This window comes from Leifsonia sp. GW821-FHT13C05 (assembly GCF_058806515.1).
Genome location: NZ_JBXAPT010000001.1, coordinates 791,645 through 848,547, shown reverse-complemented (window position 1 = coordinate 848,547; position 56,903 = coordinate 791,645). Strand labels below are relative to the sequence as shown.

Below are 56,903 nucleotides of genomic sequence, written 5' to 3'. Positions count from 1 at the left end.
GCGTGACGGCGGCGGCGTGGGCGGAGCGGGCGTCCGCGGCGAAGGCGACGACCGCATCCATCGTCGGTGTGTCGAGCCCAGGATCGGCCGCCAGCCCATCGAGCGCGTCGGCCAGAACCTCCAGATCGCGCACCACGCCCAGCCGCGTGCCCAGCACTCTGAGCCGCCGTCGCAGCCGCTTCGCGTCGTCCTTCTCGAACGCGCGCCGATACACCCCGAGGATGCTCCGCAGCCTGCGCACCCTGGTGCGCGCCTGGTGCACGGCGTCGTCCCCGCCGGTCTCGATCGCCACCAGCTGCTCGGCGAGCTCCGCCGACACCGCCACGAGAGAGAACATGGTCACACGCTAACAACTACGCTGGGAGCTATGGCAGAACGCACCCCCTGGTCTTTGTCCGGCGCGCTCCGCGGCATGTTCGCGAAGAAGACGATCGACGACACCACCTGGGACGACCTCGAGACGGCGCTCATCACCGCCGATTTCGGACCGGATGTGACCGAGGCGATCGTCGACGACCTGCGCGCCAAGGTCGACCGCTACCACACCACCGATCCGGCCGACCTGCAGCGGATGCTCCGCGAGAGCCTCGAAGAGCGCCTCTCCAAGCTCGACACCACGCTCAAGCTGAGCGACCGCCCGGCCGTCGTGCTGGTCGTCGGCGTCAACGGCGTCGGCAAGACCACCACCATCGGCAAGTTCGCCAAGTTCCTGCGCACCTACGACCGCACCGTCGTCGTCGGCGCGGCGGACACGTTCCGTGCGGCGGCCGTCGAGCAGCTCGCCACCTGGGCACAGCGCGCAGGGGTGGAGATCGTCCGCCCGCAGCAGCAGGGCCAGGATCCGGCGTCCGTCGCGTTCCAGACCGTCGAGAAGGCCAAGAACGACGGCACGGAGATCGTGATCATCGACACGGCAGGGCGGCTGCAGACCAAGGGCGGCCTGATGGACGAGCTGTCCAAGATCAAGAGGGTGGTGGAGAAGCAGGCTCCCATCGCCGAGGTGCTGCTGGTGCTCGACGCGACCACCGGTCAGAACGGGCTCGCCCAGGCGGAGGCGTTCATCGAGCACGCCGGGGTCACCGGGCTCGTGCTCACGAAGCTCGACGGCTCGGCCAAGGGCGGCTTCGTGCTCGCCGTGCAGGAGAAGACGGGCATCCCGATCAAGCTCGTCGGCCAGGGCGAGGGCATCAACGACCTCACCGGTTTCACCGCGCACGTCTTCGCTCAGCAGCTGGTCGGCTAGGGGCGCGGGCATGGCCATCGAACACGACTACTTCGGCATCATCGACGAGACCGCATCCGGTGGGCTCGCCTGGAACGACTCCGCCGACCTCTCCGAGCAGGTGGTCGAGGTCGACCTGCTGGCCGACGACGAATCCGCGGTGACCGAGTTCGCCCTGGATTCCGCCGCCGCGCTCATCCAGGCCATCGACGGGTTCGACGCCCGGGCACGGGATGCGCTGATCGCCGAGCTGAGCTCGCGCCAGTCCGCCACCGTGGCATACATCGACGAGCACGTCGAGAAGCTGGGGGAGACGCTGCTCGACCTGCTCGTCCACAACTCGGGCGACATCGCCGTCGACGTGCTGCGCTCCCTGCAGCTGCTGCGCATCCTGCTGCAGCCAGACCACTCCGACGAGGAGGAGGTCTTCGCCACGTTCGACTACTCGATCAGCCCGGACGAGACGGATGCGCTGCTCACCGTGTCGTTCGACATCCGGGGCGACGTGGTCGCGGTCGACACGCAATCCTGACGCACAGCATCCGCCCGGTAAACTGGTTGGATCATGGCTACTTTCGGATCGCTGTCTGACCGCCTGGCAGATACCTTCAAGAACCTTCGCACCAAGGGCAAGCTCTCTCCGGCCGACGTCGACGGCACCGTGCGCGAGATCCGTCGCGCCCTGCTCGACGCCGACGTCGCGCTCCCCGTCGTCAAGGAGTTCACCGGCAAGGTGCGCGAGCGCGCCCTGAGCGACGAGGTCAACAAGGCCCTCAACCCGGCTCAGCAGGTGGTGCAGATCGTCAACGAGGAGCTCGTCGAGATCCTCGGCGGCCAGCAGCGCAGGCTGCAGTTCGCGAAGAAGCCGCCGACCGTCATCATGCTCGCCGGCCTCCAGGGCGCAGGTAAGACCACGCTCGCCGGCAAGCTCGCGAAGTGGCTCGTGAAGGACGGGCACACGCCCGTGCTCGTCGCGGCCGACCTCCAGCGCCCGAACGCCGTCACCCAGCTGCAGATCGTCGGAGAGCAGGCGGGGGTCCCGGTCTACGCCCCCGAGCCGGGCAACGGCGTCGGCAACCCGGTGCGCGTCGCGAAGGACGCCCTGAAGTTCGCGGAGACCAAGCAGTACGACACGGTCATCGTCGACACCGCCGGACGCCTCGGCGTCGACGCCGAGCTGATGAAGCAGGCGTCGGACATCCGCAAGGCCGTCGACCCGGATGAAGTGCTGTTCGTGATCGACGCCATGATCGGTCAGGATGCGGTGGCCACGGCCAAAGCGTTCCAGGACGGCGTCGACTTCACCGGTGTCGTGCTGTCCAAGCTCGACGGCGACGCCCGCGGTGGCGCGGCCCTCTCCGTCGCGTCCGTCACCGGACGCCCGATCATCTTCGCCTCCACCGGTGAGGGGCTGGACGACTTCGAGCCGTTCCACCCCGACCGCATGGCGTCGCGCATCCTCGACCTCGGCGACATCCTCACCCTCATCGAGCAGGCCCAGGAGGCCTTCGACGAGGAGGAGGCGCGCAAGGTCGCCGAGAAGTTCGCGACGGACAGCTTCACGCTCGACGACTTCCTCAAGCAGATGCAGCAGCTGCGCAACATGGGATCCATCAAGAAGATGATGGGCATGCTGCCGGGAGCCGGCGCCATGAAGCAGCAGCTCGACAACTTCGACGAGAAGGAGATCGTGCGCACCGAGGCGATCATCCAGTCGATGACCAAGGCGGAGCGCACCACGCCGAAGCTGCTGAACGGCTCGCGCCGCCTGCGCATCGCGAAGGGCTCGGGCTCCACAGTGACCGAGGTGAACCAGCTCGTCAACCGGTTCGAGCAGGCCGCCAAGATGATGAAGACCGTCGCCAAGGGCGGCGTGCCGAATGTGCCGGGCATGGGTCCGATCCCGGGCGCCAGCTACGGCGGCAAGGCCAAGCAGCAGCCCAAGAAGAAGGGCTCGCGCTCCGGCAACCCGGCCAAGCGCGCGGCGGAGAACGCAGCGCTCAGCTCCGGCGCGAAGCCGTCGACCGGCGCGCAGGGCGGCTCGGGCTTCGGCCTCGGTGGCGGCGCGGGCGCCGGCAAGCAGGGTGGCCCATCCGAGGAAGAGCTGGCCTCGCTGCAGAAGTTCCTCGGCCGCTAGGGCGCGAGCGCTACAGCGCGAGGGACTTCGGCGCGAGCTTGGTCTCGATCGCCTTCGCGACGATCTCCTGACCGGCCGGGTTCGGGTGGATGCCGTCCGCCTGCAGTCACTCCGGGTGGCCGACGAGCGGGAAGCCGATGTCGACGAACGTGCCGTCCACGTCCTCCACGGCGGAGCGGAACGCGTCGTCGACCATCGTGATGGTCGCTGGCGGCTGGTCGGAGCCCCAGATGGCGGTGACGCCGATGATGTGCGCGCGCGGGAACGCGGAGCGGAGCGCTCCCACCAGTTCCGTGCTCTTCTGAGCGAGCGCCGCCGGGTCTTCCAGCCGGTCGTTCCTGGTCGCGGCGATCAGGATGTACGACGGCTTCAGCGCGACGGCCTGGTCGACCTGCTGCTGGAAGGTCGTGCCGTTCCAGCCGGGGTGCAGGAAGCCGGAGCCGGAGACGGCGAGGTCGGTGAGCCGCCAGTCGTGCACCTTCGCGACGAGGGCGGGCCAGGCCTGGTCTTGCTGGATGCCCTTGCCGAACGCGATGGAGTCGCCGATCGCGACGGCGACGGGACGCTCCGCGACCTGGGGCGCCGCGGCCGAGCGCTGTCCGGCGACGGGTTCCTGCGGTGCGGCGGCCGTGCATCCGGTGAGGACGACGGCGGCAGCCGTGGCGGCGGCGAGAAGGGCCACTCGGAGGCCACGGGTAGACAAGCGCACGGAGCGAGAGTAAGGGGCGGAAGCTGCGTGAAAGCTGTGTGTTTCAGAAGGTTCGATCGGCGGGCGGCCGCGGACCGCATCCGGTGGCCGCGAATCAGCGCGACGAGGCGTTCGCGGACTTCGTCGTGACCCTGGCCGCCGCGATCTTGTCCGCGATCAGTCCAGCGAGCAACTGCTGCCCCTCCGTCGTGGGATGCACGTTGTCCTTCTGCACCAGATCGGCGCGGTTCTGGAACGGCTGGCCGACATCCACCCAGGTGCCGTCGACCGCCGGCACGGCGCTGCGGACGATGCTCGCGACCACCGGCGTCGCCGGGGTCGGGGTGCCGGCACCCCAGATCGGGCCGACCCCGATGATGACCGCGTCCGGGAGGGCGGTGCGCAGCCTCTGCAGCTGTGCCGTCGCCGTCTGCTTGAGCTCGATGGTCGAGCCGAGCGTGTCGTTGCGGGTGGCGGCGACGAGCACGACCTGCGGCCGCAGCGCGATCGCCTGGGTCACCTGCGCCTCGTAGGTGTGCGTGTTGAGTCCCGGCGCGATGAAGCCGGATGCGCTGTCGGCGAAGTCGTTGAGCGTCCAGCCGAACTGGTCGGCGACGAGGAACGGCCAGGCGTCGTCGGAGGGGACGCCGTTGCCGATCGCGATCGAGTCTCCGATGGCGGCGGCGCGCACGGGCGCGTCGGAGGACGCCTGCGACGTCGGGGCCGGCGTCGGCTCTCCCGTGACGGTGGCTCCGCCGGCGAAGGCGGTGCATCCTGCGGTCACGGTGAGGACGATGGCGGCGATGGCGGCGGCGGCGATTCGGGTTATCGGTCGGGCGAGCACAGCAGAAAGCATACGTTGCCGGTTCGCAGAGGATGCTGAGCGGGGCAGCGGGCGGGGCAGCAGCGGCAGGGTCAGCTCCTGTCGAGTCCGTCGCGCAGCTCGTGCGTGAGCGAGCTGACGACCGCCTGCAGGCTGCCGCCGTTCGCCTCTGCCACCCTCAGCTGCCGCTGGTAGCTCGCGCCCTTCGACAGGATCACGTCGACCGTCTCCAGCTCGGCCAGGCAGCCGAGACGTTCCGCCGTGGGGGAGAGGTCGACGATCAGGTCGCGCAGCGCGTCCGACACCAGCCGTTCGCTGCCGTCCGGTGCGGTGATGATCTCCGCATCCAGGCCGTAGCGGGCGGCGCGCCACTTGTTCTCCCTGACGAACCAGGGCTGCAGCGTGACCGGCTCCTCTCCGTCGTCCAGCTGGCCGGACATCCGGTCGGTGAGGCAGTGGATGATCGCGGCGACGGCGCCGACCTCGTCCGCCGTCGACATCCCGTCGCAGGCGCGCATCTCGACCGTTCCCCACTTCGGTGATGGCCGGATGTCCCAGCGCACCTCGCTGTGGTCGGTCACGACGCCGGTCGTCACCAGATCCTGCACGTACTCCTCGTAGTTCGCCCAGCTGCCGAACTGCCAGGGCAGCCCCGCCGTCGGCAGCTGCTGGAACATCAGCGCCCTGTTGGAGGCGTATCCCGTGTTCGCCCCCGCCCAGAACGGACTGGATGCGCTGAGCGCCTGCAGGTGCGGATAGTAGGTGAGCAGACCGTTGACGATCGGCAGCGCCTTCTCCCTGTCGTCGATGCCGACGTGCACGTGGATGCCCCAGATCATCATCTGGCGCCCCCACCACTGCGTGCGGTCGAGCAGGCGGTCGTAGCGCTCGTTCGGCGTGACCTTCTGGTCGAACCACTGGGCGAACGGATGCGTTCCAGCGCACATCAGCTCGACGCCGAGCGGGTCGATGACCTCGCGGACGAGCCCGATCAGCCCCTGGAGGTCGTCGACCGCATCCGGGACAGTGCGGTGCACCCGGCTGACCAGCTCGACGGTGTTCATCAGCAGTTCGTGGGTGATCTGCGGGTGCTCTTCGCCGTCCGGCCCGGAGAGCTCCTTGAGCACCTCCTCGGCGATCTGCACGAGGTCTCCCGTCGACGAGTCGACCAGCGCCAGCTCCCACTCGATTCCGACGGTGGAACGCTCGGATTCCGAGAATTCGATCTGCATAGTGGGCGTCCTGATCATTCGATTGTTCAAAGGGCGGCGGTATCTGACAGAATAGCTAGTTGAGTTCCCTCGTACCCGACCCTCTAATCAGGTGCGGTGGAACACCATAGACCTCCTGCCGAGTGTGCCCCCACGCTCACGGCAGACAGTTCGTCACGTCACTCATACACACAGGAGAATTTGTGTCTGTCAAGATCCGTCTGAAGCGCCTCGGCAAGATCCGCGCACCGTACTACCGCATCGTCGTCGCCGACTCGCGCACCAAGCGCGACGGCCGTGTCATCGAGGAGATCGGTCTGTACCACCCGACCGAGGACCCCTCGGTCATCGAGGTCAACTCCGAGCGCGCGCAGTACTGGCTGAGCGTCGGCGCCCAGCCGACCGAGCAGGTCCTCGCACTCCTCAAGCTCACCGGAGACTGGGGCCAGTTCAAGGGCGACAAGAACGCCACCAGCACCGTCAAGGTCAAGGAAGCCAAGGTCGAGTTCCAGGCCGACGAGAAGAAAAAGCCGGTCCTCAAGCCGAAGGCGGAGAAGCCCGCTGCTGTCGCAGCAGAGGCCGAGGCCGTCGTCGAGGCAGAGGTCGAGGCCGAGGAGGCCGCTGAGGCCGAGGTCGTCGCCGAGGCCGAGGAAATCACCGAGGCTGCCGCCGACGGCGAGAAGGCGTAACACCTTGCTCGCACCCGCACTCGCGCACCTCGTCAAGGGGATCGTGGATCACCCGGACGACGTGCACGTCGTTGCAAAGAGTTCGCCCCGTGGCGAGGTCCTCGAGGTTCGTGTGAACCCCGAGGACCTCGGCAGGGTCATCGGCCGGTCCGGCCGCACCGCCAAGGCGCTGCGGACGCTGGTCGGTGCACTGGCCGACGGCCGGCGCGTTCGCGTCGACGTCGTCGACGACTGAGGTGGCCGACCACAAGCTGCCCCGCAAGGACGCCGCACCGCGGCCGGATGAGACTCAGCTGCGGGTCGGACGGCTCACCAAGGCGCACGGCCTGAAGGGCGCGATCAAGGTCGAGCTCTACACGGACGAGCCGGAGAAGCGCTTCGTCCCAGGAGCGGTCTTCACCCTGCAGGTGCCGACCGCATCCAAGTGGCACGGCAAGTCGCTCGAGCTGACCGAACTGCGCTGGTACAACGGCCACGCCGTTGCGTTCTTCGCCGGCGTGGACGACCGCTCGGAGGCGGAGACCCTCATCAAGGCGATCCTCTGGGTCAGCCAGGATGTGAAAGAGCTCCCCGACGAGGAGGACGCCTGGTACGACCACCAGCTGGTCGGACTGGATGCCCTCCGTGACGGCCAGAAGGTCGGCGTCGTCGCCCGTGTCGACCACCTTCCTGCGCAAGACCTGCTCGCGATCAAGACCGCGAACGGCGAAGTGCTCGTGCCGTTCGTCAAGGCGATCGTGCCCGAGGTCGACGTGACGGCGGGAACGGTGACGCTCACCCCGCCCGCCGGGCTGTTCGAAGAACTGCCGGACGACGACGACGCGGATGCCGAGGCAGACACGGGCGCCGAGCCGGAGAACGACGCGGAGTAGCCGCCAGCCCTCATTGCACTGATTGCACGAAGAGCCCCGACGAGAGTCGGGGCTCTTCTGCGTCCTGCACCCGCCGTCAGCGCACGATCGCGAGGCCGCGGGCGCGCAGGGTGCGGGTGTCGGCATCCAGTGCGGCCATCAGGCGCTCGTGCGTGCCGACGATGTGCCGGTGGATGCTCTCGGCCGCTGCATCCGCATCCCGCGCGGCCAGCAGGCCGAGGATGTCGCGGTGCTCCTGCCAGGCGGTGCGGCGCGCGTCCTCCGTGCGCACTTCGAGCCAGCGGGTGCGGGCGAGCCTGGTCATGGCCGCGTCGACGCTGTCGGCGAAGAAGTGGTTGCCGGACAGCTGCGCGAGCTCTACGTGGAAGTGGGTGCCGGCGATCATCGCGTCGTCGCTCGGCCGGTGCAGGTCGAAGGCGCCGAGACGGGTGGTGAGGTCGGCGATGGCGTCGTCGGAGGCGCGGGCGCAGCTGTGCCGGATCGCAGCGGACTCGACGGCGTCGCGGAGTTCGCTGAGCCGGGCGATCTCGCCGAGGTCGATGGGGGTGATCTGCCAGGCGCGGCCGTCGCGCTCGACGAGGCCGTCGGCCTCCAGGCGCATCAGGGCGGCGCGGAGCGGGGTGCGGGAGGCGCCGAGTTCGGTTTCGAGGCCGCGTTCGGTCAGGCGTGCGCCCGGCATCCGTTCGAGGTCGAGGATCTGCGCGCGCAGCCGGTCGTAGACGGTCGTTTGCTCAGCCACGCGGAGACTCCTTTTGGTATACCGGCTTGGTATACCGTTAGGGTATACCTCGTGACCTCCACCGTACAACGCACCCCGCGACCGTGGCTCATGCTGTCGTTCGGCGTCATCGCCCAGGCCAGCTCAACCGTGTTCGTCTCGACGCCCGCCTTCCTCATCCCGCTGCTGCACACCGAGCGCGGGCTCAGCCTCGCCCAGGCCGGGCTGCTCGCCTCCGCGCCGACCCTCGGCCTGGTCATCACGCTCATCGGCTGGGGAGCGCTCAGCGACAGGATCGGCGAGCGCTGGGTGATCGCCTCCGGACTCGCGCTGACCGCCGCCGTCGCCTTCGCCGCGATGTTCGCGAGCGACTACCTCAGCCTCGGCGCGCTGTTCCTGCTGGGCGGGATGGCGTCGGCGAGCCCCAACGCCGCCAGCGGGCGCGTGGTGATCGGCTGGTTCCCGAAGGAGCGTCGCGGACTCGCGATGGGCATCCGGCAGATGTGCCAGCCGCTCGGCGTGGCCGTCGCGGCGCTGACCATCCCGCAGCTCGCCGCGGCGGGCGGGATCGGCGCTGCGCTGGCGGTGCCCGCCGTGCTCTGCGCCGTGTCCGCCGTGCTCTGCGCCGTCGGCATCGTCGACCCGCCCCGGCCTCCGCGGACGACGGGAGGGGATGCGCATCCACTGGCCGTGTGGAAGCCGTACAAGGAGACCTCGCTGCTGTGGCGCATCCACGGGGTGTCGATGCTGCTGGTGGTTCCGCAGTTCACGGTGTCGACGTTCGGACTGGTCTGGCTGGTGACCGAGCTGCACTTCTCCGCCCTCGCCGCCGGGATCGTGATCGGCGTGAGCCAGTTCGCCGGGGCGATCGGGCGCATCGGCGTCGGGGTGCTGAGCGACAAGGTCGGCAGCCACCTGCTGCCGCTGCGCTGGGTGTCCGTCGCGGCTGCCGTGGTGATGCTGCTGATGGGAGCAGCGTCGGCGCTCGGCGCGGTGTGGGCTGCGGTGATCCTGATCGTCGCGGCCATCGTCACCGTGGCGGACAACGGACTGGCGTACACCTCGGTGGCGGAGATCGCCGGGCCGTTCTGGTCCGGCAGGGCGCTCGGCACGCAGAACACGGGTCAGTTCCTGGCGGCGTCGGTGGTGGGCCCTGCGGTCGGCGGCCTCATCACCCTGCTCGGCTACCCGCTCGCCTTCGCAGCGGTGGCGCTCTGCCCGGTGATCGCGACCCCGCTCGTGCCCAGGGACAGGGAGCTCGCCGTCGTCCCGCAATAAGCGGCGCGCGCTCGCATAAGCTGGATGGATGCGCATCGACATCGTCACGATCTTCCCCGAGTTCTTCGATGTGCTCGACATCTCGCTGCTCGGCAAGGCCAGGCAGACCGGCCTGATCGACCTCGGCGTGCACAACCTGCGCGACCACACCCACGACAGGCACCGCACGGTCGACGACACCCCGTACGGCGGCGGAGCCGGCATGGTGATGAAGCCGGAGCCGTGGGGCGAGGCGCTCGACGGCATCCTGGAGGCGAGCCCCGGCGATCCGCTGGTGATCTTCCCGTCCCCGGCCGGAGACGTCTTCACCCAGTCGATCGCGCGCGAGCTCGCCGAGGAGAAGCACCTGGTCTTCGGATGCGGCCGCTACGAGGGCATCGACCAGCGCGTCTTCGACGACACGGCATCCAGGGCCAGGGTGCGGCTGATGAGCATCGGCGACTACGTCCTCAACGGGGGAGAGGTGGCGACGATGGCGATGATCGAGGCGATCGGCAGGCTCATCCCCGGCGTGGTCGGCAACCCGGAGAGCCTGGTGCAGGAGTCCCACGAGGACGGCCTGCTCGAATACCCCAGCTACACCAAGCCTGCGTCGTGGCGCGGCCACGACGTGCCTCCCGTGCTGCTCTCCGGCAACCACGGCGCCATCGCGGCGTGGCGGCACGAGCAGCAGCTCGAGCGCACGCGCGCTGTGCGGCCGGACCTGCTGCCGTAGCGGAACGACAGACGCCCGCCCGCACGGCTGACCGAGCGGGCGGGCGTGTCACGCCGTCTCCGTGCGCGAAGAGTTCGGGATCAGTGCCCCACTTCACCCCGCCACGCGCCGGTCTCTGCGCCCTGGCTCTCGATGAAGCGCTTGAAGTTCTCCAGGTCCTTCTTCACCGCGTGGCTCCCGGCTCCGATGGCCGCGCCGATCTTCTCGATCAGGTCGGACGGCGTCCATTCCAGCTGCACGGTGACCTTGGTCGTCGTGTCCGACAGGCGGTGGAAGGTCACGACGCCGGCGTGCTGGACATCGCCGGAGATGCTCTTCCAGGCGACGCGCTCATCCGGCAGCTGCTCGGTGATGACGGTGTCGAACTCGCGCTCCTGGCCGCCGATCTTCACGCGCCAGTGATTGGTGGTCTCATCGACCTGCTTCACTTCTTCGACCTCGTCGAGGAAGTGCGGGAAAGACTCGAACTGAGTCCACTGGTTGTATGCGGTGGTCACGTCGACATCCACATCGACGGATTCGGTCACGTCAGCCATAGGGGCTCCCTTCCGTTGCCGGCCGGATTCTCCGACCCGCCAGAACGGTAGACCGCCGGTGGAAGGCGCTGAAGGCCTGGACATCTGCGCCAGACCGTGTAGCCGTCAGTCTCGGGCGGTGAGGACGAGCGGGCCGTCCTCGGTGATCGCGACCGTGTGCTCGGAGTGCGCCCCGCGCGAGCCGTCTGCACTGCGGAGCGTCCAGCCGTCCCTGTCGGTGTAGATCTCGTCGGTCGACTCGAGGAACCACGGCTCGATCGCGATGACGAGGCCTGGACGCAGCGGGTAGCCGCGGCCGGCGCGTCCGTCGTTGGCGATGTGCGGGTCCCCGTGCATCGTGTGGCCGACGCCGTGGCCGCCGAACTGCAGGTTGACCGTGTATCCCTCCGCGTGCGCGACGGCGCCGATGGCGGCGGAGATGTCACCGACCCTGCCACCCGGCTGCGCGGCCTGGATCCCGGCGGCGAGGGCGCGGCGGGTGGTGTCGATGAGGTGGAGGTCGGCATCCCGGGGCTGACCCACCACCAGGCTGATCGCCGAGTCCGCCACCCAGCCGTCGACGGATGCAGCGAAGTCGAGGGTCAGCAGGTCGCCGTCCTGCAGGCGGTAGTCGTGGGGGAGTCCGTGCAGCACGGCGTCGTTCACCGACGTGCAGATGACCTTGCCGAACGGGCTGGCGCCGAACGACGGGTGGTAGTCGATGTAGCAGGACTCCGCGCCGGCCTTCCTGATCAGGTCGTGCGCGATGCGGTCGAGCTCCAGCAGGTTCACGCCCACCTTCGCCGCGGCAGCGGTCTGCTGCAGCACATCGGCCACGAAACGGCCGGCCGGCCGCATCTGCTCGATCTCGGCGGGGGTCCTCAACTCGATCACGGTGTCTCCTTCACGTCGACACCCAGTGTTCCATGATTGTTGCACGCGCGGTGCATCCTGGCCCTTTCGGCTTTCGGCGAACCCGCAGCCGCTGCACAGGCGAGCGCGGATACGCTGGTGCCGTGATCCTCCGCAAGGCGTTCTACTGGTGGTTGTTCCCTTCCGCCGTGATCCTGCCTGTCTGGCTCCTCATCGGCTGGGCGATCTTCGGCTCCGGCGGCTGGAGCTTCATCGGCCTGCTCATCCTCTGCCCTGTGCTGTTCATCGCGATGCTCGCGATCGGCGGCATCATCATGGCGCGCAAGACCGTGCGGGACACCAAGGCCGTCTCCTGGTGGGACGTGGGCCTGATCGGCGCGTGGCACGCATCCATCGTCGCCTTCGGCTGCTTCATCCCCGGCGTGATGAGCTGGCTCGCCGTCCTCGGCATCCTGCTCGGTCTCGCCGCGTTCTGGGTGGCGCTCTGGCAGCTGGTCACCGAGGCCAGGATGCGCGTGCAGCAGACCTTCGAGGCCTACGAGCGCGCCGCGCAGCCGCAGCAGGTCCGGCGACCGGATGCGCTGTTCGAAGAGGGCTCGGAGGTCATCGTGATCGAAGAGCGGCGGGACGAGCACTGACCGCTTTGGCAAACGCATCCTGTTCATGGCAGAATTGATCTTTGTGCCGCGGCCAGGCTCTGCCACAGGGGAGCCAGCACTTCTCGCGCACACCCCATACCGTTGATTCCCGGTCGTCGCCTGCTCTGAGCAGGAGGTGGCCCCAAGTCCGTCCTCGACCTGTGGCGGGTACAGAGAGCGAACAGCAATGCATATCCTCGATTCCGTCGACGCCGCGTCCCTGAAGTCGGACATTCCCGACTTCCGCGCGGGCGACACCGTCAAGGTTCACGTCAACATCATCGAGGGCAGCCGCTCTCGTATCCAGGTCTTCCAGGGCGTCGTCATCGGCCGCTCCAACGAGGGCGTCCGCGAGACCTTCACGGTCCGCAAGGTCAGCTTCCAGGTCGGCGTCGAGCGTACCTTCCCGGTGCACTCCCCGGTCATCGACAAGATCGAGGTCGTCACCCGCGGAGATGTCCGTCGCGCCAAGCTCTACTACCTGCGCGAACTGCGCGGCAAGAAGGCGAAGATCAAGGAGAAGCGCGACAACTAGGCTTCTCGGCTCACGCCGGAAGACCTCGACGCGCGGCATCCGCCCACGCATCGGCTGAGCTCCCTGTCCCATACACTTGGGCAGGGAGCTCAGGCGGTTAAATGACGGACGAAGCAGTGCCCACCCGGTCGGACCGCGTGGCTCAGGAACGGCGCGGCGCGCGCAGGCGCAGCAGGAGCAGGCGGCGGAGCGTACGACTCTTCCTCCGCGACCTCGCGGTGATCGTGGTGGTCGCCATCCTGGTGTCCTTCCTGGTGAAGACCTTCGTGGTCCGCTCGTTCTACATCCCGTCGGCGTCGATGGAGAACACGCTGCAGATCAACGACAGGATCATCGTCAACGAGCTGGAGCCCGGGCTGTTCCCGATCAGCCGCGGCGATGTCGTCGTGTTCCGGGATCCTGGCGGCTGGCTCCCTCCGCAGCCGCCCAGCAGGGAGAGCCCCGTCTCGCAGGCCATCGACCAGGCGCTGACCTTCATCGGCCTCTCCGCTTCCGACAGCAACGATCACCTCGTGAAGCGCGTCATCGGGCTGCCGGGCGACCACGTCGCCTGCTGCAACGTCGACGGAAGAGTCACCGTGAACGGCAGCCCGCTGGACGAGCCGTACGTGCTGCTGCAGCCCGGGCAGAAGAACGCCGCGACACTCGCGTTCGATGTCACGGTTCCGAAGGGCGAACTGTGGGTGATGGGGGATAATCGGTACAACTCCCAGGACTCGTCGCGCAACCAGAGCCTGCCGGGTCACGGCTTCGTCCCGATCGACCACGTTGTCGGGCGGGCGTTCGTGATCAGCTGGCCGACCAGCCGGTGGACCTGGCTCGACAACTACCCCGAGGTGTTCCGCGGGGCGGAGGAGGACAAGCGATGATGGCGCCGGTGAGCCCCACCCTCCGGTTCGAGAAGTCCCTCTACCGCACGGGTGTGACCTCGATCGTCGGCGTCGACGAGGTCGGCCGCGGCGCCCTGGCCGGACCGGTCGCGGTCGGGATGGTCGTGATCGACACCGCGGTGAAGCGCATCCCGGTCGGCCTGCGCGACTCGAAACTGCTGCCGGAGGCCGCCCGTGAGGCGCTGGAGCCGCACTGCCGCAAGTGGGTGCTGCACCACGCGGTCGGCATGGCGTCCGCCGCGGAGGTCGACTCGCTCGGCATCATGCGCTGCCTCGGACTTGCGGGCGCTCGGGCGATGGAACTGCTCGAGCAGGGCGGGGCGCAGATCCGGGAGAGCACCCTCATCCTGGACGGCAACTACGACTATCTGAACCCGGTGCTGATGCGCCCGGCCCGCGTGGTGACGCGGATCAAGGCGGACAGGGACTGCGCGTCGGTCGCCGCCGCCAGCGTGATCGCGAAGGTGCACCGCGACCGGCTGATGATCGAGCACAGCGCCGACTATCCGGGCTACGGCTGGGCATCGAACAAGGGCTACTCCAGCCGCGAACACTTCGACGCCATCGCCGAGCTCGGACCGAGCGCGCTGCACCGGCTGACCTGGCTGCGGGATGCGGCAACGCTCCCCATTCCGACATGACCCCTCCGTCCGGCATAGACTTGACGAACAATGGATGAAGACGAGTTCGACGACTACGACCGCGAGGTCGAGTTGGCTTTGTACCGCGAATACCGGGACGTCGTCTCGCAGTTCAAGTACGTGATCGAGACCGAGCGCCGGTTCTACCTCGCGAACGAGGTGGAGTTCGTGCGCCGAGACACCGAGCACGACTTCTACTTCGAGCTGACGATGAACGACGTGTGGGTGTGGGATGTGTACCGTTCCGACCGCTTCGTGAAATCGGTGCGCGTGCTCACGTTCAAAGACGTGAACATCGAGGAGCTGTCGAGCAAGGAGTTCGAGCTCCCGAAGGAACTCGCGCTCGACGAGTAGCTCGGCGTTCTTCTCCACAGCCTGACCGTCTTCGGCAACTCTCCACAGATTCCTTCCCGGCTCCCTGCCACCGTCCCCTCCCCATGAGGCTGGACGTGGGAGGCAGCAATGGCAGCGAAAGACGAGTTGGGCCGCCGCGGAGAGAACGTGGCGGCGGAGTGGTTCGAGCGGCGAGGGTTCGTCGTGCTCGACCGGAATTGGCGATGCGCGTCGGGTGAACTCGACCTGATCGTCCGCGGCGACGGCGTGACGGCGTTCGCCGAGGTCAAGACCAGGACGTCGGTGGCGTTCGGCCATCCGTTCGAGGCGATCACCCCGGCGAAGGCCGCGCGTCTCCGACGCCTCGCGGCCGAATGGTGCCGCCAGCGCGGCCCGGTGCCCGGCCGCATCCGGATCGACGCCATCGCGGTGATCGACGCCTGGAGCGCACGCCCGTCGGTCGAGCACCTCGAGGGCGTGGCCTGATGCCGCTCGCCCGCACATACGCCATCGCCCTGAACGGGGTCGACGGCAACGTGGTCGAGGTGGAGGCGGACATCGCCGCCGGCCTGCCCGCGTTCTCGCTGATCGGCCTCCCCGACGCCGCTCTCGGCGAATCCCGCAAGCGGGTGACCTCCGCCGCGATGAACGCCGGCTGCCCGCTGACCCAGCGCAAGCTGACGGTCAACCTGTCCCCGGCCTCCCTCCGCAAGCAGGGCTCGGCGTTCGACCTCGCCATCGCGGTCGCCGCCCTCGCAGCGGCCGGAGACCTCAGCGCGGAGTCCGCGGCAGCCGCCGTCCACCTCGGCGAACTCGGACTCGACGGCCGCGTCCGTCCCGTCCCGGGCATCCTGCCCGCCGTCATCGCGGCCAGGGCCGCCGGTTTCGCGCGCGTCCTCGTCCCCGCTGCCAACGCGGAGGAGGCGGACCTGGTCGACGGGGTGGAGGTGGTCGCCGTCACCAGCCTGCGCCACGCGGCGATCCACCACGGAAGCGATCTCGAGCCCGTGGATGTCGTGCCGGTGGGTGCTGCGGTTGTCGGTGCGCCTGCCACCGACTCGGCGACAGCCCGCGCGCATCCCGAGCCCGACATCGCCGACGTGGCGGGAAACGAGGAAGCCATCGAGGCCCTCGTCGTCGCAGCCGCCGGCGGCCACCACCTCTCGATGATCGGACCACCGGGCGCCGGCAAGACGATGCTCGCCACGCGCCTCCCCGGCCTTCTCCCCGACCTCACCGACGAGCAGGCCATCGAGGTCACCTGCATCCGCTCTCTCACCGACGCGGGCATCGCAGGCCGTGGCAGCACCGGCGACCCGTCATCGTCGCCCCACGGCCTGATCCGCCGCCCACCGTTCGAGTCCCCGCATCACACGGCCTCCGCCGCGGCGATCGTCGGTGGTGGAACCACCCGGATCGTGCCGGGCGCGATCGTCCGCGCCACCCACGGCGTCCTTTTCCTCGACGAGGCCGCCGAGTTCCCGCCGTCCGTCCTCGACTCCCTCCGCCAACCACTGGAATCCGGAACGATCACCATCCACCGCGCCACCGGCACGGCAACCTTCCCCGCCCGCTTCCAACTGGTCCTCGCCTCCAACCCGTGCCCCTGCGGCCGCTACGGCTCACCCGACGAGGAATGCACCTGCACCCCCATCGCCCGCCGCCGCTACCTGGCCCGCCTCTCCGGCCCCCTCCTCGACCGCGTCGACATCCGCCTCGCCGTCCGCCGCGTCGGTCTCGCCGCCCTCCGGATCCGTTCGGACCCGGAGGCCTCGCCTGCGCCCGCGACCGGAACGGCGAGTGCCCTCCTCCGAGAACGCGTGGTGATCGCCCGGGCTACCGCGGCGGCCCGCCTCGCCGGCACCGACTGGACCAGGAACGCCGACGTCTCCGGCGCCTGGCTCCGAACCGGCGGCCTCCGTCTCCCACGCGCGACGGTCGGAGCCCTCGACCGAGCCCTCGACCGCGGCGCCATCACGATGCGCGGCTACGACAGAACCCTCCGCCTCGCCTGGACCATGGCCGACCTCGACGGCGCATCCACCCCCACCGGCCACCACATCGGAGCCGCCCTCTTCCTCCGACGGGGAGCAGCGTGATGCCCCGCCTCGTCGTTTGAACCCACGCAATACCCCAAGGAACCACCGTGAACGAACCATCTCTGACTCCCGCCGGAACACCTGCCGCGGAAACGTCTCCAGCACCACCGCGTATCCGGGTGGCTGAACGCACCTGCGTCCCGTGTCCGCTCCGAGCCTTCGCCCTGGGCACGAGGCGCCCATCCGGACGTCCGGAGCCGCGACGATGACCCCCACGGATTTCCTCGGCATCCCGCACGCGGACCTCGCCGACCTTCTCCGCCCCGTCACCCCGATGGCGTCTGTGCTCACCGACACCACCCCAGCCGGCAGCGAGCGCCCACCGGGCTCTGGCGACCGAGCCCAGGCGGATGACGGCGCGCGCGAACCCCGACTCACCGAGGACGGGGTCCACGCGCTGGAGACGAGTTTCGCCTGGGCAGCCATCTCCACCCTGATCGAACCAGGGGACACCGACGCCCGGCTCCTCTCCGACACCCTCGGCCCCCGGGAGGCACTGCGAAGCATCGTCGTCGGAGATCCGGCAGACACCGTGCTCGGCCGTCTGCGCGAGGTGGACGAACTCGCGGCCGACACGCTGAGCCGCCGCCTGACCGCCGCCCTCGAACGCTGGAAGCCGAGAATCGCACTCGCCACCGCCACGCGGGCTCTCACGTCGGCGGCGCATCTCCACGCCACCCTTCTCACTCCCGCCGACGATCACTGGCCGTCAGCCCTGGATGCCCTGGGTCACGGCGCCCCGCTCACCCTCTGGGTGCGCGGAGACCTTGCGCGCCTCCGCCAGCTCGACCGCTCGATCGCGCTCGTCGGAGCCCGCGCATCCACCGGCTATGGTGAGCACGTCGCGATGGAGAGCGCGGCCGCGCTCAGCGACAAGGGCTTCGCCATCGTGTCCGGCGGCGCCTACGGGATCGACGGCGCAGCGCACCGAGCAACGCTCGCGAGCAACCAGACGACCGTCGCCTTCCTCGCCGGCGGGGTCGACCGCCTGTATCCGGCCGGGAACACCCGGCTCCTGCAGCGCATCGCCCAGCGGGGGTTGCTCATCGGTGAACTTCCGTGTGGTTCGCCGCCCACCCGCTGGCGTTTCCTCCAGCGAAACAGACTGATCGCCGCCGTCGCGACAGCCACCATCGTCATCGAGGCAGGCAGCCGTTCCGGATCCCTCAACACGGCGGGCCACGCGGCAATGATGGGTCGGCCGCTCGGTGCGGTCCCCGGCCCGATCACGTCCCCCGCCTCGTCGGGCTGTCACCGCCTCATCCGCGAGTACGACGCCGTCTGCGTCACCACCCCGGACGAGATGGCCGAGCTCGCCGGCGACCCGTTCCCACCGGATTCGGCCGGAGTGGGGGCGCCGATGGGATGCAACAGGCCGATGACGCCTGACCGGGCCCCGTCGAATGAGCGGGGCCCGACGATCGAGCTCCTGGAACCAGACCGACACCCATCCCCACACCCATATGTGGCCGCAAACCAGCCTCCCGCCTTCGCCGAATCCCCGCAGGTGGACGGGCACGACGTGCGACTCAGAGACGCGCTCAGCGCACGGACCCCACGCAGCATCCCCGACATCGCGGCCAGGGCAGGTCTTTCGCCATCCGAGGTCATGGCCACGCTCGGCCGGCTCGAGCTCGCCGGTCAGGTCACGGAAGACGGGGGAGGGTGGCGCACGACGCGCTGAGCCGTGCAGAGCGTTGGGTGCGTGGCGTTGGGGCGTGGCGTTGGGACGTGGCGTTGGGACGTGGCGTTGGGACGTGGCGTTGGGACGTGGCGTTGGGGACCTGGCGTCGGGGACCTGGCGTCGGCGACACCACCAAACCGAGCGGCAGCGGGGAGTCGCCGCGCGCGCCGGCCGGTCGTGGGGGAGGCTGGGAGGGTGCAACTCGCCCGGGCTATCGACGACTTCGCCGTGCATCTCACGGTGGAGCGGGGCTATTCGCCGCAGACGGTGCGGGCGTACCGGTCGGACCTGACCGGGCTGGCGTCGTTTGCGGCTGGGCGGGGAGTTGAGGAGACGTCGGGGCTGAGTCTTGAGGTGTTGCGTGATTGGCTGTGGGACTCGTCCCAGCACGGTCTGTCCAAGGCGACACTGGCTCGACGGTCGGCCTCCGCGAAAGGGTTCAGCGCGTGGGTGGCCCGGCAAACCGGGGACGACAACGATCCGGCCGTCCGGCTGCGGGCGCCGAAGGCGGACAAGATGCTGCCGCGCGTGGTCAATCGCACGCAGATCGACGCGCTCCTCGCGCGACTCGCGGCGCTCGCCGAAGATGGGGATCCCGGTCGGGTGCGCGACCTGGCCGTCATTGAACTGCTGTATGCGACCGGTATTCGTGTGTCCGAGCTGACCGGGCTGGATGTCGACGACGTCGACCTGGACCGGCTGACCGTTCGTGTGCTGGGGAAGGGGGCGAAAGAGCGGGTGGTTCCGTTCGGCGTTCCCGCTCAGACGGCTGTCGTCGACTACCTTCGACGTGCGCGGCCGGTGCTCGTGACCGAGCGGTCCGGGGCGGCGCTGCTTCTCGGGCCCCGCGGGGCGCGGCTCGGATCACGCGCGGTCTATGGGCTGGTCGCCGGACTGCTCGCGGACATCCCGGGCGGGGGACCCTCTGGCCCTCACGCACTCCGGCACACAGCCGCGACGCACCTGCTCGACGGCGGTGCCGACCTGCGTGCTGTGCAAGAGCTGCTCGGACACGCCAGCCTGGGGACGACGCAGATCTACACCCACGTCTCCACGGAACGGCTCAAAGAGAGCTACCGCACCGCCCACCCTCGCGCCTGACGCACGCTCTGCGGCGGCGCTCGCCGGTGGATGCAGGGGGAGTAGCACCGCCCTCGGCACGCGGTCGAAGAACAGCAGGGGAGAGACGTACTCGCCGTCCACGCGCACGCCGACGTGGAGGCAGGTCGCTGCGCAGTGGCCGCCGTCTGCGACGTGGCCGAGGAGCTGGCCGGGTGCGAGTTCCGTTCCCAGCGCCAACTCCGATGCGAGGGGCTCGTAACTGGAGAGGATGCCGTCGCCGTGGTCGAGCGTGAGGACCGGGCGATCGACGACCGTGCCGACGAACTTCACCGTGGCTCGGGCGGGGGCCGTGACCGGTACCGCCGCCCCGGTGCCGGAAGCGACAGCGAGGTCGATGCCCCTGTGCCCTGCCGCGTACGGCGTCGGGGGAGCCGCATACGCGTTCGACAGCACGGCAGGCTGCACCGGCCACGCCCACGCGCCTGGCTGGGTGGTGGCGGTGATGGCGGCCGTGGCGGAGGCGGTGGCGGAGGTGGTCGCCGTCGCGGAGGTGGTGCTGGCCACCGCATCCGCTGACCTGGCTGCAGCAAGCACTCCGTTCAACGCGAGCACCAACGCCAACACCCGCAGCCCCACCCGCCCCACCAAACCTGCCACACCCGCATCCCCTCCACGCTCGCTCACCACTTCCATACCTCCACCCTGTCCGCAGCACCCCCTCCCTCCCGCCCCGGCAGAAAACCCGTGGACAACACGCCGGTCCCGCCTCCTGTGGAGAACTGCGCCCAACACACCCGGCCCGACGCCCGCCCTTGCCCCCACCCGCCTTCGGAGTATCGTGTGGGTCGCCGGTTCGCCGCAGCCAGCGGCAGCCCGCAGCGAGCGGCAGCCCGCTGCAGCCGCGGCCAGCCGCGCGCCGTACAGCCACAACCGAAAAAAGGTCTTACATGTCTGAGCAGCAGAAGGCGTCGTCGTCGGCGTCAGCCACAGCGTCGTCGGATGCGAATGTGCCCAAGCCGACCGGAGCCATGCGGAGGAAGGTCATCGGGCTGGCGATCGCTGCAGCCGTCGGTGGCTTCCTGTTCGGTTTCGACTCGTCCGTCGTCAACGGGGCCGTCGACTCGATTCAGAAGCACTTTGCCCTGAACGCGTTCGTCACCGGGTTCATCGTCGCCATCGCCCTGCTCGGCTGTGCCGCCGGTGCGTACATCGCCGGACGCCTCGCCGACCGCTGGGGCCGTCTGAAGGTCATGCTGCTGGGCGCCGTGATGTTCCTGGTGAGCTCGATCGGGTCCGCGCTGGCGTTCTCCGCGTGGGATCTGGGCATCTGGCGCGTGATCGGCGGTCTCGGCATCGGGATCGCGTCCGTCGTCGCCCCCGCATACATCGCCGAGATCGCTCCGAAGCAGTCGCGCGGCAGCCTCGCGTCGCTGCAGCAGCTCGCCATCACCATCGGTATCTTCGTCGCCCTCCTCTCCGACGCTCTGCTCGCCGGGGTCGCGGGGTCCGCATCCAACCAGCTGTGGCTCGGGATGGAGGCCTGGCGGTGGATGTTCCTGGTGGGCGTGATCCCGTCGGTCGTCTACGGCATCCTCGCGCTCACACTGCCGGAGTCTCCGCGCTTCCTGCTGGCGAACGGACGCCACGACGAGGCCAAGGCGATCTTCTCCACGCTCGTTCCGGAGAGCGACGTCGACCGGCAGATCGCCGACATCGAGCGGGCCATCGCCGAGGACAAGGAAGGCAAGAAGGCCACGCTGCGCGGCAACAGGTTCGGGCTCAAGCCGATCGTCTGGATCGGCATCATCCTGTCCGTGTTCCAGCAGTTCGTCGGCATCAACGTGATCTTCTACTACTCGACCACCCTGTGGCGGGCGGTCGGGTTCACGGAGAGCAATTCACTGCTCATCACCGTGATCACCTCGGTCACGAACGTGGCCGTCACCATCGTGGCCATCCTGCTGGTCGACAGGGTCGGGCGGCGTCCGATCCTGCTCACCGGGTCGATCGGCATGACCGTGTCGCTCGGCGTGATGGCGCTGGCGTTCGCGTTCTCCGAGAAGGTCGACGGGGCCGTCACCCTTCCCGGAGCATGGGGACCGATCGCGCTGGTCGCCGCGAACCTGTTCGTGGTCTGCTTCGGGGCGTCGTGGGGTCCGCTGGTGTGGGTGCTGCTCGGCGAGATCTTCCCGACCAAGATCCGCGGCAAGGCGCTCGGCGTCGCCGCAGCTGCGCAGTGGATCGCGAACTTCGTGGTCACGATCAGCTTCCCGCCGATGTCCGACTTCTCCCTGCCGTTCACGTACGGGATGTACGCGATCTTCGCGCTGCTGTCGTTCTTCTTCGTGTTCTTCAAGATCCCGGAGACGAATGGGATGGCGCTCGAACACGCGGAGACGCTGTTCACGAACGCGGGCAAGAGCCGCGGTCCGCAGGTGCGGTCGACCGGCGACACCGTCTGACGTCGGCGCGCCCGACGGCCCGCCGTTCCTGGTAAGCTGTCTGAAGCACTCCGCCCGTCGGAGTGACTACGCGTGCCCACACGACCCTCACGGGTCGAGGCCTTCGGGTCTAAGCCTTCACCGGCTGGCGCGACATCCACCGGTCTTCTTTCTCCAGCGGTCATCCGCGCGGTGATCGAAGCGGATGCGCGCGCAGGGCACCAGGAGCGGCGGCCACTCGGCCGCCACTGACAAACCGCAACGCGCATCCGCCTGCCGGCGCAGAACGCCCTGGCTCCGGATGCCCAGAAAAGGAGAACGGCATCATGGCCGTTGTAACCATGCGCCAGCTGCTCGACAGCGGCGTCCACTTCGGACACCAGACCCGTCGCTGGAACCCGAAGATGAAGCGCTTCATCCTCACCGAGCGCTCCGGCAGCTACATCATCGACCTGCAGCAGTCGCTCGCGTACATCGACAAGACGTACGAGTTCGTCCGCGAGACGGTCGCCCACGGTGGCACCATCCTCTTCGTCGGCACGAAGAAGCAGGCCCAGAACGCCATCGCCGAGCAGGCGACCCGCGTCGGCCAGCCCTACGTCAACCAGCGCTGGCTGGGTGGTCTGCTGACCAACTTCCAGACCGTGTCGAAGCGTCTCGCTCGCATGAAGGAGCTCGAGGAGCTCGACTTCGAAGGCACCACGAGTGGCTTCACCAAGAAGGAACTCCTCATCAAGAAGCGCGAGCTCGACAAGCTGCACAAGTCGCTCGGCGGCATCCGCAACCTGTCGAAGACCCCGAGCGCTCTCTGGGTGGTCGACACCAAGAAGGAGCACCTCGCGATCGACGAGGCCAAGAAGCTGGGCATCCCGGTCATCGGCATCCTCGACACCAACTGCGACCCGGACGAGGTCCAGTACCCGATCCCGGGCAACGACGACGCCATCCGCTCCGTCAGCCTCCTCACCCGCATCGTCGCCGACGCAGCGGCAGAGGGCCTCATCCAGCGTCACCAGAAGCCGGAAGAGGGCACCGAGCCCGCCGAGCCGCTGGCCGAGTGGGAGCAGGAGCTCCTGAAGGCGTCCGGCGAAGAGGTCCAGGCCAGTGCCGAGACCGAGAAGGCGGCAGACGCCGACCTCGCTGAGGCCAAGGCGGACTCCGCTGAGGTCGTCGCCGAGGGCGAAGCGGTCGCAGAGGCCGTCGCCGAGACCGAGGCTGCCGACGAGGCCGCCGCCGTCGCGACCGACGACGCCACCGAGGCGGTCGTCGAGGCCGAGACCGAAGCCAAGTAGTCCGCTTCCTCACCACACAGTTTCAGAAGACAAGGGTTCTCAACGAACATGGCAAACATCAGCATCGCTGACATCAAGGCCCTGCGCGAGCAGCTCGGCACGGGCATGGTCGACACCAAGAAGGCGCTCGAGGAGGCCGATGGAGACATCGAGAAGGCCACCGAGATCCTGCGCCTGAAGGGTGCGAAGGGCAACGCGAAGCGTGCAGACCGCTCCACGAGCGAAGGCCTCGTCGCGGCCAAGGAGAACGGCGAGACCGCCACGATGATCGAGCTCGCCTGCGAGACCGACTTCGTCGCGAAGGGCGAGAAGTTCGGCGCCCTCGCCGAGAAGGTCCTCGACGCGGTCACCGCCGCGGGCGCCACCACGGTCGAGGAGGCCCTCGCGGCCCCCGCCGGCAGCCAGACCGTCGCCGAGCTCATCGGCGACGAGGCAGCCATCCTCGGCGAGAAGGTGGAGCTGCGCCGCGTGGCCGTCGTCACCGGCGAGCACTTCGCGATCTACCTGCACAAGACCTCCAAAGACCTGCCCCCGCAGGTCGGTGTCGTGCTCGGCTACGCCGGCGACGACGCGGAGACCGCGCGCAGCATCGCTCAGCACATCTCGTTCGCCAACCCGGAGTTCCTCACCCGTGAGGACGTCCCGGCGGAGGCCGTCGAGAACGAGCGTCGCATCGTCGAGGAGATCTCGCGCAACGAGGGCAAGCCGGAGGCGGCACTGCCGAAGATCATCGAGGGTCGCCTCGGTGCGTACTTCAAGCAGGTCGCGCTCCTCGAGCAGGACTATGCAAAGGACAACAAGCTGAGCATCAGCCAGGTGGTCAAGGACGCGGGGATCACCGTGTCCGGCTTCGCCCGGTTCAAGGTCGGCGCCTAGCAGCACCATGAAGGAGTCCGGATCGTCTCGTACGATCCGGACTCCTTTTCTGTGCGCATGCCGACCGCGTTCGGTACAGGGCTCGCACACCCACTAGCTTTAACGAGATCGCTTACGGAAGGACTCATTACGCATGTCGGAATCCAACAAGAGGCGCAGGGTCCTTCTCAAACTCTCCGGTGAGGCGTTCGGTGGCGGCCAGCTCGGCGTCAACCCGGACATCGTCAGCGCCATCGCCCGCGAGATCGCGCAGGCGGCGCAGGACGTCGAGATCGCCATCGTCGTCGGCGGAGGCAACTTCTTCCGCGGCGCAGAGCTGTCGCAGCGCGGCATGGACCGCGGCCGCGCAGATTACATGGGGATGCTCGGCACCGTCATGAACTCGCTCGCCCTGCAGGACTTCCTCGAGCAGGCAGGCGCGGAGACCCGCGTGCAGTCCGCCATCGCGATGACCCAGGTGGCCGAGCCGTACATCCCGCGTCGTGCGGAGCGTCACCTGGAGAAGGGCCGCGTGGTCATCTTCGGTGCCGGCGCAGGCTTGCCGTACTTCTCGACGGACACCGTCGCCGCCCAGCGCGCCCTCGAGATCGAGGCCGACGTGGTGCTCGTCGCCAAGAACGGCGTCGACGGCATGTACGACGACGACCCCCGCACCAACCCGGATGCGCGCAAGATCGACCAGATCAGCCACCAGGACGCGCTGCAGCAGGGTCTCAAGGCCGTCGACTCGACCGCGCTCAGCCTCTGCATGGACAACGGGATGCCGATGCGCATCTTCGGCATCGAGCCGGCGGGCAACGTGACCGCTGCGCTGCTCGGCGCCGAGATCGGCACCCTGCTCGGCTGAGGCTGCCGCCGCAACCGCCGCCCGCAGCATCCGCCCGCATCCGGGGCTCTAGACTAGAAACCGTTCCACCGACTGAAGGAGAGACCGTGATCGCGGATGTGATTTCCGACGCCACCCAGCGCATGAGCAAGACCGTGGAGGCGGCGAAGGACGATTTCAGCACGGTCAGTGCGGGTCGCGCGAACCCCGCGCTCTTCCAGAAGGTGCTCGTCGACTACTACGGTTCCCCGACGCCGCTCGCGCAGCTCGCCGGTCTGCAGAACCCGGAGGCCCGCGTCCTGCTCGTCACGCCGTACGACAAGTCGGCGCTGAAGGAGATCGAGAAGGCCATCGTCGCGATGCCGAACATGTCGGCGAACGTCGGCAACGACGGCGACATCGTGCGCGTCACCCTGCCGGAGCTGACCGAGGAGCGCCGCAAGGAGTTCGTCAAGATCGTCCGAACCAAGGGCGAGGACGCGAAGGTCGCGATCCGCAACATCCGCCGCAAGGCGAAGGACGACCTGGACGCCCTCAAGAGCGAGGTCGGCGACGACGACGTGGCACGCGGTGAGAAGGAGCTCGAGAACATCACCCGCTCGCACGTCGACGCCGTCGACGACGCACTGAAGCGCAAGGAAGCCGAGCTCCTCGAGGTCTAGGCGCTGATGACCAACGACACACCGGGCGATCCTGAGAAACCCGTCATCCCCAAGCGGGGCCGGTCGGTGTCGAAGGCCGAGTTCCGAGCCCAGGTGCAGGCCACCAGGGCGGATTTCGAGCGTCAGGTGCTCGCCCGCAAGGCGCAACTGGATGCGACGAACGAGCGCATCGCGGAGCGCACAGGCCGCAACCTGATCCTCGCGATCCTGATCGGCGTCGGCGTCGGCGCCCTCCTGCTGTTCAGCCTGATCTTCATCAAGGAGATCTTCCTGGTGTTCGGGATGGCGATGGTCGGCTTCGCCGGCTTCGAGCTGACCCAGGCGTTCCGCGGGGCCGGCCACCGCGTTCCCCGCACGCCCACGCTGATCGCCGCGCTGGCGATCGTTCCCGCATCGTTCTTCTTCCACGCGGGCGGGCAGCTCGTTTCGCTGTCCGCCGGCATCCTGTTCGTGGTCGTCTGGCGTCTGATCGAGGAGGCCGCGCGACCGGATGCGCGGCGCGGGGGAGCGGCGCTGGTCCGCGACCTGACGTGGAGCGTGCTCGTGCAGCTCTACGTCGTACTACTCGGCAGTTTCGCGATCCTGCTGCTCGCGGAGGACGGCGGGGAGTGGTGGGTGCTGGCGTTCATCATCCTGGTGGTCGCCGTCGACACCGGTGCCTATGTGAGCGGGCTGTCGTTCGGCAAGCACCCGATGGCTCCCACCATCAGCCCGAAGAAGACCTGGGAAGGCTTCGCGGGCGCCGCCGTGACGAGCGTGATCGCGGGGGTGTTGCTCTCGGTGTTCATGCTGCACATGACGTGGTGGTTCGGCGTCGTCTTCGGCATCGCGCTGCTGCTCACGGCCACCCTGGGCGACCTCGCCGAGTCGCTGATCAAACGCGATCTGGGCATCAAGGACATGAGTTCCTGGCTGCCCGGCCACGGCGGCTTCCTCGACAGGCTCGACTCGATCCTGCCGTCCGCGGCGGTCACGTACGCGCTGTTCCTGATCTTCGGATGACACAATAGGGGGGTGAGCACCTTCCCCCGCACTCGCAAATCGGTCATCGGGTACGACACCGAGCAGGTCGACGAGTTCCTGCAGACAGCGCGCCGCGCATACGACGGAGGCGCGGCAGACGGCGGCACGGCGGACGACGCGCCGCTCCTGACCGCCGCAGACATCCGGCACACCGCCTTCGCGATGAAGAAGGGCGGATACTCGACATCGCACGTCGACGCCGCTCTCGAACGCCTCGAGGACGCCTTCGCGGCGCGCGAGCGGGAGTCCGCGCGGACCGCGATGGGAGACGCCGCCTGGTTCGAGCAGGCGCGCACCACGGCGCAGGTGATCCTCAACCGGCTGGAGCGTCCGGCGGGGGAGCGGTTCGAGCGCGTGAGCTTCCTGACCTACGGATACAACAAGGGCGACGTCGACCGTTTCGCCACCCGGCTGTCGCGGTATTTCCAGGACGGACGACCGATGAGCGTCGAAGAAGTGCGCACCGTCACGTTCCGTCCGCAGCGCGGCGGATACCGCGAAATCCAGGTCGATCTGCTGCTCGACGGCGTGACGGATGTGATGCTGGCTGTTCGCTGAGTATGGGTGGGCTGTGTTGGCAGTTCGTCAATTGTTCGTTATGGTTCTGTGATCGTGGGTAGACGAGAAGCAGAGATCATTCCGCTGTCTCCGGCCAACCCGGTCGGCGTAGCGTTCAAGCGACCCCGGCGTCCGCACATCCGGTCGCGTGCGGCCCTCTACGGTTTCGCCTTCACGGCGGCCGTCGGCTTCGCGCTCGTGAATGTGGTCGACCCGTATTCGGGATCGGCGGCGACCCCGGCGTACGCGGACACCGTGCAGGCGACCAGCCGGTTCGGCGACGCCCCCGTGCAGTCGCTCACCGCCCCCGGTTCGTACACCGCGACGGTCACGCGCGAGGCCATGACGGTCAAGCCGAAGCCGAAGCCCGTCGTGGTAGCGCCTCCGAAGCCCGCCGCGACCTCCAGCGACTCCGGCTCCGACTCCGGATCCGGTGGTGGAGCACCCGCCGCCGGCACGCCGGACCCCGGTTCCGCCCAGGCCATCGCGTACCAGATGCTGCAGGCGCGCGGCTGGGGAGACGACCAGTACAACTGCCTGGTGTCGCTCTGGAACCGCGAATCGGGCTGGAACGTCTACGCCTACAACGCGGGAAGCGGCGCATACGGCATCCCGCAGGCGCTGCCCGGCAGCAAGATGGCGTCGGCCGGTCCGGACTGGCAGAACAGCGCGGCCACGCAGATCACCTGGGGGCTCGGCTACATCTCCGGGCGCTATTCGACGCCCTGCGGCGCGTGGAGCCACTCGGAGAGCTCCGGCTGGTACTGATCCCCTCGGGAGCATCCTGAGCGGTCAGCGGCGCTCTGAGCGCCGGATGGCGGCTGCAACGGTCACACCGGCCGCGAAACGGTAGCGTTGATGCATGGAGTTCGCGCTGATCGGTGTCATCGGGGTGATCGTCCTCGTCACCGTCTCGAAGTTCTCGAAGCAGCTCGGCGTCGCGGCTCCGCTGGTGCTCGTGCTCGTCGGGGTGGCCAGCTCGTACATCCCCGGCCTGCCGACTCCGATCGAGGTGCCGCCCTGGGTGATCCTCTCCGCGGTCCTCCCACCGCTGCTGTACGCGGCGGCGATCCAGGTGCCGCTGATGGACTTCCGACGCAACCTGGGCACCATCTCGGCGCTGTCCGTGGGCCTGGTGATCGTGACGGCCGTGATCGTCGGCGTCGTGCTGCACGCGCTGCTTCCCGGACTGTCGCTCGCCGAGGGCATCGCGCTCGGCGCTGTCGTCAGCCCGACGGATGCGGTGGCCGCCACCGCGGTCGCCAAACGTCTCGGCCTTCCCGCCCGGCTGGTCACGGTGCTCGAAGGCGAGAGCCTGGTCAACGACGCGTCGTCCCTGGTGCTCCTGAAGTCGGCGCTGGCGGCGACGGCGGCCGTGGTCAGCATCGGATCCGTCGCCTGGAACTTCGCGTTCTCCGTGGTGGTCGCCATCGTGATCGGGCTCGTCGTCGGCATCGTCACCGTATACTTCCGTTCCCGGCTGAACGACTCCGTGCTGGAGACCGCGATGTCGTTCGCCGTGCCGTTCATCGCGTACATCCCGACGGAGGAACTCGGCGCATCCGGGATCCTCGCGGTGGTCGTCGCGGGGCTCTACACCGGCCACAACGCTGCGAGGAAATTCAGCGCGCAGGCCCGCATCGCCGAGCGGCTGAACTGGCGCACCGTGCAGTTCGTGCTGGAGAACGGCGTCTTCCTGCTGATGGGCGTGCAGCTGAACACGATCATCGGCAGCGTCCAGAGCGACAAGGAGTCCATTACCGTCGCCACCGCCGTGGGCATCGGGCTGCTGCTCTGCGTGCTCCTGCTCCTCATCCGGGCCGCGTTCATGACGCCGATCGTGATCTGGCTGCGGGCGACGCAGCGCAGGGCGGCGGAGCTGGAGGACCGGGTCAGCGCGGGCCTCGACCGGGTGCGCAACAGGGATGAGCCCACCACCGAGCGCGGGCACCGGCGCTGGCGGCGGCTCACCCGGTATCTGGAACGGCGCTCGGCCGACATCACCGAGCTGCAGGAGTCACCGATCGGCTGGCGTGGTGGCGCCGTGCTCACCTGGGCTGGGATGCGCGGGGTCGTCACGCTCGCGGCGGCCCAGTCGCTGCCGGCGGACGGCAGCATCCCGTACCGGGCGGAGCTGATCCTGATCGCCTTCACCGTCGCGCTCGTCACGCTGCTGGCCCAGGGAGGAACGCTGCCGCTGATGATCCGGCTGCTGCGCGTCTCCGGCACGGACGCCGCCGCCGACCGGCGAGAGCTCGCCGGCCTGCTCGAAGAGCTCAGCGAGGCGGGCATCGCCGCGCTCGAGAACCCGGAGATCCCGCTGGCGGACGGCCAGAAGCTCGACGACCAGGTGGTCGATCGGGTGCGGCAGGACACGCTGCTGCGGGTGGAGGCCGAGTGGGAGCGCGTCGAGCGCGAGGAGCAGGAGGAGGAGACCGTCGGGCCGCACCAGCAGTACCGCGCGCTGCGGGCCGCCGTGCTGGATGCCGAACGCGCCGCGCTGCTCGAAGCGCGCAGCAGGGGGAACTACTCGTCGCGCATCCTGAGCAGGGCGCAGACGATGCTGGACTTCGATGAATCGCGGATGGCGCAACGCGAAGACCGGCCGTGAATCGGGCGTTTAGACTGGACAGATGCCGCGCAGCAACCGTCCCCGAGGTCGCCAGGGCCGGGTGCCCGGCGACGACGACGAGGAGAACGGCCTCGGCCGTCTGCTCGCGGGCTGGCGGCAGACGGAGACCCGCCGTGGCGTGGTCTGGAACGTGCAGCCCGTCTCCGCGCTCCAGGCGCAGAAGAGCTACGTCTGCCCCGGCTGCGGAAAAGACGTCGCCCCGGGCGTCGCGCACGTGGTCACCTGGCGCGCCGACGGCGTGATGGGCGACGCTGCGGACATCGCCGCGCGGCGGCACTGGCACGCCCACTGCTGGAAGATCAGCTGACGAGAGAGGTCACGTCCGTGACGACTGCCCCCACCGAGATCCGCGGCGCCATCGAGCTGCCTGCACGACGCGAAGACATCGAGCTGCACACGCGCGACGGCCTCACCCTGGTCGGCGAGCTGGCGAGCCCGCTCGACCGTCCGCCGGTCGCGACCCTCGTCACGCTGCACCCGCTGCCGACGGGTGGCGGCTTCATGGACTCGCACATCCTGCGGAAGGCGGCGGGGCGGCTGCCGGCCCTGGCCGACATCGCCGTGCTGCGCTTCAACCTGCGCGGGGTGACGTCGCCGCGCGGCACCAGCCAGGGCGCGTTCGGGCACGGCGTCGACGAGCGGTACGACGTGGAGGCGGCGATGGACTTCGTCGCGGAGCGCGGACTGCCGAAGCCGTGGCTGGTCGGCTGGTCGTTCGGGACGGAGCTGGCGCTGATGTACGGACGCCAGTATCCGGTCGCCGGGGTGATCCTGCTCTCCCCGCCGCTGCACCGTGCTAAGCCGGAGCACCTGGCGGCGTGGGCGGGGGACAGCCGCCCGATCGTGGCGCTCATCCCGGAGCACGACGACTACCTGAAACCGGATGCGGCCGCCGAGCGGTTCGCGCCGCTTCCGCAGATCGAGCTGGTCGACGTTGAGGGCGGCAAGCACCTGTGGGTCGGCGAGACGCAGACCAGGCGCGTGCTGACCGAGATCGTCGCGCGCGTGAACCCGTCCGCGCTTCCTCTGCCGACCACGTACCCGCCCGTCGACTAGCGACGACGACGGGCGCCGGCGCCGCGCCGCGGGCTAGAGCTCGTTCTGGCGCGGGATGACGACCTGCTTGATGATGAGCAGGATCGCGGCGGCGAACGGGATGGCGATCAGCGCGCCGAGGATGCCGAGCAGCGTTCCACCCGCGAGAGCGGCCACCACGACCAGGGCGCCGGGCACGGCCACCGCGCGGTTCATGATGCGCGGGCTGAGCACGTAGGCCTCGACCTGCATGTAGATGATGTAGTAGATCGCTGCAGCGATGGCGGTCGGCGGCCCCGCCAGCAGACAGACCGCTGTGATGATCACCGAGCCGGTGATCGTGCCGACGAGCGGGATCAGCGAGAAGAAGAACGCCACCGACGCGAGCAGGATCGGGAACTTGGCGCCGATGATCGTCAGGAAGATGGCGCTCAGGACGCCGTTGACCAGTGCCAGCGCGACCTGCCCCATCACGTACTTGCCGACGGAGTCGGTGATCTGGTCGCCGAGGTCGGCGAACCGGGAGCGCTTGGAGGCGGGCACCAGCTGGTAGGTCGCGCGCTTGATGCTCGGCAGCGACGCCGTGAAGTAGATGGTCAGGATGATGATGATGATCCCGCCGAAGACGCCGCTGACGATGCCGATGCCGGTCTGCAGCACCTGCGAGGTGATGTTGGGCAGGTTCTGCTGCAGCCACTTGGTGACGGCGTCGATGTTGTCCTGGTTGACGATGGTCGGGAACTGGTGCTGCAGCCCCTCGAACCACTTCTCCGCATCCCCGTGGTTGACCCAGCCGATGATGCCCTGGATGAGCTGGGACAGCTGGTCGACGGCCACCGGCACGATCGCCCAGATGAGCAGAGTGACCAGCCCGATGATGACCACCAGGGTGACGGTGAGCGCCGCCCAGCGCGGGAACTTGCGCCGTTCGAGGAACGAGATCAGCGGCTCGATGCCGAGCGCGATGAAGAGGGCGGCGCCGATGTACGTGAGGATCGTCGCCAGGTTGACGATCGACGTCAGGAGCAGGAAACCCAGCCCGACCCCGAGGGTTCCGATCAATCCGACGCGGAACGGGTTCAGGATCTTCACGGGGCCCCCACGGTGCTCTTGGTCAGTCTCTGTCGGTGGTCACCTTCTCGGCCTGCTGCAGGACTCCACGCAGGTTCTCGAAGTAGCCGGCAACGGCTTCGCGCTCAATCCTAATCTGGGCCAACCGCTCCTCGGCGTCCGCCACCAGGCGGCGTGTCCGTTCGTCGGCGTCCTCGATCAGCGCAGCTGCGCGTTCCTCGGCTTCGGCGACGATGGTACGCCCAGTTTCGTCCGCTTCGGACTTCGCCGACTTGATTGTCGTGCGCGCCTCGTTCTCGGCCTTCTCCGCCTCCGCACGCGCCTGCGCTGTGCGCTTGACGGCGTCGGCGAGCTGGGTGTTGGCCTCGTCGAGGTACTTCTGGGTCTGGGCGACCGCTTCCTGGTGCCGGAGCAGGTAGTCCTTCTCGGCCTCGTCGCGGCGCGCTTTGAGCTCGACGTCGAGGTCGATGCGGGCCTGCTCGATCTCGCGGGTGCGCGCATCCACGGTCTCGAGCACCTCGGTGCGCATCGTGGTGAGCTCGGTGTCGAGGGCGGACCGCGCCTGCACGGACTCTTGCTCGAACGCGCTGCGCAGGGAGGCGAGCTCGGCTTCCAGCGCCGTGCGTGCCTCGGCGACCTCGGCGGCCAGGGTCGCGCGCGCCTCCGCGGTCTCCCGTTCGAGGGCGACGCGGGCCTGCTCGGTCTCCGCCGCGAGGTCGACGCGGGTCTGCTCCGCCTCGCGCTGCAGGGCGAGGCGCTGCTGCTCCCTGTCGTTCTCCAGCTCGTTGGCGGTCGCCTCGCGCTGGTCGGCCAGGTCGACGGCCGTGCGGCGGGTGTCCTCCGCGAGCGTGCTCTGGATGCGCTGCACCTCCTCGTCGAGGCTCGACTTGGTCTGCTCGACCTCGGCGGCGAGGGCGGACTTCGTCTGCTCGACCTCGGCGGCGAGGGCCGACTTCGTGGTGGTGACCTCGGTGTCGAGGGCCGACTTCGTCTGCTCCACTTCTGCGGCGAGGGCCGATTTCGTCTGCTCGACCTCGGCGGCGAGGGCCGACTTCGTCTGCTCGACCTCCGCGGCGAGGGTGGTCTGGGTCTGCTCGACCTCGGCGGCCAGCTCAGCCTTGGTCTGCTCGACCTCTGCGGCGAGGGCCGACTTCGTGGTGGTGACCTCGGTGTCGAGAGCGGACTTCGTCTGCTCGACCTCGGCGGCCAGGGCCGACTTCGTGGACGTCACCTCGGCGGCGAGTTCCGACCGGACGTTCGCGGTCTCCGCCGCGAGGGCGCTGCGCTCGCGTGCGAGCTCGTCGGCGAGCGAACTCCTGGCCGTGTCGACCTCCTCGGCGAGGGATGCGCGCAGCTCGGTGGCCTCCGCATCCAGTTCGCGGCGCTGTCGCTCGGCGTCCGCGGCGAGGGCCGCCCTGGTCTGCTCGACCTCGGTGGCGAGCGCGGTGGCCGTCTGCTCGCGGTCTGCGGCGAGGGAGGCCGCCGTGGTCGCGCGGTCGGACTCGAGCTGCGCCCTGGTCTCGGTCGCCTCCTTTTCGAGGGCGGTTCTCGTCTGCAGGACCTCGTCGGCGAGTTCCTTCCTGGTGCGCTCGACCTCCTCGGCCAGGGCGCTCCTGGTGGTCGCCGCTTCGGCGTCGAGGGCACTCTTCGTGGTGCTGACCTCGGTGGCGAGGGCGCTCTTGGTGGTGGTGACCTCGTCCGCGAGTGCGCTCTTCGTGGTCGTGACCTCGTCCGCGAGCGCGCTCTTCGTGCGGGTGACCTCGTCGGCGAGCTCCTGCTTCGTGCGGGTGACCTCGTCGGCCAGGGCGCTCTTCGTGCTGGTGACCTCGTCGGCGAGCGACGACCGCGTCTGCTCCACCTCGGCGTCCAGCGACGCCTTGGTCTGCTCGACCTCGACCGCGAGGGCCTTCTTGGTCTGCTCCACCTCGGTCTGCAGCGCGAGGCGTGTGGTCTTGGACTCGTTCTCGAGGTCGGCCTTCGTCTGGGCCGCCTCCGCGGCGATGGCCGCCCGCTGCTGCTCGACCTCTGCTGCGAGGTCAGCGCGCGCCTGGGCGGCTTCGGCGGCGAGGGCGTTGCGCGTGCTGGTTTGCTCCGCCTCGAGGCGGTCCGCCGTCTCCGCCACCTGCCTGGCCAGGTCGAGCCTGGTCTGCTCGGACTCGCGCTCGAACGCCGCCCTGTCCTCCGCGAACGCGGTGGCGAGCTCGGTGCGCCTGGTCTCGATCTCGCGGTCGAGCTGGGCGGCCTCTGCGCGAGCGGCCTCCGCCTCCCTGGTGGCCACGGCCTTGAGCTCGGCGGCCTCTCTGTCGGCCTCCGCGCGGACGGCGGACGCCTCGCGCTTGCTGGTGGCCCTGACCTCCGCCGCCTCCGTGGCGACGGCGCCGCGGATCGCCGCGGCCTCGCGCATCGCGTCGGTGAGCAGCGTCTCCTTGTCCGCCCTGGTCTTCTCCAGCAGCTCGGCCGACTCGATCTGGGCGTCCTCGATGGCGGTCGTCGCGCGGGCCCTGGCGTCGGCCAGGATGCGCTCCGCCTGCTGGGATGCGGTGGTCTTGATCTTCTCGACCTCGGCTGCGACTCCGGCGCGTAGCTTCTCCGCGTCGATGTCGGCCTGCGCGATCAGCCGGGTGGACTGCTCTTCGGCGACCCTGAGGGTGTTCTCCAGTTTGGTGCCGAGGCCGGAGAACGTCGGGCTGCCGACCTCCTCGATCTCCGCGTTGAGCTCCTCGACGCGCACCTGCAGGCGCTTGATCTCCTTGGTGGCGTCCGCGGCCTGCGTGTTCGACTTGATCAGGTCGCGGCGCAGCTCCTGCAGGGCCTTGTCGACCTCGTCCTTGTCGTAGCCGCGGAAGACCTGGGTGAAGTTCGATTCGTCGGTGGCCACTTCATACTCCTGAAAGCTCGGGGGGTGCGGCGCCTGGCGTGCACCCCGACGATCCTACATTTCAAGCCAGGGGCGCGCACCGGTGGACAGTGCATCCGTGGAGGCAATGGTTAGACGGCTCCCAGGGTGACCCGGTATCTTTGTGTAACTGTGCCTCCCGTCGTCTCCGGCACAGAAGGAGCTTGCTTGCGTTTCGTACTCGCCATCGTCGCGTTCGTCGTGGCGGCCGTCATGATCGTCGCGGGAATCGCCCAGCGCACGGTTTTCGCGCCCCCGTCGCAGATCGCCGCGACCACGACTGTCAAAGGCGACCCTCGATTCATCGTGATCGACGGTGCCGTGCTGAACGCACATCCCGGGCAGCAGACCCTGTCGGTGAGCGGCGGAGACGCCAAGTCGCAGGTGGTCGCGTACGGCAGGACCGCCGACGTGAAGGCCTGGCTGGGCTCCGAGAAGTACGTGAGCCTCGGGCTCGACAAGACCACCGGCGACATCACGATGAAGACGGTCACCACCAAGACGACGGACGGTGAATCGACGTCGACGGCCACTCCCGCCCCGACGTCCACCCCGGCCGCTCCCGCCGACCCGGCGACGACCACCCCGGCGGAGGGCGCGACGACGGGCGACGCGGCCGCCACGCCGAACCCCAACCCGGCCGGCTCCGACATGTGGCTGGAGGAGTTCGACGGCGAAGACGCGCAGGTCACCAGGATGAACGTCCCGGACAGCATCAGCGTGATCGTCGCCGGAGACGGCACGAAGGCTGCTCCGAACCAGATCCGCGTCACCTGGCCGGTGGACTCGAGCACCCCGTTCGCCTTCCCGCTGATCATCGGCGGCCTCGTGCTGCTGGTGGTGGGCATCGGCCTCTACCTCTGGGGCCTGTACGCCATCCGCAAGTCGCGTGGCCCGCGCAGGAAGGGCGGGCCGAAGATGCCGAAGCTGCCGAAGGCGCCCAAGTACAAGCCGTCCAAGGCCGTCGAGGCCACCCCGAAGGGCCGGCGGTCGATCAGGCGCTCGATGGTCGCCGTGCCGATCACCCTCGTCGGCGCCCTGGCGCTCAGTGGATGCTCGATCGGCTCCGTGCAGTCGTCCTCCGTCCCGATCCGCACGGCGAGCCCCATCACCACCGAGCTGCCCAAGGCCAAGGACCAGCTTCCCCCCGCCGTCACCGTGCCGCAGCTGGAGCGCATCGTGAAGCGCATCTCCGCCACGGCGACCACGGCCGACGCGAAGGCCGACCCGGCCATCGCCAAGCAGCGCTTCACAGGTCCTGCCCTGCAGCTGCGCGAGGCCAACTACGCCATCCGCGCCAAGAAGGCGGACGAGCCCGCTCTTCCGGCCATCCCGGCCAGCCCGATCGTGCTCTCGCTCCCGCAAGCCACGGACACCTGGCCGCGCACGGTCACCGCCGTGGTGGAGACGCCGAAGGACGCCAACGGGGCGGCCCAGGCTCCTCTCGCGCTGACGCTGGTTCAGGAGACCCCGCGCGACAACTACCTCGTGACGTACGCCGTCTCGCTCGAACCGAAGGCCAAGGTCCCGAACCTCGCTCCGGCCAGCATCGGCTCCGCCGTCGTGCCGCCGGACTCGAAGCTGCTGAAGCTGCCCCCGAAGGAACTCGCCGCCGCATACGGCGACGTGCTGATGAACGGGGACGCGAGCACGTCCGCCGCGCTGTTCAGCCCGGAGGGCGACACCCTGCGCACGCAGGTCGGCGCCGAGTGGAAGGCGCAGCAGAAGGCCGAGCTGCAGCAGAAGTTCGGCGCGACGTCGTCGCTCGACTTCACCAGCGCGGTCGGCGCAGGACCGGACATCGCGATGGCGACCAACGACTCCGGTGCGATCGTCTGGGTCAACCTCGAGGAGACGCAGACCCTGCGCGTCGTCGAGGCCGGAGCGGAAGTGGACGCAGGGCCGACCTCCGCCGCGCTTTCCGGAGTAGCGTCGTCCAAGACGGGCATCGCATCCACCTACGGATACCAGCTGGCGTTCTACGTGCCGCCGGCGGGCTCGTCCTCCAAGATCACCCTCCTGGGCTTCGCCCAGGGCCTCGTCTCAGCCAAGGAAGTCCAATGAGCCAGATCCCGCCGAGCCCCACGAACCTGCGCGGAGCCGTCGACCTCACCTCGCTCGTGAACCGGGCCATGACGTCCGGGCAGCCCGCAGCGGCCGGCGCGGCCGCCGGAACGGCACCGGCGGGGGAGCAGGGCGGCGACGTCGCCCTGCCGAGCCTCTACTTCGAGGGCACGGACGCCAACTTCAACGACTTCCTCGACCTCTCGATGACCGTCCCGGTGGTCGTCGATCTGTGGGCTGAGTGGTGCGAGCCGTGCAAGCAGCTCAGTCCCATCCTGGACAGGCTGATCGCCGAGTACGGCGGCCGCCTGGTGCTGGTGAAGGTCGACGTGGATGCGAACCCGCAGCTCACGCAGGCGTTCCAGGCGCAGTCGATCCCCGCCGTCGCCGCCGTCATCGGCGGACGCCCCGTGCAGCTCTTCGCCGGGGCGATCCCGGAGCAGCAGGTGCGCGACGTGTTCGAGCAGCTCCTGCAGCTCGCCGCCCAGAACGGCGTGACCGGACGCGCGGCCGTCGACGGCGCAGCGGTGCCGGAGGCCGGAGACGCGGCGGAGCAGGCGGAGCCGACGCCGGAGCCGCTTCCCCCGCACCACGCGGAGGCGTACGAGGCGATCGAGCGCGGCGACTTCGACACGGCGATCGCCGAGTACAAGACCGCGATCGCCCAGGACCCGCGCGACAGCATGGCCGTCGCCGGCCTCGCCCAGGTGAGCCTGCTCGCGCGGCTGGCAGGAAAGTCGCTCGACGAGATCCGTTCGGCTGGGGCCGCCGCCCCCGACGACATGGACGCGCAGCTGCTGGTGGCCGACCTCGACATCTCCGGCGGACACGTCGACGACGCGTTCGACCGGCTGCTCACGCTGTTCCCGAAGCTCGACGCCGCAGGCAAGGACGCGGTGCGCACGCGCATCCTGGACTATTTCGAGATCGTCGGTGTGGATGACCAGCGCGTCGTGAAGGCGCGGGCTAGGCTGGCGTCGCTGCTGTACTGAGCCGATCACCGGCCCCAGCGGCTTCCGCTCCTAACCGCATCGTATCGATCTGCCGGGAGGCCCCTGCATGGCCCGCGTTCTCGTCGTCGGAGGAACCGGCCTCGCCGGTCGCGCCGTCACCAATGAAGCCGTGGGCCGTGGCCACGACGTGATCGTCGCCTCCCGCCGGGTGCCGGACGACGACAGCGAGCAGTATGTGCTCGGCGCCGTGTACGAAACGGCCGACGTCGTCTCCGGAGACGGGCTCGAAGCGGTGCTCGAGGGCGTCGACGTGCTGGTGGACACCACCAACGGCTCCGGCAGAACCGCCGCCCACGTCTTCGCCCACGGCTCGCAGAACCTATTGCACACCGCGGCCCGGTTCGGCGTGCACCAGGCCGTGCTGCTGTCCATCGTGAACGTCGATCAGTCCGGGTACAGCTACTACCGCGCCAAGGCCGCGCAGGAGCGCGTCTACCGGGAGTCTCCGCTCAGCACCCGCATCCTGCGCACGACGCAGTTCCACGACTTCGTGTCGTCGATCTTCGCGCGGGGGAAGGCGGGCGTCATCCCGGCTCCGTCGAAGACCAGCTTCCAGCCGATCGCGGTCACCGATGTCGCCCGGCTGCTGGTTGACGCCGTTGACGGCCAGGGCGAGGAGGATTCCACGCTCACGGTCGGCGGTCCGAAGGTCGAGACCACGAGGGAGCTCGCGGAGCAGTGGAAGGCGGCCACCGGCGCGCGCGGCGCGATCGTGCCCGTGCGGCTCGGCGGTCAGCTCGGCACGTTCCTCCGGGCGGGCAGCAACCTGGTTCCGGATGCTGCCCTGCCCGGCATCGACTACGCCACCTGGCTCAGCTCGAACGCGGCTTGAGCCACAGGGCGCCGAGCGGGGGAAGCGTGACCAGCGCGGACGCCGGGCGTCCTGCCCACGGCTCGTCCACCGCATCCACCGCCCCGAGGTTGCCGACTCCGGACCCGCCGAACGCCTCGGCGTCCGTGTTCAGCAGCTCCTCCCACTGACCGGCGAACGGCAGTGCGACGCGGTAGCCCGTGTGCGGCGCGCCGGAGAAGTTCATCACGACGGCGATCGGTGAGCCGTCCGCATCCTTGCGCAGGAACGACACGACGTTGCCCGCCGCGTCCGAGCCGTCGATCCACTCGAAGCCGGCCGGATCGTTGTCGAGCGCCCAGAGCGCGGGGGTGGCCTTGTAGACGGCGTTCAGCTGGGCCACCAGGTCCCAGAGGCCGCGGTGCGACGGCTGGTCGAGGATCCACCAGTCGAGGCCGCGCTCCTCGCTCCACTCCGACGGCTGCCCGAACTCCTGGCCCATGAACAGCAACTGCTTGCCGGGGTGCGCCCACATGAACGCGAGGAATGCCCGCACGTTCGCGAGCTGCTGCCAGTGGTCGCCCGGCATCTTGCCGAGCAGCGAGCCCTTGCCGTGCACGACCTCGTCGTGGCTGATCGGCAGGAGGAAGTTCTCGCTGAACGCGTAGACGAACGAGAAGGTGATCTCGCTGTGGTGGTAGCTGCGGTACATCGGGTCCTCCTCGATGTACTGCAGCGCGTCGTGCATCCAGCCCATGTTCCACTTGAGGCCGAAGCCGAGGCCGCCGGAGGAGGTCGGCTGGGTGACGCCCGGCCAGCTGGTGGACTCCTCGGCGATCATCACCGTGCCCGGATTCCGCTTGTACGAGGTGGCCGTGACCTCCTGCAGGAAGCTGATCGCCTCCAGGTTCTCCCGGCCGCCGTGGATGTTCGGCAGCCATTCGCCGTCAGCGCGGGAGTAGTCGAGGTAGAGCATCGAGGCGACGGCGTCGACCCGCAGGCCGTCGACGTGGAACTCCTCCAGCCAGTAGAGCGCGTTCGCGACGAGGAAGTTGCGCACCTGCGAGTTGCCGAAGTCGAAGACGTACGTGCCCCAGTCCTTCTGCTCGCCGCGGCGCGGGTCGGAGTGCTCGTAGAGCGCCTGCCCGTCAAACCGGGCCAGCGCCCAGTCGTCCTTCGGGAAGTGGCCGGGCACCCAGTCCATGATCACGCCGAACCCGGCCTGGTGCAGCCGGTCGATCAGGTAGCGCAGGTCGTCGGGGGAGCCGAACCTGCTGGTCGGCGCGTAGTACCCGGTGACCTGGTATCCCCACGATCCGCCGAAGGGATGCTCGGCGAGCGGCAGGAACTCGACGTGCGTGTAGCCGAGGGCGCCGACGTAATCGATCAGCTGGTCGGCGGCCTCCCGGTAGCCGAGGCCCGGCCGCCAGCTGCCGAAGTGCAGCTCGTAGATGCTCATCGGGCCGGAGTGGGCGTCGTGGGAGGAGCGGTCGCGCATCCACTGGTCGTCGCCCCAGACGTGCTCGGAGGCAGTGACGACCGAGGCGGTGGCCGGGGGAGTCTCCGCCTGCCTGGCCATCGGGTCCGCCTTGCGCACCCACGCGCCGTTCTGGCCGAGCAGGTCGAACTTGTAGATCGCGCCGGCGCCGATGCCGGGGAGGAAGATCTCCCAGACGCCGGAGGAGCCCATGCTGCGCAGGGAGTGGCGTTCGCCGTCCCAGTCGTTGAAGTCGCCGACCACCCGCACGGCGCGGGCGTGCGGCGCCCAGACGGTGAACGCCGTGCCGTGCACGCCGTCGATCTCGCGGAGGTGCGCTCCGAGAGCCGTCCACAGCTGCTCGTGCCTGCCCTCGGCGATGAGGTGGATGTCCAGCTCGCCGATGGTGGGCGCGAATCGGTACGGGTCCTCTGCGTCCCAGACGCTGCCGTCCGGGTAGCGGGCCTCGATCGTGTACGTGTCGGCTCCGACGATGTCGATGCCCTGCCAGACGCCGTGGGCGACGTGCGCGAGCTCGATGTGCGCACCGGTCGACAGCACGGCGGTCACCTCGCTGGCGAGCGGGCGCAGCGTCCGGATGACCGTGATGGGGTCGGCGACGCCCGGCGCGCTGACCGCGTGCTGGCCGAGGATGGCATGCGGGTCGTGGTAGCTGCCGGTGGCGACGGCGAGGAGCAGCCCGTCGTCGAGGGTGGGGAGCTCAACGGCTGCCGCGCCTTCGGGGATGGGACTCATCAGGAACCTGCCTTCACGGTAAGGATGTGCACGGGCTCGGTGAACGCGTCGAGCCGGACGTAGTCGTCGGCCCCCCAGGTCCATTTCGCACCCGTGACGATGTCTTTGACCTCGAACAGGGCGCCGGGCTCGACGCCGAACGCGGCGACGTCGAGGTGCACCATCGTCTCGCGCACCGAGTGCGGGTCGACGTTCGCCACGACGATGACCGCATCCGGTTTGCCGCTGCGGGTGAACTCGCCGGCCAGATATTTGGAGTAGACGAGGATCGAGTCGTCGTCGCTGGCGTGCACCCGCAGGTTGCGCAGCTGGCGGAGCGCCGGATGCTCGCTGCGCGCCCGGTTGAGCATGGTCAGGTACGGCGCGAGCGACTGGCCGAGGGTCTGCGCCCTGCCGTAGTCGCGCGGGCGGTACTCGTACTTCTCGTTGTCGATGTACTCCTCCGCGCCGGCGCGGGCGACGTTCTCGTACAGCTCGAAGCCGGAGTAGACGCCCCAGGTCGGCGCGGCCGTCGCCGCGATGGCCGCGCGCACCTTGAACGCGGCCGGGCCGCCGAACTGCAGGTACTCGGTGAGGATGTCCGGGGTGTTGACGAACAGGTTGGGGCGCAGGAAGTCCGCCGTCTCTGTAGCGAGGCCGGTGAGGAACTCCTCCAGCTCCTCCTTCGTGTTGCGCCAGGTGAAGTAGGTGTACGACTGCTGGAAGCCCGCCTTGGCGAGCGTGTGCAGGATCGCGGGGCGGGTGAACGCCTCGGCGAGGAAGACCACATCCGGGTCGGTGGCGTTGACCGTGCGGATCAGCCACTCCCAGAACGCCAGCGGCTTGGTGTGCGGGTTGTCGACGCGGAAGATGCGGACGCCGAGCGACATCCAGTAGCGGACGATGCGCAGGATTTCCTCGCGCAGGCCCTCCGGGTCGTTGTCGAAGTTGATCGGGTAGATGTCCTGGTACTTCTTCGGCGGGTTCTCGGCGTACGCGATCGTGCCGTCCGGCAGGGTCGTGAACCACTCGGGATGCTCGGTGACCCACGGGTGGTCCGGTGCGGCCTGCAGCGCGAGGTCGAGCGCGACCTCGAGCCCGGCCTGCTTGGCCTTGCCGACGAAGTAGACGAAGTCCTTCTCCGTGCCGAGGTCGGGGTGGATGGCGTCGTGGCCGCCCTCCGCCGAGCCGATGGCCCAGGGCGAACCAGGGTCGTTGGGTCCCGCATCCAACGTGTTGTTCGGCCCCTTGCGGAACGTCCGCCCGATCGGGTGGATCGGCGGCAGGTAGACGACGTCGAAGCCCATCGCGGCGACCTCCGGCAGGCGCTTCGCCGCCGAGCGGAACGTGCCGGACTTCCAGGTGCCGTCCGGCTGCTTCTTCGCGCCCTCGGAGCGCGGAAAGAACTCGTACCAGCTGCCGACGCCTGCGCGGGTGCGCTCCACCTGCACGCCGCGCGTCGCGGAGAGGGTGGGCAGGTCGACGACGGGGCGCACGGTGAGGATCCCGGCGACGCGCGGCTCGATGGCGGCGGCGAACCGTTCGTCCACTGTCTTGGTGGTGTCCGCGACGACCTTGGCGGTCTCGGTGAGGTGGCGGCGCTCCGCCGTGCTGCGGCGCTTGTCCGTCGCCGCGCGGGTGAGCAGCTCGTGCCCGATGGTCAGCATCAGCTCGGTGTCGATGCCGGCCGGGATCTTGACCTCCGCGTTGTGCCGCCAGGTGGCGTACTCGTCGGCGTACGCCTGCACGCGGTACTTCCAGAGGCCCTCCGTCTCCAGCTGGACGAGCACCTCCCAGCGGTCGGTGCCCGGGTCGACGGGGTGCATCCTGTGCTCGGTCTGCACGCCGTTCGGGTCGAGCAGGAGCAGGTCGACGCCGATCTGGTCGTGGCCCTCCCTGAACGCCGTGGCCCGGAACGGGATCACCTCCCCGCTGAACGCCGCCGCCGGCCAGAGGCCGTCGTCCACCTGGGGGGAGAGCCCCAGGATCGGGATGCGCCCCAGCAGGGGAACGTAGTCGGTCTGCGCCGGTGCGCCGCCGTCCGCAGGGGATGCAGGCTGTCCGGCCGATACTGTTTTGGTCGCTGCACTCTTTGCCACACCCCGACCGTACACGCATTAACGTGCCGGACATCAGGCTCCCCTAGAGTGGCAGCGTGAAGGCTATCCGAAGGTTCACCGTCCGTGCCGTCCTGCCAGAGAATCTCTCTGCTCTCGAAGAGATTGCAGGCAATTTACGCTGGTCCTGGCATGAGCCGACCCGCCAGCTGTTCGCGAGGATCGCGCCCGAGTTGTGGCAGCAGGTGGGCCACGATCCGATCGCGCTGCTCGGCGCCGTCGAGCCTGCTCGGCTCGCCGAACTCGCCGCCGACCAGGGCTACGTCGACTGGGCCTCCCACATCCGGGAGGACCTGCGTGCATACCTGAGCGAGCCGCGCTGGTACCAGTCGCTCGACGACTCGGCGCCCCACTCCATCGCGTACTTCTCCCCGGAGTTCGGGATCGCCGCCGCCCTGCCGCAGTACTCGGGCGGCCTCGGCATCCTCGCCGGCGACCACCTCAAGGCCGCGAGCGACCTCGGCGTGCCGCTCGTCGGCGTCGGCCTCTTCTACCGCTCCGGATACTTCGCCCAGGCGATCACGCCGGACGGATGGCAGCTGGAGAGCTACCCGGTGCTCGACCCGGACGGCCTTCCGCTGTCCGTCCTGCGCAACCCGGACGGCACCCCGGTGCAGATCACGCTCGCGCTCCCGGACGGTGTGCTGCACGCTCGCGTCTGGCAGGTCGCCGTCGGACGCGTGACGCTGCTGCTGCTCGACACGGACATCCCGGACAACGAGGAGCGGCTGCGCTCGGTGACCGACCGCCTGTACGGCGGAGGAGGGGAGCACCGCCTGCTGCAGGAGCTGCTGCTCGGCATCGGTGGCGTGCGCGCCGTCAAGGCGTGGAACGACCTGACCGGGACCCCGGCCGCCGAGGTGTTCCACACCAACGAGGGCCACGCGGGGTTCCTCGGCCTGGAGCGCATCTCCGACCTGATCGGTGAGGGCCTCACCTTCGACGAGGCACTGCAGGTGGTGCGTGCGGGAACGGTGTTCACCACGCACACCCCGGTCCCCGCCGGCATCGACCGGTTCGACACCCCTCTTGTCCAGCGCTACTTCTCCACCGACCTCCTGCCCGGCGTCGACCCGCAGCAGGTGCTCTCCCTCGGTGCCGAGGACTACCCGGGCGGCTCGCCGGACGTGTTCAACATGGCCGTGATGGGCCTCCGGCTCGGCCAGCACGCCAACGGCGTCTCGCGGCTGCACGGCGAGGTCAGCAGGCAGATGTTCAACGGGCTCTACCCGGGGTTCGACGCGCAGGAGGTGCCGATCGACTCGGTCACCAACGGCGTGCACGCCCCCACCTGGACGGACCCGATGCTGCTCGCGCTCGCCGAGGAACGCCTCGGCACCGACGACACCACCGCAGCGGACTGGGCCAACGGCCAGGCCGTCACCGACCTCGACCTGTGGTCGGTGCGCACCAGGATGCGCGAGCAGCTGGTGGAGGACGCCCGGCGCCGCCTGCAGGCCGCGTGGGAGTCGCAGAACCCGGGTGGCATCGCCCCGGCCTGGATGGACGAGCTGCTCGACCCGTCCGTGCTCACCATCGGGTTCGCCCGGCGCGTCCCGACGTACAAGCGCCTCACGCTGATGCTGCACAGCCCGGAGCGGCTGCGGTCGATCCTGCTGAACGCCGACCGGCCGGTGCAGATCGTGATCGCCGGCAAGTCGCATCCGGCGGACGACGAGGGCAAGCGCCTCATTCAGAAGCTGGTGCAGTTCGCCTCGGAGCCCGACATCCGCACCCGCATGGTGTTCCTGCCCGACTACGACATCGGGATGGCGCAGCTGCTCTACCCCGGCACGGACATCTGGCTGAACAACCCGCTGCGCCCGCTGGAGGCGTGCGGCACCTCCGGGATGAAGGCGGCGCTGAACGGCGCACTCAACCTCTCCATCCTGGACGGCTGGTGGAACGAGTTCTACGACGGGGAGAACGGCTGGGCGATCCCGTCCGCCGACGCGGCGGGAGACGGGGCGGAGCGCGACGCGCTCGAAGCCGAGGCGCTCTACGACCTGATCGAGCACCAGATCGCCCCGCGGTTCTACGACCGCAACAGCGACGGCGTGCCCGAGAGGTGGGTCGGCCAGATCCGGCACACCCTCTCCACGCTGTCGCCCGAGCTGAGCGCGGGCAGGATGGTGCGGGAGTACGTCACCCGCCTCTACGTTCCCGCCACCACGTTCGAGCGCAGGCTCACCGAAGACGGCTTCGCCGCCGCCCGCAGCCTCGCCGCCTGGAAGTCACGTGTCCGCGCAGCCTGGCCGGGCGTCACGGTCGCCCACGTCGACGCCGGAGGCGTGGATGCTGTGCCGCAGGTCGGCGACGAGCTGCACGTGCGCGCACTGGTCCACCTGGGCGGGCTGAGCCCCGACGATGTTGAGGTGCAGCTGGTCTACGGCCGCAGCCACGAGGGCGACGACCTGACCGACGTTCGCCACGAGGCGCTCGCTGTCGACGAAGCGGAGCCGGGCGTCGACGACCCGACCGTGGCGCGCGAGTACCGCGGAACGGTCGAGCTCGACCACGCAGGCGGTTTCGGTTACACGGTGCGCGTCGTGCCGCGCAACCCGCTGCTGATCTCCGATGCGGAGCTGGGGCTGGTGGCGGTCGCGAGCTGACCGTCAGGCGGCGATGGCCGCGATGTCTCCGGCGGTGACGGCGAGGAGGTCGGTGGGGGAGAGCTCCACGTCCATCCCGCGCTTGCCGCCGGAGACGAACACCGTGTCCCAGAGCTGGGCCGTCTCGTCCAGCACCGTGCGGAGCCTGGTCTTCTGCCCGATCGGGCTGATGCCGCCGACCACGTAGCCGGTCTTGCGTTCGGCGACGGCCGGATCGGCCATCGTCGCGCGCTTGGCGCCGACGGCAGCGGCGAGCGCCTTGAGGTCGAGCATCCCGGTCACCGGCACCACGCCGACCACGAGGCCGAGCTCGGTGTCGGCGAGCAGCGTCTTGAACACGCGGTCGGGTTCGACGCCGAGCGCCTCCGCGGCTTCCAGGCCGTACGAGGCGGCCGCCGGGTCGTGTTCGTACGCGTGCACCGTGAACGGGATGCCGGCCGCCGTCAGCGCGACGGTCGCCGGGGTGCCTGCCATTCTCCCGGACGGCGACTTCGCCTTCGCCACTACGCCGTTGCCTCCGCTGCCTCGGCCGGGTGCTGCTGGACGGCCGTTTCCGACGGCTCCAGCCGCGGGCCGTTTGCACGGAACAGCTGCATCGACGCGCCTCCCACCAGCCGGGTGGCGCCGGGAGCGAGCGTCTCGTGCTCCTCGTCGATCGGCACCTCCGTCGCGCTGTCCCAGAGCAGCCGGTACGAGTCGACGCCCGGTGCGACGGGCAGCCGCACCTCCACGTCGTCCTCGACGCCGTGCACGATCAGCAGGATGCGGTTGAACTCCTCCTGGTCGGGCGTCGACGCCGCCAGGTACTGCAGCGTGCGGTTCTCCGGCGAGTTCCAGTCCTCGTCGTCCATCAGCGCGCCGGACGCGTCGAACCAGTCCATGTGGCTGGCGTTCTTGGTGGACTGACCGAACACCGCGTACTTGCTCGGACGGAGCGCGGGGTTGTCCCTGCGGAGTTCGAGCAGCCGCCGGGTGGTGTCGTACATTTCGCGCTGCTCGCGGGTGCGCAGCCAGCTCAGCCAGGTGAGCTCGCTGTCCTGGCAGTACGCGTTGTTGTTGCCGCGCTGGCTGCGACCGAACTCGTCGCCGGAGGTGATCATCGGCACGCCGGCGGACAGCAGCAGGGTGCCCATCAGGTTCCTGATCGCCTTGTGCCGGTCGAGGAGGACCGCCTCGTCGGTCGTCACGCCCTCGATGCCGTGGTTGAACGACCGGTTGTTGTCCGTGCCGTCCCGATTGTTCTCGCCGTTGCCGAGGTTGTGCTTCACGTCATACGCGGTCAGATCCGCCATCGTGAACCCGTCGTGCGCCGTCACGAAGTTCACGGACGCCAGTGGTCCGCGCTCCGGCGAGAAGGTGTTCGACGACCCGGCGAGCCTGGTGGCGAAGCCGCCGATGCCGACCGGAGGGTTCCCGTTCCTCCTCGCCTCCGCGATGTCGGCGAGCCAGAAGTTCCGCACCCTGTCGCGGTAGCGGTCGTTCCACTCCGACCAGCCGGCCGGGAAGTTCCCCGTCTGCCAGCCGCCCATGCCCACATCCCACGGCTCGGCGATCAGCTTCACGTCGGCGAGCGCCGGATCGCTGAGCACGCTCTGCAGCAGGGGATGCTCCGGGCTGTACTGCACGTCCGCCCCGCGCCCCAGCGTCGCGGCCAGGTCGAACCGGAACCCGTCGATCTGCATCTCGTTCGCCCAGTAGCGCAGCGAATCCTGCACCAGCCGGATGGGGACCGGATGCCCGAAGTTCAGGGTGTTCCCGCATCCGGTCACGTCGATGTACGCGCCGGTCTCGTCCTGCCGGTAGTAGGTGGCGTTGTCGATGCCGCGGAAGCTGGTGCGCGGACCGCCCAGCCCCTCCTCGGCCGTGTGGTTGTAGACCACGTCGAGGATGACCTCGAGCCCGGCTTGGTGCAGCAGCTTGACCATGCCCTTGAACTCGGCGAGCACCGCATCCGGACCGGCCGCCTGCGCAGCGCGCGACGCATACGGGGCGTGCGGGGAGAAGAAGTTGAGGGTGTTGTATCCCCAGTAGTTGGTGAGCCCCTGCTGCAGCAGCCGCTGCTCGGAGACGAACGCCTGCACGGGGAGCAGTTCGACGGCGGTGACGTCCAGATCCTTCAGATAGCCGATGGTCGACTCGTGCGCGAGGCCGGCGTACGTTCCGCGCAGCTCCTCCGGCACATCGGGGTTGAGCTTGCTGATGCCCTTCACGTGCGCCTCGTAGACCACGGTGTGATCCAGCGGGATGTTCGGCTTGCGCACGTCCCCCCAGTCGAAGCCGTCCGCCACGACCGTGCCGCGCCACCCGTCGGAGCCCACCCGCACCAGCCCCCGGGCATACGGGTCGAGCAGCATCGTCTCCGGATTGAACACGTTGGTGGGAGACGCTGGGCCGGACACCCGGATGGCGTACCGGGCGCCAACGGCCAGCGACCGCGACCTGCCCACCCAGACGTTGTTCGCATCCTTGGTCATCGGCACGGTCTTCACCAGCCAGTTCGGGTCCTTCGCGTCGAACAGGCACAGCTCCATGCCGTCGGCGTGCTCGGACCACACCCGCAGCTCGCCGCCGTGAGTGCCGACGCGGACGCCGAGGTTGCGCAGAGGATCAGCGGGGCTCATGCGATCTACAGTAGTGAATAGCCGACGAGCCGATCTGAGCGAAGGAGGGCCGGTGCCTGTCTACCTCGACCACGCGGCCACCACGCCGATGCGGCCGGACGCCATCGCCGCATACGCGGAGGCGATGGGCGTCGTCGGCAACCCCTCGTCCATCCACAGCCAGGGCCAGCAGGCCAAGCGGATGCTCGAAGAGGCCAGAGAGACCGTCGCCGCCACCCTCGGCTGCGACCCGATCGAAGTGGTCTTCACCTCGGGAGGCACCGAGGCGATCAACCTCGCGATCAAAGGACTGTACTGGCAGCGCAACACCGGCGCCCACCGGCCGCGCATCCTCGCGCCGGGAGGAGAGCACCACGCCACGATCGACACGATCGACTGGCTGCAGAACGCCGAGGGCGCACAGGCGGACTGGCTGCCCCTGGACGCTGGCGGCCGCATCCGGCTCGACGCCGCCCGGGATGCGCTCGCCGCACGCGCAGACGAGACGGCGCTGCTCACCGTCCTCTCCGTCAACAACGAGGTCGGAACCATCCAGCCCGTCGAGGAACTGGCGGCGCTCGCCGCGGCGGCCGGCGTGCCGGCGCACATCGACGCGGTGGCGGCGTACGGGCACCTGCCGATCGACTTCTCCTCGCTCGGCGTCGCGGCGCTCAGCGTGTCGGCGCACAAGATCGGCGGGCCGGTCGGCATCGGCGCGCTCGTGCTCTCCCGCAGCGCGAGCGTCGTGCCTCTGGTGCACGGCGGCGGCCAGCAGCGGCAGGTGCGCAGCGGCACTCAGGATGTGGCGGCTGCGGTGTCGTTCGCCGTGGCGGCGCGCGCGGCGGCCGCCGAGCTGGCGGAGGAGAGCGCGCGGCTGACCGCGTTGCGGGACCGGCTGATCCACGGTGTGCGGGCTGCCGTGCCCGAGGCGCGGCTGAGCGGGCCGGACCCGGAGAGCGGCGAGAGGGTCGCCTCGAACGCCCACTTCACCTTCCCCGGCGCCCAGGGCGACTCGCTGCTGTTCCTGCTCGACCTCGCCGGGGTCTCCGTCTCGACCGGCTCGGCCTGCCAGGCGGGCATCCCGGAGCCGTCGCACGTGCTGCTCGCGATGGGCCGCAGCGAGGACGACGCCCGCAGCGCGCTCCGCTTCACGATCGGCCGCACCACCACGGACGCCGACGTGGATGCGCTGCTCGCCGCCCTCCCGTCCGCGTACGCCCAGGCGTCCCGGGCCGGGCTGGCCACCCGCGCCTCCCGGCTCGCCTGACGCGTTCGGCTGCCGCGCTCTCTGGTGCGCCCGTCCGGCCCGGCGACCGCATCCAGGGTGGGCGCGTACAATCGCCGGGTGAAGATTTTGGCAGCGATGAGCGGCGGGGTGGACTCTGCGGTGGCGGCGGCACGCGCCGTGGACGCCGGGCACGAGGTGGTGGGCGTGCACCTGGCGCTCAGCAGGATGCCGGGCACGCTGCGCACCGGCAGCCGCGGCTGCTGCACGATCGAGGACTCGATGGATGCGCAGCGCGCGGCCAACATCATCGGCATCCCGTACTACGTGTGGGACTTCTCCGAGCGCTTCAAGCTCGACGTGGTCGACGACTTCATCGCGGAGTACAGCGCGGGCCGCACGCCCAACCCGTGCATGCGCTGCAACGAGAAGATCAAGTTCGCCGCGCTGCTCGAGAAGGCGCTCGACCTCGGCTTCGACGCGGTCTGCACCGGCCACTACGCCACGATCCTGACCGACGACGACGGCAACCGCGAGCTGCACAGGGCGAGCGCGTGGGCCAAGGACCAGTCGTACGTGCTCGGCGTGCTCACCTCCGAGCAGCTCGCACACGCGATGTTCCCGCTCGGAGCCACGCCGTCGAAGGCCGAGGTGCGCGCCGAGGCGGCGGAGCGCGGATTCAGCGTCGCCACCAAGCCGGACTCGCACGACATCTGCTTCATCCCGGACGGAGACACCCGCGGCTGGCTCGCCGACCGCGTCGGCGCCGAGACCGGCGACATCCTCGACAGAGAGGGCAACCGGCTGGGCAGCCACGATGGCGCCCACGCGTTCACGGTCGGCCAGCGGAAGGGCCTCAACATCGGCTACCCGTCGGACGACGGGAAGCCCCGCTTCGTGCTCGAGGTGCGCCCCAAGGACAACACGGTCGTCGTCGGCCCGAAGGAGGCGCTCGACATCGCCGAGATCGCCGGCTCCCGGTTCACCTGGGCCGGCCGCGCTCCGGAGGACGCCGGCGAGGAGTTCGCGTGCGACGTGCAGATCCGCGCGCACGCCGACCCTGTGTCCGCTGTGGCCGTGGTGCGCGACGGAGAGCTCGTGATCCGCCCGGACGTGCCGCTCAACGGCGTCGCGCCCGGGCAGACGGCCGTGGTCTACGTCGGCACGCGCGTGCTCGGCCAGACCACCATCGACCGCACGGTCTCCGCCGTCCCCGTCGGCTAGGCGCCGAGGGGCGCGCCCCCGCTTGGACGTCGGTGGTGGTGAATAAGCTGTCTGTCGTGGCAGACGACACCAGCACGCACGACGACATCGACAGCAGCACGGCGCAGAGCGACACGGACGCCCGCGCCGAGGCCGCGGAGCTGACCACGCGCATCCTGGAGCTGCGGGATGCGTACTACGAGCGCGACACCGTGCTCGTCAGCGACCAGGACTACGACCGCATGATCCAGCGGCTCGAAGAGCTGGAGCGTCTGCATCCCGAGCTGCAGAGCCAGGACAGCCCCACCCAGACCGTCGGCGGTCGCGCGCAGACCACGCTGTTCGCGCCGGTCGAGCACGCCGAGCGCATGCTCAGCCTCGACAACGTCTTCTCGATCGAGGAGTTCGAGGCGTGGGCGGCCAAGGTGGAGCGCGACGCAGGGCGCCGGGTTCACTACCTCAGCGAGCTCAAAATCGACGGCCTCGCGATCAACCTGCGCTACGAGTACGGCACGCTGGTGAGCGCCGCGACCCGCGGCGACGGCGTCGTCGGCGAAGACGTCACCGAGAACATCCGGTACATCCCGGCCATCCCGGCGAAGCTGTCCGGCACGGGCCACCCTTCGCTGGTGGAGGTGCGCGGTGAGGTGTTCTTCCCCGTCGCCGAATTCGAGGCTCTGAACGCCGCCCAGCTGGAGCAGGGCGAGAAGGTCTTCGCCAACGCGCGCAACGCGGCCAGCGGGTCGCTGCGCCAGAAGGCGGAGAACAAGAACCAGGCCCAGCTCGCGCTCATGCACAACAGGCTGGTGCGACTGCACATGCTCGTGCACGGCATCGGAGCGTGGGCCAACCCGCCGGTGGCCAGCCAGTCCGAGGTCTACGACCTGCTGAAGGAGTGGGGCCTGCCCACCTCGTCGCACTACCGGGTGTTCGACGACGCGCACAAGGTCGCCGAGTTCATCGAATACTTCGGCGAGCACCGCGCGAGCGTCGAGCACGAGATCGACGGCATCGTGGTGAAGGTCGACGAGCTGGCGCTGCACGACGAGCTGGGAGCCACCAGCCGTGCGCCGCGCTGGGCCATCGCCTACAAATACCCGCCGGAGCAGGTCAACACCAAGCTGCTCGACATCGTCGTGAGCGTCGGCCGGACAGGGCGTGCGACGCCGTTCGCCGTCATGGAGAAGGTGAAGGTGGCCGGTTCGGAGGTGCGCCAGGCCACGCTGCACAACCAGGATGTGGTCAAGGCCAAGGGCGTGCTCATCGGCGACACCGTCGTGCTGCGCAAGGCGGGCGACGTGATCCCCGAGGTCCTCGGCCCGGTGGTCGAGCTGCGCGACGGCACGGAGCGCGAGTTCGTCATGCCGGAGAACTGCCCGGAGTGCGGCACGAAGCTCGCCCCGGCGAAGGAGGGCGACATCGACCTCCGGTGCCCCAACTCGGAGTTCTGCCCAGCGCAGGTGCGCGGGCGCGTCGAGCACATCGGGTCGCGCGGGGCGCTCGACATCGAGGCGCTCGGAGAGGTGGCAGCGGCCGCCCTCACCCAGCCGCTGCACCCGCCGACACCACCGCTCCCCACCGAGGCCGGACTGTTCGGCCTGCGGATGGAAGACATCTTCCCTGTCGAGGTCGTCGTGCGCGACTCGGAGACCGGGCTGCCCAAGCTCACCGACTCCGGCGCGGAGAAGACGGACACCCCGTTCCGCCGCCGCCGGCAGAAGAAGGACGGCGCGTACGACCCGGACGCCACCGAGTTCGGCGGAGACGAAGACCACGTGCCGTCGAAGAACGCGGTCGAGCTGCTGGCCAACCTGGCCGCGGCGCGCGTGAAGCCGCTCTGGCGCATCCTGGTCGCCCTGAACATCCGGCACGTCGGTCCGGTCGCCGCCCGGGCACTCGCCAACCACTTCGGGTCGCTGGATGCGATCCGCACCGCCACCAGGGACGACTTGGCCGCGGTCGACGGCGTCGGCGGGATCATCGCCGACGCGGTGCTCGCCTGGTTCGAGGTGGACTGGCACCGCGAGATCGTCGAGCGCTGGGCCGCGGACGGCGTGCAGTTCGCGACGCCGGGGCATCCCGGTCCTGGTGCAGCGGCGGAGGCGGGCGGCGTGCTCGCCGGGCTGACCGTCGTCGCCACCGGCTCGCTGGAGGGCTACACGCGTGAGGGCGCCCAGGAGGCGATCATCGCCGCCGGCGGCAAGGCAGCATCCAGCGTGTCGAAGAACACCGATTTCGTCGCTGCCGGACCGGGCGCAGGGTCGAAGCTCGCGAAAGCGGAGGCGCTTGGGCTGCGCATCCTCGACGCGGAGCAGTTCCGGATTCTTGTCGAGCTTGGGCCGTCTGCTCTGGACGATTCGGGCGATTCGGAGGCCGTAGACGAGCAATCCTGAGCCAGGACTGGTCCGTCTACGCCTGAACAGGGGGTAGAATGACCGGCCTGACGCGATCGCGCTACCGATAGCATCGAAGAGTGCGCTCGCCCGGGGCGCACTGCAAGGGCTTAGCTCGTCGCTCTCGGAGGGACCCGGACGGAGTGCTGGTCGGCTTTGCAGCTGTTATCGCCATGACCTCGGTCGCCACAGGGCTGACCGGGGTTTCCGTCGCGCCCGCAGATCTCCCTCCGATCGCGGCATACAGCTACAGCGCCTCCTCGTACGACACGGTCGTCGCCGATGCTCCCTCCGGCAGCGGGACGTCGGCCGTCGCGCCGGGATCGCTGCTCGGCTCCATCGCCGGGCTGAGCGCCGCCGCGGTGCCCGGCTTCGTCAGCGCGCACAAGGCCGACCTCGACCGGATGCTCGTCACGCCGCCGCGCGCCGGTGACGTCTCCGCGGTCTGGCGCCTGCTCGACCCCGTCAAGCAGGCGGCGCTCGTCGCCGAGGCCCCGCACGTGATCGGCAACCTGGAAGGCATCCCGTACTCGGTCCGTGGCAAGGCGAACGCGATCGACCTCAGCCGCACGATCGCCTCGACCACGAAGCGACTGACCACCGAGAACGGCAAGGCCGTGCGCTTGGAGCTGGAGCGCAGGCTCACCACGCTGGACAACGTGAAGAAGGCCCTCACCGTCAAGGACGGCGTGAAGCGCACCCTGGTCAACCTCGACACCTCCGACGACGCCAGAGCGTCGATCGTCGTCGGCGACCTGTCGACCGCGCGCTACGTGAGCGTGCTGGTGCCCGGCATGTACATGTCGGTGGGGGAGCAGATCGTCGACTGGGCCAAGGTCGCGCAGAATCTTCACGACGAGCAGACCGCGTTCCTGCACAGACTCCTCGGGCCGCGTTCCTCCGGCGGGGCGCCGGGCGTCGCCGTGGTCGCCTGGATCGGCTACCAGACGCCCGTGCTCACCAACATCGGCGGGATGCAGCTCGCCGAAGAGGGCGCGGACAGCCTGGAGCGCACCCTGGTCGGCATCCAGGAGCTGCGGAAGGAGAACCCGCCGTACCTGAGCGTGCTCGCGCACTCCTACGGGTCGACGGCCGCGCTACTCGCCCTCCAGCGGCACACGGTGACGGTGGATGCGCTGGCGCTGATGGGCTCGCCGGGCAGCGACGCGCAGTCGGTGCAGCAGCTGAGCGTGCGCGGCGGCAACGTGTTCGTCGGCCAGGCCGACCTCGACCCGGTCGTGCACAGCGCGTTCTTCGGAAGCGACCCGGGCTCCGCGTCCTACGGCGCGCAGCGGATGGATGTGGGAGGAGCTGTCGACCCGATCACCGGCAAGAGCCTCAGCGGCTCGTCCGGCCACAACGAGTACTTCACGGCCGGCACGGAGTGCATGCGCAACCTCGCCATGATCGGCATCGACCAGGGCCGCCTGGTGATCAGCGGGACGGGATCGTCCGGCGGCGTCGTGACCGCCTCGGCGCGCTGACCCTGGACGGCCGCTCTGCTGCGCGCATAATGGGAGGCGATGCAGCCGGATGACGACGAGCGCGACGCGGGCCAGCCCGCTCCGTCCCGGCGTGCCTTCCTGAAGACGGCGGGGATCGCGGGGATCGGTGCGGCCGTCGGCGGCGTCGCCGGTGGGGCGATCGGTGCATCGGTCGCGTCGCATCCCGCCCAGGAGGTCGAGCACGAGACCGGCGAGGAGTACCCGCCGCTTCCCGTGCCGGACAAGCCGGGCTTCGAGCACCTGATCGTGCTCATGTACGAGAACCGGTCGTTCGACAACCTGCTCGGCTACCTCTACGACGAGAAGAACCTCCCGGCGGGGAAGAGGTTCGACGGCCTCGCGTTCGGCGAGTACAGCAATCCGGACCCGGCAGGAGGCGTCGTCGCGGCGCATCCGTACGAGGGCACCACCGACTTCGTGATGCGGCAGCCGTCTCCCGACCCCGGCGAGGCGTACCCGCACGTCAATACGCAGCTGTTCGGCACCGTCGACCCGGCCACGAACGCGACGGCGCGCGAGCGCGAGATGCTGCCGCCGTTCAACGCTCCGCCCGCCGGCACGGAGGCGCGGATGAAGGGGTTCGTGCAGGACTACGTCGGCGAGCTCCGCAAAGACCTGAAGCGCGCCCCCGTCCCCGAGGAGTACCGCACGGTGATGGGCTCGTTCACGCCGGACATGCTTCCCGTGTTCTCCACTCTGGCCAAGCAGTTCGCCGTCTACGACGACTGGCACTGCGCCGTTCCGTCCCAGACCTTCTGCAACCGCTCGTTCTTCCACGCGTCCACCTCGCACGGCTACGTCACCAACGGAGGTAAGGGCGGGCTGAAGAAGTGGTTCGACGCCGCCAACGACTCCCCGACCATCTTCAACAGGCTCGAAGAGGCCGGGATCAGCTGGCGGGTCTACTTCGACGACCGTCAGATCATCTCGCTCACCGGCTTCATCCACGCTCCGGTGCTCGAGCCGTACTGGCACAGCAACTTCCGTACGATGACCGACTTCTACCGGGATGTGGAGGAGGGCACCCTGCCCGCGTACGCGTTCGTGGAGCCGCGGCTGCTCTACGACCACAACGACATGCATCCACCCGGCGGCCCGATGACCGAGGAGAACGTCGACGGCCAGATCATCGTGGGCGGCGCCATCTCCGACGTGCGTGCGGGCGACCTGCTGCTGCACCGGGTGTACAGCGCCGTGCGGTCGTCGCGCAGCGCGAAGGGCTCCAACGCGCTGAACACGATGCTGCTCGTCACCTTCGACGAGCACGGAGGCACGTACGACCACGCCGTCCCCGGTCCGGCGACGCCCCCGGACGGCTCGGGGCCGGGCGAGATGGGGTTCACGTTCGACCGGCTCGGCGTCCGCGTTCCCACCATCGCGATCTCGGCGTACACGCAGCGCGGCACGATCATCAACGAGGAGATGCACCACGCCGCCGTGGTCAGCACGCTCGTGAAGAAGCACAAGCTCAAGCACCTGACCGATAGGGACAGGGGAGCGGCGACGATCGACAACGCCGTCAACAGGTCGACGCCGAGACAGCCGGGCACCTGGCCGGACACGCATCCGCAGTTCCTCCCGGCCAACCCGGAGCAGCAGGCGCCGGCGCCCGGCGACGACGACCGGCCGCTCAGCCCGCCCGGCATCGGCCTCGTCGGACTGCTGCAGGCGCGCTACGGGCTGCCGGAGGAGGAGACGCCCCGCACATACAAGGAGGCGTACGACGCGGTGACCCGTCTGGGAACGGGACTCTTCGGCGCGCAATAGAATTGGTGAGTCCACCCACGAGTCACCACGGAGACGCATGTCCGAAATCAGTGCAGAGCAGGTCGCGCACCTGGCGAACCTCGCCAGGATCGACCTCAGCCAGGAAGAGATCGCGAGCCTGACCAGCGAGCTCGGCCAGATCGTCGAAGCGGTCGCGAAGGTCACAGAGGTGGCCGGACCGGACGTCCCTGCCACCAGCCACCCGCTGCCGCTCACCAACGTCTTCCGCGACGACGATGTGCGGCCGTCTCTGACCGTTGAGCAGGCGCTCTCCGGCGCCCCCGACCGCGACGGAGACAAGTTCAAGGTCGCCGCCATCCTGGACGAAGAGTAGGACGCACGAATGACAGACCTGACCAGGCTCTCCGCCGCCGCCCTCTCCGACCTGCTCTCCGCAGGAGACGTGTCGAGCGTCGAGGCCACCCGCGCCCACCTCGACCGCATCGAGGCCGTGGATGCCGACGTCC

53 protein-coding genes and 1 pseudogene (2 of these 54 running past the window's edge) are annotated in these 56,903 nt (G+C 69.3%); 40 read left to right on the top strand and 14 right to left on the bottom strand.

Translation table 11 applies throughout. From position 1 onward, the window contains the following. Nucleotides 1–337, bottom strand: partial view of a CHAD domain-containing protein gene (locus tag AC1ROC_RS04140; protein ID WP_492998271.1) — the 5' portion only. It extends 479 nt beyond the left edge of the window; 337 of the gene's 816 nt are visible here — the first part of the coding sequence; it begins with the start codon at nt 335–337; its stop codon lies beyond the left edge, outside the window. Nucleotides 338–367: 30 nt separating this feature from the next. Here AC1ROC_RS04140 and ftsY point away from each other — a divergent pair, with 30 nt between their 5' ends. Genes ftsY through ffh form a run of 3 tightly spaced genes read left to right on the top strand, consistent with a single transcriptional unit; the run spans nt 368 to nt 3,359 of the window. Next, the gene (gene ftsY, locus AC1ROC_RS04135; protein ID WP_085368591.1) at nt 368–1,243 is read left to right on the top strand and encodes a signal recognition particle-docking protein FtsY; all 876 of its coding nucleotides are present in this window, start codon (nt 368–370) and stop codon (nt 1,241–1,243) included. Between the two features lie 10 nt (nt 1,244–1,253). Beyond that, nucleotides 1,254–1,754: a DUF2004 domain-containing protein gene (locus tag AC1ROC_RS04130; RefSeq protein ID WP_085368590.1), complete on the top strand. Its 501-nt coding sequence runs from the start codon at nt 1,254–1,256 to the stop codon at nt 1,752–1,754. A 33-nt stretch (nt 1,755–1,787) separates the two neighbouring features. Continuing rightward, nucleotides 1,788–3,359 carry a signal recognition particle protein gene (gene ffh, locus AC1ROC_RS04125; RefSeq protein WP_168689270.1) on the top strand — a complete coding sequence of 524 codons (1,572 nt, stop codon included), beginning with the start codon at nt 1,788–1,790 and terminating at the stop codon, nt 3,357–3,359. A gap of 106 nt (nt 3,360–3,465) precedes the next feature. On the opposite strand, the gene AC1ROC_RS04120 is transcribed toward ffh, so the two are convergent. The 3 genes from AC1ROC_RS04120 to AC1ROC_RS04110 all read right to left on the bottom strand — a co-directional run bounded on the left by AC1ROC_RS04120 (nt 3,466) and on the right by AC1ROC_RS04110 (nt 6,102). Next, complete coding sequence (locus tag AC1ROC_RS04120; protein ID WP_492998268.1) at nt 3,466–4,068, bottom strand: SGNH/GDSL hydrolase family protein; 603 nt, start codon at nt 4,066–4,068, stop codon at nt 3,466–3,468. A 94-nt stretch (nt 4,069–4,162) separates the two neighbouring features. After that, a complete protein-coding gene (locus tag AC1ROC_RS04115; protein ID WP_492998267.1) occupies nt 4,163–4,891 on the bottom strand; it encodes an SGNH/GDSL hydrolase family protein in 729 nt (242 codons plus the stop codon). A gap of 71 nt (nt 4,892–4,962) precedes the next feature. Further along, complete coding sequence (locus tag AC1ROC_RS04110; RefSeq protein WP_168689271.1) at nt 4,963–6,102, bottom strand: glutamate--cysteine ligase; 1,140 nt, start codon at nt 6,100–6,102, stop codon at nt 4,963–4,965. 182 nt (nt 6,103–6,284) lie between these two features. Here AC1ROC_RS04110 and rpsP point away from each other — a divergent pair, with 182 nt between their 5' ends. The 3 genes from rpsP to rimM are packed head-to-tail and all read left to right on the top strand — an operon-like array spanning nt 6,285 to nt 7,642. Continuing rightward, nucleotides 6,285–6,770 carry a 30S ribosomal protein S16 gene (rpsP, locus tag AC1ROC_RS04105; RefSeq protein WP_085368586.1) on the top strand — a complete coding sequence of 162 codons (486 nt, stop codon included), beginning with the start codon at nt 6,285–6,287 and terminating at the stop codon, nt 6,768–6,770. A 4-nt stretch (nt 6,771–6,774) separates the two neighbouring features. After that, nucleotides 6,775–7,005 (top strand): RNA-binding protein, encoded by a 231-nt coding sequence (locus AC1ROC_RS04100; protein WP_055893072.1) that lies wholly within the window; start codon nt 6,775–6,777, stop codon nt 7,003–7,005. A gap of 1 nt (nt 7,006) precedes the next feature. After that, nucleotides 7,007–7,642 carry a ribosome maturation factor RimM gene (rimM, locus tag AC1ROC_RS04095; protein WP_492998263.1) on the top strand — a complete coding sequence of 212 codons (636 nt, stop codon included), beginning with the start codon at nt 7,007–7,009 and terminating at the stop codon, nt 7,640–7,642. A gap of 76 nt (nt 7,643–7,718) precedes the next feature. On the opposite strand, the gene AC1ROC_RS04090 is transcribed toward rimM, so the two are convergent. After that, nucleotides 7,719–8,381 (bottom strand): GntR family transcriptional regulator, encoded by a 663-nt coding sequence (locus AC1ROC_RS04090; RefSeq protein ID WP_492998261.1) that lies wholly within the window; start codon nt 8,379–8,381, stop codon nt 7,719–7,721. A 90-nt stretch (nt 8,382–8,471) separates the two neighbouring features. Here AC1ROC_RS04090 and AC1ROC_RS04085 point away from each other — a divergent pair, with 90 nt between their 5' ends. Then, nucleotides 8,472–9,638, top strand: a complete 1,167-nt coding sequence (locus AC1ROC_RS04085) for an MFS transporter (RefSeq protein WP_085368583.1) — start codon at nt 8,472–8,474, stop codon at nt 9,636–9,638. Between the two features lie 28 nt (nt 9,639–9,666). Then, complete coding sequence (trmD, locus tag AC1ROC_RS04080; RefSeq protein WP_085368582.1) at nt 9,667–10,353, top strand: tRNA (guanosine(37)-N1)-methyltransferase TrmD; 687 nt, start codon at nt 9,667–9,669, stop codon at nt 10,351–10,353. Nucleotides 10,354–10,433: 80 nt separating this feature from the next. Here the strand turns inward: trmD and AC1ROC_RS04075 are convergent, their stop codons facing one another. After that, entirely contained in the window at nt 10,434–10,889 is a 456-nt protein-coding gene (locus AC1ROC_RS04075; RefSeq protein ID WP_085368581.1) for an SRPBCC family protein, read from the bottom strand. 105 nt (nt 10,890–10,994) lie between these two features. Continuing rightward, on the bottom strand, nt 10,995–11,762 hold the full coding sequence (gene map, locus AC1ROC_RS04070) for a type I methionyl aminopeptidase (RefSeq protein WP_085368580.1): 768 nt from the start codon (nt 11,760–11,762) through the stop codon (nt 10,995–10,997). Nucleotides 11,763–11,884: 122 nt separating this feature from the next. Here map and AC1ROC_RS04065 point away from each other — a divergent pair, with 122 nt between their 5' ends. The 9 genes from AC1ROC_RS04065 (at nt 11,885) to AC1ROC_RS04025 (ending at nt 19,662) form a co-directional block, all read left to right on the top strand. Then, entirely contained in the window at nt 11,885–12,379 is a 495-nt protein-coding gene (locus tag AC1ROC_RS04065) for a hypothetical protein (RefSeq protein WP_085368579.1), read from the top strand. A gap of 187 nt (nt 12,380–12,566) precedes the next feature. Continuing rightward, on the top strand, nt 12,567–12,914 hold the full coding sequence (gene rplS / locus AC1ROC_RS04060; RefSeq protein ID WP_085368578.1) for a 50S ribosomal protein L19: 348 nt from the start codon (nt 12,567–12,569) through the stop codon (nt 12,912–12,914). A 101-nt stretch (nt 12,915–13,015) separates the two neighbouring features. Continuing rightward, the gene (gene lepB / locus AC1ROC_RS04055) at nt 13,016–13,783 is read left to right on the top strand and encodes a signal peptidase I (protein ID WP_085368577.1); all 768 of its coding nucleotides are present in this window, start codon (nt 13,016–13,018) and stop codon (nt 13,781–13,783) included. Then, entirely contained in the window at nt 13,783–14,445 is a 663-nt protein-coding gene (gene rnhB / locus AC1ROC_RS04050; RefSeq protein WP_247597419.1) for a ribonuclease HII, read from the top strand. Before lepB ends, rnhB begins: the two co-directional genes overlap by 1 nt. Before the next feature lie 30 nt (nt 14,446–14,475). Continuing rightward, nucleotides 14,476–14,799, top strand: coding sequence for a DUF2469 domain-containing protein (locus AC1ROC_RS04045; RefSeq protein ID WP_055893100.1), 324 nt, complete (start codon nt 14,476–14,478; stop codon nt 14,797–14,799). A gap of 108 nt (nt 14,800–14,907) precedes the next feature. Next, entirely contained in the window at nt 14,908–15,264 is a 357-nt protein-coding gene (locus AC1ROC_RS04040) for a YraN family protein (RefSeq protein ID WP_492998257.1), read from the top strand. Next, nucleotides 15,264–16,877, top strand: coding sequence for a YifB family Mg chelatase-like AAA ATPase (locus AC1ROC_RS04035; protein WP_492998255.1), 1,614 nt, complete (start codon nt 15,264–15,266; stop codon nt 16,875–16,877). The genes AC1ROC_RS04040 and AC1ROC_RS04035 overlap by 1 nt, the downstream gene beginning before the upstream one ends. A gap of 205 nt (nt 16,878–17,082) precedes the next feature. Further along, a complete protein-coding gene (gene dprA, locus AC1ROC_RS04030) occupies nt 17,083–18,561 on the top strand; it encodes a DNA-processing protein DprA (protein ID WP_492998253.1) in 1,479 nt (492 codons plus the stop codon). A gap of 195 nt (nt 18,562–18,756) precedes the next feature. Next, nucleotides 18,757–19,662, top strand: coding sequence for a tyrosine recombinase XerC (locus tag AC1ROC_RS04025; protein WP_492998251.1), 906 nt, complete (start codon nt 18,757–18,759; stop codon nt 19,660–19,662). Between the two features lie 138 nt (nt 19,663–19,800). Here AC1ROC_RS04025 and AC1ROC_RS04020 read toward each other — a convergent pair. Next, nucleotides 19,801–20,076, bottom strand: a pseudogene (locus AC1ROC_RS04020) (peptidoglycan DD-metalloendopeptidase family protein); the annotation flags it as partial. Here AC1ROC_RS04020 and AC1ROC_RS04015 point away from each other — a divergent pair. The 12 genes from AC1ROC_RS04015 (at nt 19,973) to AC1ROC_RS03960 (ending at nt 30,989) form a co-directional block, all read left to right on the top strand. Then, the gene (locus AC1ROC_RS04015) at nt 19,973–20,578 is read left to right on the top strand and encodes a hypothetical protein (protein ID WP_492998948.1); all 606 of its coding nucleotides are present in this window, start codon (nt 19,973–19,975) and stop codon (nt 20,576–20,578) included. The pseudogene AC1ROC_RS04020 and the gene AC1ROC_RS04015 sit on opposite strands and share 104 nt — an antisense overlap. Beyond that, entirely contained in the window at nt 20,571–22,085 is a 1,515-nt protein-coding gene (locus AC1ROC_RS04010; RefSeq protein ID WP_168689279.1) for a sugar porter family MFS transporter, read from the top strand. The genes AC1ROC_RS04015 and AC1ROC_RS04010 overlap by 8 nt, the downstream gene beginning before the upstream one ends. Before the next feature lie 305 nt (nt 22,086–22,390). Next, nucleotides 22,391–23,356 carry a 30S ribosomal protein S2 gene (gene rpsB / locus AC1ROC_RS04005; RefSeq protein ID WP_085368560.1) on the top strand — a complete coding sequence of 322 codons (966 nt, stop codon included), beginning with the start codon at nt 22,391–22,393 and terminating at the stop codon, nt 23,354–23,356. A gap of 48 nt (nt 23,357–23,404) precedes the next feature. Next, on the top strand, nt 23,405–24,232 hold the full coding sequence (gene tsf, locus AC1ROC_RS04000) for a translation elongation factor Ts (protein ID WP_168689280.1): 828 nt from the start codon (nt 23,405–23,407) through the stop codon (nt 24,230–24,232). Nucleotides 24,233–24,365: 133 nt separating this feature from the next. After that, nucleotides 24,366–25,079, top strand: coding sequence for a UMP kinase (gene pyrH, locus AC1ROC_RS03995; RefSeq protein WP_085368558.1), 714 nt, complete (start codon nt 24,366–24,368; stop codon nt 25,077–25,079). Nucleotides 25,080–25,165: 86 nt separating this feature from the next. Next, complete coding sequence (gene frr, locus AC1ROC_RS03990) at nt 25,166–25,720, top strand: ribosome recycling factor (protein WP_085368557.1); 555 nt, start codon at nt 25,166–25,168, stop codon at nt 25,718–25,720. 6 nt (nt 25,721–25,726) lie between these two features. Further along, a complete protein-coding gene (locus AC1ROC_RS03985) occupies nt 25,727–26,722 on the top strand; it encodes a phosphatidate cytidylyltransferase (protein ID WP_085368556.1) in 996 nt (331 codons plus the stop codon). Between the two features lie 12 nt (nt 26,723–26,734). Further along, entirely contained in the window at nt 26,735–27,301 is a 567-nt protein-coding gene (locus AC1ROC_RS03980) for a DivIVA domain-containing protein (protein WP_085368555.1), read from the top strand. 54 nt (nt 27,302–27,355) lie between these two features. Beyond that, nucleotides 27,356–28,069: an aggregation-promoting factor C-terminal-like domain-containing protein gene (locus AC1ROC_RS03975; RefSeq protein ID WP_247597373.1), complete on the top strand. Its 714-nt coding sequence runs from the start codon at nt 27,356–27,358 to the stop codon at nt 28,067–28,069. Nucleotides 28,070–28,163: 94 nt separating this feature from the next. Next, nucleotides 28,164–29,912, top strand: coding sequence for a cation:proton antiporter (locus AC1ROC_RS03970; RefSeq protein WP_492998246.1), 1,749 nt, complete (start codon nt 28,164–28,166; stop codon nt 29,910–29,912). 22 nt (nt 29,913–29,934) lie between these two features. Continuing rightward, the gene (locus tag AC1ROC_RS03965) at nt 29,935–30,240 is read left to right on the top strand and encodes an Rv1322 family protein (RefSeq protein WP_085368553.1); all 306 of its coding nucleotides are present in this window, start codon (nt 29,935–29,937) and stop codon (nt 30,238–30,240) included. A gap of 17 nt (nt 30,241–30,257) precedes the next feature. Then, nucleotides 30,258–30,989: an alpha/beta hydrolase gene (locus AC1ROC_RS03960; protein ID WP_434948418.1), complete on the top strand. Its 732-nt coding sequence runs from the start codon at nt 30,258–30,260 to the stop codon at nt 30,987–30,989. A 33-nt stretch (nt 30,990–31,022) separates the two neighbouring features. Here the strand turns inward: AC1ROC_RS03960 and AC1ROC_RS03955 are convergent, their stop codons facing one another. Next, nucleotides 31,023–32,060: an AI-2E family transporter gene (locus AC1ROC_RS03955; protein WP_085368551.1), complete on the bottom strand. Its 1,038-nt coding sequence runs from the start codon at nt 32,058–32,060 to the stop codon at nt 31,023–31,025. Nucleotides 32,061–32,082: 22 nt separating this feature from the next. Continuing rightward, nucleotides 32,083–34,917, bottom strand: coding sequence for a DivIVA domain-containing protein (locus tag AC1ROC_RS03950; RefSeq protein ID WP_492998243.1), 2,835 nt, complete (start codon nt 34,915–34,917; stop codon nt 32,083–32,085). Between the two features lie 186 nt (nt 34,918–35,103). On the opposite strand from AC1ROC_RS03950, the gene AC1ROC_RS03945 reads away from it, so the two are divergent. From AC1ROC_RS03945 to AC1ROC_RS03935, 3 genes are all read left to right on the top strand, one after another. Next, nucleotides 35,104–36,999 carry a DUF8094 domain-containing protein gene (locus AC1ROC_RS03945; RefSeq protein WP_168689284.1) on the top strand — a complete coding sequence of 632 codons (1,896 nt, stop codon included), beginning with the start codon at nt 35,104–35,106 and terminating at the stop codon, nt 36,997–36,999. Further along, on the top strand, nt 36,996–37,991 hold the full coding sequence (locus AC1ROC_RS03940) for a tetratricopeptide repeat protein (RefSeq protein WP_492998239.1): 996 nt from the start codon (nt 36,996–36,998) through the stop codon (nt 37,989–37,991). Before AC1ROC_RS03945 ends, AC1ROC_RS03940 begins: the two co-directional genes overlap by 4 nt. A 67-nt stretch (nt 37,992–38,058) precedes the next feature. Next, entirely contained in the window at nt 38,059–38,844 is a 786-nt protein-coding gene (locus tag AC1ROC_RS03935; RefSeq protein ID WP_085368547.1) for an SDR family oxidoreductase, read from the top strand. Here the strand turns inward: AC1ROC_RS03935 and glgB are convergent. Continuing rightward, entirely contained in the window at nt 38,825–41,035 is a 2,211-nt protein-coding gene (gene glgB, locus AC1ROC_RS03930) for a 1,4-alpha-glucan branching protein GlgB (protein WP_492998236.1), read from the bottom strand. The genes AC1ROC_RS03935 and glgB overlap by 20 nt on opposite strands. Then, nucleotides 41,035–43,113, bottom strand: a complete 2,079-nt coding sequence (locus AC1ROC_RS03925) for an alpha-1,4-glucan--maltose-1-phosphate maltosyltransferase (protein ID WP_373270187.1) — start codon at nt 43,111–43,113, stop codon at nt 41,035–41,037. Before AC1ROC_RS03925 ends, glgB begins: the two co-directional genes overlap by 1 nt. A gap of 56 nt (nt 43,114–43,169) precedes the next feature. On the opposite strand from AC1ROC_RS03925, the gene glgP reads away from it, so the two are divergent. After that, nucleotides 43,170–45,743 carry an alpha-glucan family phosphorylase gene (gene glgP / locus AC1ROC_RS03920; protein ID WP_492998234.1) on the top strand — a complete coding sequence of 858 codons (2,574 nt, stop codon included), beginning with the start codon at nt 43,170–43,172 and terminating at the stop codon, nt 45,741–45,743. Nucleotides 45,744–45,746: 3 nt separating this feature from the next. Here glgP and ybaK read toward each other — a convergent pair whose 3' ends face one another. Further along, the gene (gene ybaK, locus AC1ROC_RS03915; protein WP_492998232.1) at nt 45,747–46,217 is read right to left on the bottom strand and encodes a Cys-tRNA(Pro) deacylase; all 471 of its coding nucleotides are present in this window, start codon (nt 46,215–46,217) and stop codon (nt 45,747–45,749) included. Nucleotides 46,218–46,246: 29 nt separating this feature from the next. After that, entirely contained in the window at nt 46,247–48,364 is a 2,118-nt protein-coding gene (glgX, locus tag AC1ROC_RS03910) for a glycogen debranching protein GlgX (RefSeq protein ID WP_492998229.1), read from the bottom strand. A gap of 52 nt (nt 48,365–48,416) precedes the next feature. Between glgX and AC1ROC_RS03905 the strand changes: the two genes are divergently transcribed. The 7 genes from AC1ROC_RS03905 to gatA form a co-directional block, all read left to right on the top strand. After that, nucleotides 48,417–49,610 carry a cysteine desulfurase family protein gene (locus AC1ROC_RS03905; protein WP_492998227.1) on the top strand — a complete coding sequence of 398 codons (1,194 nt, stop codon included), beginning with the start codon at nt 48,417–48,419 and terminating at the stop codon, nt 49,608–49,610. A 78-nt stretch (nt 49,611–49,688) separates the two neighbouring features. Further along, nucleotides 49,689–50,792, top strand: a complete 1,104-nt coding sequence (gene mnmA, locus AC1ROC_RS03900) for a tRNA 2-thiouridine(34) synthase MnmA (RefSeq protein WP_434948425.1) — start codon at nt 49,689–49,691, stop codon at nt 50,790–50,792. Nucleotides 50,793–50,848: 56 nt separating this feature from the next. Continuing rightward, nucleotides 50,849–53,164 carry an NAD-dependent DNA ligase LigA gene (gene ligA, locus AC1ROC_RS03895; protein ID WP_492998225.1) on the top strand — a complete coding sequence of 772 codons (2,316 nt, stop codon included), beginning with the start codon at nt 50,849–50,851 and terminating at the stop codon, nt 53,162–53,164. Nucleotides 53,165–53,337: 173 nt separating this feature from the next. Beyond that, nucleotides 53,338–54,648, top strand: a complete 1,311-nt coding sequence (locus tag AC1ROC_RS03890; protein WP_492998223.1) for an alpha/beta hydrolase — start codon at nt 53,338–53,340, stop codon at nt 54,646–54,648. 39 nt (nt 54,649–54,687) lie between these two features. Then, nucleotides 54,688–56,436: an alkaline phosphatase family protein gene (locus AC1ROC_RS03885; protein WP_492998221.1), complete on the top strand. Its 1,749-nt coding sequence runs from the start codon at nt 54,688–54,690 to the stop codon at nt 56,434–56,436. A gap of 37 nt (nt 56,437–56,473) precedes the next feature. Then, nucleotides 56,474–56,770: an Asp-tRNA(Asn)/Glu-tRNA(Gln) amidotransferase subunit GatC gene (gene gatC, locus AC1ROC_RS03880; protein WP_085368538.1), complete on the top strand. Its 297-nt coding sequence runs from the start codon at nt 56,474–56,476 to the stop codon at nt 56,768–56,770. Between the two features lie 9 nt (nt 56,771–56,779). Next, nucleotides 56,780–56,903 carry the start of an Asp-tRNA(Asn)/Glu-tRNA(Gln) amidotransferase subunit GatA gene (gene gatA, locus AC1ROC_RS03875; RefSeq protein ID WP_434948428.1) on the top strand. 1,424 nt of this gene lie beyond the right edge of the window, so only the first 124 of its 1,548 coding nucleotides appear in the window; it begins with the start codon at nt 56,780–56,782; its stop codon lies beyond the right edge, outside the window.

Excerpts from the sequence above, each read along its gene's own strand:
- AC1ROC_RS03885 (WP_492998221.1), top strand. The coding sequence starts at position 54,688 with ATGCAGCCGGATGACGACGAGCGCGACGCGGGCCAGCCCGCTCCGTCC.
- AC1ROC_RS03935 (WP_085368547.1), top strand. The coding sequence starts at position 38,059 with ATGGCCCGCGTTCTCGTCGTCGGAGGAACCGGCCTCGCCGGTCGCGCC.
- AC1ROC_RS03965 (WP_085368553.1), top strand. The coding sequence starts at position 29,935 with ATGCCGCGCAGCAACCGTCCCCGAGGTCGCCAGGGCCGGGTGCCCGGC.
- AC1ROC_RS04035 (WP_492998255.1), top strand. The coding sequence starts at position 15,264 with ATGCCGCTCGCCCGCACATACGCCATCGCCCTGAACGGGGTCGACGGC.
- AC1ROC_RS04045 (WP_055893100.1), top strand. The coding sequence starts at position 14,476 with ATGGATGAAGACGAGTTCGACGACTACGACCGCGAGGTCGAGTTGGCT.
- glgX (WP_492998229.1), bottom strand. The coding sequence starts at position 48,364 with ATGAGCCCCGCTGATCCTCTGCGCAACCTCGGCGTCCGCGTCGGCACT.
- pyrH (WP_085368558.1), top strand. The coding sequence starts at position 24,366 with ATGTCGGAATCCAACAAGAGGCGCAGGGTCCTTCTCAAACTCTCCGGT.
- trmD (WP_085368582.1), top strand. The coding sequence starts at position 9,667 with ATGCGCATCGACATCGTCACGATCTTCCCCGAGTTCTTCGATGTGCTC.
- AC1ROC_RS04130 (WP_085368590.1), top strand. The coding sequence starts at position 1,254 with ATGGCCATCGAACACGACTACTTCGGCATCATCGACGAGACCGCATCC.
- ybaK (WP_492998232.1), bottom strand. The coding sequence starts at position 46,217 with ATGGCAGGCACCCCGGCGACCGTCGCGCTGACGGCGGCCGGCATCCCG.
- AC1ROC_RS04010 (WP_168689279.1), top strand. The coding sequence starts at position 20,571 with ATGTCTGAGCAGCAGAAGGCGTCGTCGTCGGCGTCAGCCACAGCGTCG.
- AC1ROC_RS03985 (WP_085368556.1), top strand. The coding sequence starts at position 25,727 with ATGACCAACGACACACCGGGCGATCCTGAGAAACCCGTCATCCCCAAG.
- ffh (WP_168689270.1), top strand. The coding sequence starts at position 1,788 with ATGGCTACTTTCGGATCGCTGTCTGACCGCCTGGCAGATACCTTCAAG.
- tsf (WP_168689280.1), top strand. The coding sequence starts at position 23,405 with ATGGCAAACATCAGCATCGCTGACATCAAGGCCCTGCGCGAGCAGCTC.
- AC1ROC_RS04040 (WP_492998257.1), top strand. The coding sequence starts at position 14,908 with ATGGCAGCGAAAGACGAGTTGGGCCGCCGCGGAGAGAACGTGGCGGCG.
- dprA (WP_492998253.1), top strand. The coding sequence starts at position 17,083 with ATGACCCCCACGGATTTCCTCGGCATCCCGCACGCGGACCTCGCCGAC.
- AC1ROC_RS04110 (WP_168689271.1), bottom strand. The coding sequence starts at position 6,102 with ATGCAGATCGAATTCTCGGAATCCGAGCGTTCCACCGTCGGAATCGAG.
- AC1ROC_RS03890 (WP_492998223.1), top strand. The coding sequence starts at position 53,338 with ATGACCTCGGTCGCCACAGGGCTGACCGGGGTTTCCGTCGCGCCCGCA.
- glgB (WP_492998236.1), bottom strand. The coding sequence starts at position 41,035 with ATGAGTCCCATCCCCGAAGGCGCGGCAGCCGTTGAGCTCCCCACCCTC.
- ftsY (WP_085368591.1), top strand. The coding sequence starts at position 368 with ATGGCAGAACGCACCCCCTGGTCTTTGTCCGGCGCGCTCCGCGGCATG.
- gatC (WP_085368538.1), top strand. The coding sequence starts at position 56,474 with ATGTCCGAAATCAGTGCAGAGCAGGTCGCGCACCTGGCGAACCTCGCC.
- AC1ROC_RS04085 (WP_085368583.1), top strand. The coding sequence starts at position 8,472 with ATGCTGTCGTTCGGCGTCATCGCCCAGGCCAGCTCAACCGTGTTCGTC.
- rplS (WP_085368578.1), top strand. The coding sequence starts at position 12,567 with ATGCATATCCTCGATTCCGTCGACGCCGCGTCCCTGAAGTCGGACATT.
- lepB (WP_085368577.1), top strand. The coding sequence starts at position 13,016 with ATGACGGACGAAGCAGTGCCCACCCGGTCGGACCGCGTGGCTCAGGAA.
- AC1ROC_RS03970 (WP_492998246.1), top strand. The coding sequence starts at position 28,164 with ATGGAGTTCGCGCTGATCGGTGTCATCGGGGTGATCGTCCTCGTCACC.
- AC1ROC_RS03940 (WP_492998239.1), top strand. The coding sequence starts at position 36,996 with ATGAGCCAGATCCCGCCGAGCCCCACGAACCTGCGCGGAGCCGTCGAC.
- rpsB (WP_085368560.1), top strand. The coding sequence starts at position 22,391 with ATGGCCGTTGTAACCATGCGCCAGCTGCTCGACAGCGGCGTCCACTTC.
- rnhB (WP_247597419.1), top strand. The coding sequence starts at position 13,783 with ATGGCGCCGGTGAGCCCCACCCTCCGGTTCGAGAAGTCCCTCTACCGC.
- AC1ROC_RS04075 (WP_085368581.1), bottom strand. The coding sequence starts at position 10,889 with ATGGCTGACGTGACCGAATCCGTCGATGTGGATGTCGACGTGACCACC.